Source organism: Kribbella sp. C-35, assembly GCF_046549195.1.
Taxonomy (GTDB): domain Bacteria; phylum Actinomycetota; class Actinomycetes; order Propionibacteriales; family Kribbellaceae; genus Kribbella.
Genome location: NZ_JAJPWG010000005.1, coordinates 1 through 55,426, shown reverse-complemented (window position 1 = coordinate 55,426; position 55,426 = coordinate 1). Strand labels below are relative to the sequence as shown.

Genomic DNA, 55,426 nt, shown 5'->3' with positions numbered 1-55,426 from the left:
GATCGTGGCATCGGGCCCGGCGCTGATCCGCCGGCAGCTGAGTGGCAGGAGCCCATCGCGGACATAGCCGAACAGCGCAATTGGTCGGGTGCGCAGACTCCAAGGGACTAAAGAAAGTTGGTTGCTGACATCCCTTGGCGTTTGTCGGATCATGGGCAGTCAGTCGGACGCGGGTTGGGGGAGCAGTGGGGGCGGATGGGGGAAAGGCAGTCGAGGCCTCCCCGGAGCTGGGGAATCTGCTGGCTGCAGCTGTCGGGGAGTCGGCGAGCGGCGTAGTGACGACTGGGCATGTTTGGCGAGCGCTGAGAACAGAGCACCCGACCGTATGGCGTCGGATCAGTCCGAAGGACATAGATCCGCTCGAGTACGTATTGCTGAATGCAGGTGGAGCTCGGGCGGTGGTCGCTGGGGTCAAGGTAGACGGTCATGTGGTCGTCATGCTCGAGTTGGCGGCGACGTTCGCGGTGCGTGCGCAGTCTACGTGCGTCGAGGTCGTGCATGTGGCAGTTGCCCTGGCTGCGTCCAGGCCTTCGGGCGGTGGTTCGCGCCTAATGAAGCTGGTCGCCAGGGCGTTCAGCAGTGAAAGCCTTGAGGATTTAGACGGTGCAGTCGCGGCGTTCGTGCGAGATGGCGGGCCGACGATCGGCGTACGGCTGGAGACGATGCCGGATGTGGCGCGAAGGATCAAGAAGCGCTACGACCGCGCGTGGGACCGGATGTTCACGATGTTCGACCGCCGAGACTGGGCTCAGACGCTCGAACTCACCGCCAAGGTTCGCGACCTCGCGGCCGCATGGGGCGATCACTGGCAGACACGGCCAGCATAGGTCGAACCTGGCAGGTCGAGGCTGAAGTTCACGGCGAGTGTGGACGGCTCGAGCAGGAAATCACCTGTCTCGAACTCGCGACCCGGTATTTCGAGCGAGATCCGGAAAACAGCGACGATCTCGGGCGGGCGCTTCACGGCCTCGGCGTATGCATGTTGCACTTCAGCGTAATCGAGCTGGCGCTGCGATACTTCAGAAGGGCACGACAATTCCTCAGTGCCGAGGATGAGGACGGCCGCGAGAATAGGGCGTTCGCCGACGCGACGTTGATGACTGCTGAGCTGGTCGGGCTGTCTGGAGAACGCGTTGAGCAGTTGGCCGAGATGATCGGAAAGATTGCGGATCTTGCTTATCGTCGTTCCGCAACACTCTTCTTTGTCATGAAGGTTTTCGAGGCGCGGCTGGAAGCGCAGTACGTGCGTGCGGTCCGGCTGCTGGAGAGCGTGGCCGGCGAGGCGCGGCAAGCTGAGGATCTCGAAACAGCCCTGCGCATCGCCGGTCTACTTGGCGTGTGCCGTGAAGGCTTGGCGCCGCTGCCGGATCCCGTTCGCGCAGTGATCGGATGGCTATCAGAGCAGACGGAACGTCTGGTGCCGACCGATCAGGCGACGGCATGGTTCGGTCGTGCGATCTGTCAGCAGCTGGATGGGCACGTGGGCCAGGCCGTGGAGAGTTCGGTTCGCGCTGTGGCGATATCAGACTGTAGCGATCGAGAGATGCGGTCGACATCTCTTCGTAGGGCGATGGGCAGCATCAGCGCCGGTATCCGTGAGGTCGCGTTTGATGCAGCCATAGCGTACGGCGACCTGCGACTGCTCGCGGAGCTCATCGAGACGGCGCGATCGGCTGGGGTCGCACGGCCTCAGGTGGGGAGCCAGGTCGTCGGTGAGGTGACGCGAGCGTTCCTTGAAGGCGGCGTTGCATTCGGTCCGATCGTGCCGCTGACTGTGGACGGAATCTCCGCGCTGAGTGCCTGGTATCCCAGCGAGGTGCCAGTAGGAGATGCCATCAGCCTCGAGGGCATCATCGAGTCCGTTTCGGGCCAGGATTCCTGGTGGTGGGCGACATATTGGGGCGTGAGCAGCCTTTACTGGGTACTGCGTAGCCCGGACGGTGCATTCAGCGGCGGGAGCACACCGCTGACATTCGAGCTCCGTACGCTGGTTGACGGTGTGTTCCGTGAGGTTGATCCGACGAGTGACGTCAGCGTGTGGGAGATGACCGCGCGGCACGGCAATCGTGCCAGCTGGATGTACCGCGAACGTCTGGACGAGCTGATCGCGAACAGCAAGTTTCGGAACGATCCGGGCGGCGAACTGCAGATCATGCAAGAGCTGGGCAAGGCGCTCCTGCCGCCGCTGCTCATCGATCAGGTCAGCCAACGACGACGATGTGGTCCCCTCCGTTTGGTGACGTCAGGAAACTTCTTGCCGTGGCTGCCGACTGCCACACTCGCCATTGGCAACGAGGACGACACCCGACTAATCGAGGGCGCAATCCTGATCACAGCCCCGCCCGCGGAGCTTGTCCAACAGGCCTTGCGGTCACCTGCGACTGGCCGCGTCCGAGGCAGCCATCCCACGGCACTTGTTGCGGTCGATGCGAGAGCCGAATTCAAAGACCTGCATGAATGGCTGCCAGATGCGCCAATTGTGCTGACCGGTCGGCCCGACCGTGCCCCCGCCACCGCGATAGTCGCCCCACTCGACAGGGCGACCCTGAGGTCGGCGCTGCTCGGCGTTGGCCCTGGCGCAGCCGCCACGTTCTTCTACAGCGGACATGCTGGCCACAGCGCGAGTCCCGGGGACTTCTCGTCGGGGATTCCGCTCGCAGGTACGGACATGCTGAGCGCCGGTGAGCTGATCTCGTCCGCAGGGACGCCCGCAGCCTGGCCGGTCCCTGCGCGCGTCGTACTCGCCGCGTGCAGCTCCGCGGGATCGGCCGGTGCGGGTCGAGGCGAGTGGGTAGGGCTGTCGGCAGCGCTTCTCTTGAACGGAGCGAAGCAGATCGTCGCGACATCATGGCCGACCTGGGATTCCCCCGGCACTGCACGATTCGACCAGTCGATCGCCGACATGATGACGACGTCCGCTGACCCGGCCGCGGACCTCCGACTGCTCCAGCTCCATCAACTGGAGCGATGGCGGGTTTTGGGGCGCACTGCTGGACTTGAAGCATCGCCAGTCTGTTGGGCGGCGTACCACCTCATCGGCCTGCGTTGAAGAGCTTTCAATCCTCGTCCGCGACCCACTGCTCGTCGAGCTCGCTCCAGCGGTATGTCGAACGCGGTACCGGCGTCGGATGATTGCTGGAAAGTTGTGCGACCAAGTCGGCCAGAGCTTCTCGCGGCACGTCGTGGTCGATCACATACCGACGGCCCGTGGCGTCGTCGTTCAGGATGATCAGCCCGCTGCGCCGCGTCCGGTGAGCTTCGTAGAGGTCGATGACGAGCCGGCGGAGACCATCGACGGTGGCCTCGGCACCCTTCTTCGCCAAAGTGCCCAGGAATAGTGCTAGTGGACCACTGGCAGCGACGACCCACGGGAGCGACGAGGGATCGGGTCCCTTTCCTCGGTCCGCCTCGGCGATGAGCACCCGGTCATCGATGGCCAGAAAGGCTTGCCGGACGTCTTGCACTTCGGCATCAGCCGCCCGCGAGTCGGTGATTACCTTCAGCTCGAAATCCCGCATGCCCGGAAATGTAGCTGGCCGCACTGGAAGTTGCCAGGAATCACTGCCTCAGATCCGCTTACGCGGTGGCCGACCGGGAAGGTGCGGCAACCGCGTGTATCAAGTCGGTACAGGCTGGGCCACAAAGCGGCCGACCGGTCTGCGCCCGCGGATCAACTCGATGCTCAACGGCTTCGGCAGCGCACTGCAGATCGCCGCGTCATCGAGCGACCCGGCAACACGACCAGTTCCATCAGCCGGTCATGGGGAACTGTGGACAAATCCGAGATCTCCGGGTGAGTTTGGCCAGCCACTTCAGCACGAAGATCAACTGCGATGCCGACAGCGGATTCATCGGCTGAGCTCCACTCGTTCCTGGACCAGATCGGAAATTCATCGTAGTTGCCGCGTCCCGATTGTGAGATCCTGCATCGGACGGAAGAAGGGTGGGAATGCTGGTGGCGAGCGATTCAGAGCCCCTTGGGCTGGTCGATTTCCTTGCCGATCTCCACGCTGACTTGGAGGCGGCGCAGAAGGCGGCGCTGCAACGTGGCGGTGAGGTTCGGCTCGGAGTGGAAGAGGTCACCATCACGTTGGACGTCGTACACGAACGAACGACGTCGGGCGAGATGGGCGGGAAGGTGACCGGACGATTCTGGGTGTTCGGATCGGCTGAGGCGTCGGGTTCTGGCGCGCACAGCGCGACCAGGTCCGGAACGCAGTCGCTGACGATGACGCTGCGGCCCCGGGTTTCGACGACGACGATCGACGATCAAGGCCGACGGTCGGTTACGCACACGGGTCTCGACGTGTCCGGCGCGGTGGGCGACGATGAGCAGCAGCCGCCACCACCTGTATCGGGGCCGGTCAGGTATGAGGGACAGCCGTGATATGAACGGAGGCGGCAGTTGGCTGTGCGACAGTTCCGGCATCCCTCGTCCCATTGCGTGGTGGAGTTGCGCGTTTCGGCTGCCGGTGGAGCTGCCCGGGTGGGATCGGGCTACCTGATCGACCGCGGCTGGATTCTGACGGCTGGTCACGTGGTGCGCGGCATGGACTCTGTGCGTGCCTGGGTCGATCCGGAAGCTGAACTCACTGCGGACTGCGAGTCGGCGGTCGACGCCAGCGCGATTCAGTACGTTGGCAGAGATTGGGCGCTGCTGCCCATCGGCACAGAGCCACCGCCGGGCTTCGTGCCCGCGGTGTTTGCCAGAGTGGACCGCGAACGCGGGGAGCCGATTTCGGCGGTTGCTCTTGGTTTGCCCTGGTTCAAACTGCGAGAGCCTGCTGTTGAACGCGGTACGGCGGAAGCTGCGGCCAGGCCGTTGATCCGCGAGGTTGCGGCCGTCGCCGGGGACTTGATGCCGCTCAGCAATGTGCGGACCGGAACGTTGGCGATGGATGTGCGGGGTGGCCCTGATGCCGCTACGCACGCCCAGGGCACTCGAGCCGGCGGCGCGGATCGTGTGAGATCGGTGTGGGAGGGCATGTCTGGCAGCGCGGTCTGGGCCGGCGCAGAGCTGGTGGGGATTGTCATTCAGCATCATCCAGTGGAGGGCGCCACGACCCTGACAGTCGCCGGTGTGCCCGGGCCTCAGGTTCCTGACGCGACGCAGATCGGTTCGGTTGGGGGTGGTAGAGCGATCGCCAATCTTGTTCGACCGACGGTCCTCACCTCGGTGCCGGATGCAGTGGCGGCAAGGTATCGGCGGTCGGCCGAGCGTCTCGCACCGCCGATCTTGTCGGGACGCAGCGAGGAACTTGCCGAGCTCGATGCCTTTGCGGCCGGCTCCGAGCGCTGGCGCTGGTACTCGGCCGGTGCGTTCGGAGGCAAGACCGCTCTACTGGCGTGGTGGACCGCTCACCAACAGCTGCGAGACACAGTTGTCGTGGGCACCTTTCTGCGTCGCTCGGCCGGCATGAACACGGCTCGAGACGTCATCACGAGTTTGTCGACCCAACTCGCCGCTGTCGCGGGCCTTTCCGACTTCGAGATCCGGCAGTTGCAGGCCCAGGTGATCGACGCCACGAGTCTGACTCGGCTCGAGGATCTGCTGGAGGACGCAGCGCGCCAATGCCGCAGACTCGTGGTTGTTGTGGATGGACTTGACGAGCACGAGCCGCTCGGTCAGATCCCGCTTGCGGAGTGGTTGCCAGGACCCCGAAGTCTGATCCTGCCGGCGAATGCGGCGCTGGTGGTGAGCAGCCGAGCAGGGGCCCCGGCGGGACTGCCGGATGGACATCCGCTGTACGACCATAAGGTGCTGCTGCATCCGTCCACGGTTGCTGGCAAGGTCCGGCAACGGGCAGAGCAGGAGATCAGCCACGCACTGCAGGATCCCGGACGACTGGATGCGAGGATCATCGGCTTCCTCGCCGCTGCGAGCGGCCCGCTCACGCACGCCGATCTCAAAGCACTGATTCAGGCGCTGAATCTGCAGGTACTCGAGTCGGACATTCAGCTGGTCTGGAACAGGCATCTTTCCCGAACACTGGTGCCGGATGCGGTCGGCAACGGGTACGAGTTCTCGCACGACGCCCTGCGCGAACACGCGCGTGCGTCGTTTGCTGGTGACCTGCCGGCGTACCGGGCGGGTATCGACGCCTGGGCGGACCGGTACGCAGCACGCGCCTGGCCTTCGGACACGCCTCGATACCTGCTCATGGGGTACGCCAATATGCTTGCAGCCGAAGGCGAGAAAGGCCGTCTGGCGGCGATCGCGACCGATACAGATCGGCAGGCCCGGCTACGAACGGAGACAGGCGGCGACTCGATCGGACTGTCCGAGCTGACGACGGCGGCCGATCTGCTATCCGGTCGCGGGTCGCCTTCGGCAACCGGCAAGCTCGACCTCCACCAGTTGGCCCGTGTCGTTTGGCACCGTGATCAACTCCGCCACCGGAATGACACGACTCCATCCCAGCTCCCGGTCGTCTGGGCGCGACTTGGCCAGTACGGTCGTGCGCAGAATCTCGCGGCGTCGATCACCGACCGCGGACGTAGAGCGGAGTCGCTAGTTCTGGTCGCGATCGAAGAGGCACGGGCGGGACTGAGCGTCGAGGCCGCAGCTGTTATTGAGGGCGTCGAGCAGGCTCTCGACACGATCACCGACCCCGACGAGCGCGACAACGTACGAGCCGACGCCGTCATCTCCATGGCCAACGCAGGCATGCACCTCGATGCACAACGGATCTCAGGGTCAATCAGTTCCTCGCACCATCGATCGCGTGCCGTTGCCGCCCGGGCTGCCGCGCTGGCGGTCACCGGTGATCGTCGCGAGGCCGCCAGGCTCGTGCGCGAGTTCGTCGATGTCGGGAGGGGATCTCGCGAGTGGTTCATGCCAGGCGATGCTGAGCCGGTTGCCCTGGCTCTGGCCCTGGCGATGGAGCCTGCCGAGTTCGCGGAGGTCGCCGAGTTGGTTTCCGAAGCCTCGGATCGTGGATCGGTGGACGTGCTGGCGACATTTCTCGGTCTCGCCGGGCGTGCCGAGCAGGCGAAACGTCTTCTCGCCGGGTCTCCCGGCGTGACAACGGCTGGTCGAGATCTATTGGCGATGGCCGTCATCGTCGGTCGTACACTCGATCCCGAACGGGCGCTTGCGGTGGCCGGCGAAATACAGCGAGGCACCGTCGCAATCCTCCCACCGTGGTGGAGTGAGGACGCGGCGGTCTCACTTGTCGGCGCGTTGGTCGCCGGCGGACGTGCCGATGTAGCGGAACGGATGGTCAACGCCATCGCGGATCCCAACCTCCGGTCCCAGGCACGGTCTGCGCTTGTCGAGTTCTTGGTCCGAGCGCGGCGCCCGGCGGATGCGGTCCGGATCGGTCGACAGTACCGGTCTTTGACCGACCACATCATGCTGATGGCTGCGATGGCTGCGGATCACGCACAGCAGGGGCGATTCGCCGAGTCGTCGGCAGTTGTCCGCGATGCCGAACGCATCGTCGCCGGCGCAGGCGATGAGGAGGATGAGGACGAACGCAGCGGCGTACTGGCAAAGCTGGCGATCGCGGTCGGCGTCGCAGGCCACCCGTCAGAGCCCGGGCAGATCGTTCGCAACATTGCCCGGGCGTCACTACGCGATGAAGCCGTCGTGACTGTTGCCGACGCGCTGATCGAGACGGGCGCGTACGACGCGGCACACAGTCTCATCACGTCCATCGCGGATCCGGCGCTGCGGGCCGGTGCGCTCACGACTCTCGCCGCCGCGACCGCTGACGCAGGTTCCATGTCACGCGCCGCCGCGCTGGCAGAGGAGGCAGAACATGTCGCCGCAACGTTCACGGATCCGGAACGGCATACGAGGGAACTGGCGTTGCTCGCGGCGGCACTGTGGCGAAGCGGTCAGGGAACGACGGCCACGGCGGTCGCTGATCAGGCTTCACGGTTGGTGACCATGATCGCTTCTCCGGAGAAGCGCTCAGACGCCCTTCGCGCGGTCACCGCGGCGTTCGGGCGGGCGGGTCAGCCGTCCGCAGCACAGGACGTCGCGCTGACCGTCCGCGACGCGCAGAAACAAGCCGAGGCACTCTTTGCGGCATCAAGAGCCTTTGCCGAAGCGGGCGATCACAGGCAGGCGCGCATCGCGGCGCGCGAGGCTGGCTTTGGAGGTCTCCACCAGCACCGTTTGTAGGTCAGTGCTGACACCACCCGGACCAGGAGGGCACCCTAGTGTTGGTGGGAGTTGACACCACCCTGGCGGGCGCGCAAGCGGAGCTCGTAGAGCAGGCCACGTGGCGGGAGCACCCCAATCGGGACGCCCCCGAGCACGTCCGCGATCAGGCCGAACTGTGGGCGGGACACGCACGCACCGAACTGGAGTGGGCGAAGAGCCTGAGCAAGCGACTGTCTGAGGGCGCCTACACCATGGCCGATGATCCGGGTTCGTGGCGAACGGTCCCCGATCACCTCAAGATGCGCGCCTAATCAACCTTGACTAGACGTTTCTTCCTCGTGTACTTTGGCCAAGTAGTCAAACTGGACTAGTCTCTACCAATCCGTTCGCAACGCCGGGAGAAGGAATCGAACCCATGGGAAAGCTCGCGATCGAGACGAGAGGGTTGAGCGGAGGTGGGCGCATGTCGGCGACGAAGCTCCTGGTACTCGGTATCGTGCACCTCTCCGGCGGCGCGCATGGCTACCAGGTGCGGTCCGAACTGCAGAGCTGGGGTGCGGAGAGTTGGGCCAAGATCAAGCCCGGCTCGATTTATCACGCGCTGAAGAAGGCGGCGGCTGATGGCCTCCTCACCGAACACGCCGAGCCGGGCAACTCCGGGCCGGAGCGCGTTCTGTACCGCGCGACAACTCGGGGACGTGACGAGATGGTCGAACTGGTCCGCGACGGTCTGCGGCGCACCCACGACCCGGACATGCTCAACGCGTCCATCGCCATGTTGCCCATGCTGACCAGGACAGATGCCATCGCGCAGGTTAACGAGCGGGTCGCGCGACTGGAAGCGGAGCTCGTAGTGCAGGCCGAGTGGCGGGAGCACCCCAATCGGGACACCCCCGAGCACGTCCGCGATCAGGCCGAACTGTGGGCGGGACAGGCACGCACCGAACTGGAGTGGGCGAAGAGCCTGAGCAAACGACTGTCTGAGGGCGCCTACACCATGGCCGATGATCCGGGTTCGTGGCGAACGGTCCCCGATCACCTCAAGATGCGCGTCTAATCAACTTGACTAGACGTTTCGTCCTTGTCTGCTCTGGCCAAGTAGTCAAACTTGACTAGCTCACCAATCCGTTCGCAACGCCGAGAGAAGGAATCGAACCCATGGGAAAGCTCGCGATCGAGACGAGAGGGTTGAAGAAGAGCTTCGGCACGACCCACGCGGTCGCCGGTGTGGACCTGGCCGTGAGCGCCGGGGGCGTGTACGGCGTGCTCGGTCCGAACGGGGCGGGCAAGACCACCACGATCCGCATGCTGGCCACGCTCCTGCGCCCCGACGCCGGAGAGGCGCAAGTGCTCGGCTACGACGTCGTGCGTGACGCCCGGGCGGTGCGGAGCAGGGTGGGCCTTACCGGGCAGTTCGCGTCGGTCGACGAAGACCTCACCGGGGTGGAGAACCTGTTGCTGCTCGCCAGGCTGCTCGGCTACTCACGCCGCCGAGGCAGGGAGCGGGCGGCCGACCTGCTCGACGCGTTCGGTCTTGCGAGGCGGCCGACCGGCAGGTGAAGAAGTACTCCGGCGGGATGCGCAGGCGCATCGACATCGCGGCGAGCCTGGTCGTCACCCCCGAACTGATCTTCCTCGACGAGCCCACGACCGGGCTCGACCCGCGCAGCAGGAACCAGGTCTGGGAGATCGTCAGGGGCATGGTCGCCGAGGGCGCCACCGTGGTGCTGACCACGCAGTACCTCGACGAGGCCGACCAGTTGGCCGACCGGATAGCGGTGATCGACCACGGGAAGGTGATCGCCGAGGGCTCGAGCGGCGAGCTCAAGGCATCGGTCGGCGCCGGCTCGCTGCACGTACGGCTACGTGCGCCCGAGCAGCGGGCCGAGGCAGAGCGGGTCCTCGCCGGCGTCCTCGAGGTGGCGGCTGAGCCGTCCGCTGACCCGGCCGCGCTGTCCGCGCGGATCTCCGACCCCGAGCGGGTCGCCCGTTCCCTGGCCGAGCTGTCCCGCAGCGGCATCGACGTCACCGAGTTCGCGCTCGGTCAGCCGAGCCTGGACGAGGTGTTCCTCACCCTGACCGGACACGCCGCCGAGGAGACACCCGAGGAGGATGCCGCATGACCGCCACGTCCGCGGAGCAGGGGTCGGCGCCGGTCACTGAGGACGCGCTGCGCAGCGTGCTGTTGGCCGGTAAGCGGCCGTCTCGCCCCGGCCCGGTGCGCACCTCGTTGACATTCGGCTGGCGCGCTCTGCTGAAGATCAAACACGTCCCGGAGCAGCTCGTCGACGTGACCATGTTCCCGATCATGTTCACACTGATGTTCACCTACCTGTTCGGTGGCGCGCTCGCCGGGTCGACTCAGGAGTACCTGCAGTTCCTGCTGCCCGGGATCCTGGTGCAGGCGAACGTCATGATCACCATGAACACCGGCATAACGCTGAACACCGACATCCAGAAGGGGGTGTTCGACAGGTTCAGGTCACTTCCGGTGTGGCGACCGTCGCCGCTGGTCGGCGCCCTGCTCGGCGATGTGATGCGCTACTCGATCGGGTCGGCGATCGTGATCACGCTCGGACTGGTCCTAGGGTTCCGGCCGGAGGGTGGCGCCGTCGGCGTGGTGCTCTCGGTGGTGCTGCTGCTGGTGTTCTCGTTCTGCCTGTCGTGGCTGTGGACGATGCTCAGCCTGATCCTGCGCACGCCGAACTCGGTGGCGGGGGTCAGCATGATGGTGATGTTCCCGCTGACGTTCGTGAGCAACATCTTCGTGGACCCGAAGACGATGCCCGGGTGGATGCAGGCGGTCGTCGAGGTCAACCCGATCACCCACCTGGCGACCGTGGTACGCGGCCTGATGGACGGCTCGGTGCCCGCCGGGGAAATCGGCTGGGTGCTCGTCTCGTCCGTACTTCTCGTCGCGGTCTTCGGTCCCATCACCATGGTCCTCTACCGCAACAAGAAGTAGATGCCGCTACCGCGAGCACTTGGTCGAAATCAACTCCGACAACCCGGCCCACTCGGCCAAAGCCATCACCGCTACCAGACCCGGACACGACAAGGAGAGCCGAATGAGCACCATCCCCAAGAAAAACTCGGAAACCGTTGCGCACACGCCCGGGCGGGCGAGCAGCATCGGGGTCTGGATTCTGCACGTCGTGCTGGCGGCGATAATCGCCGGCGGCGGAATCTCGAAGCTCGCCGGCGACCCGGTCATGGTGGACATGTTCGCCGACATCGGGGCTGGCCAGTGGCTCCGGTACCTGGTCGGAGCGCTGGAGGTCGCGGGAGGGGTTGGACTTCTGATCCCGGCTCTGGCGGGCCTGGCCAGTCTCGGGTTGGCGGCATTGCTGACCGGTGCTGTCATCACCGATCAGTTCGTGCTCGAGCAGAGCCCTTGGCTGCCGCTCGCCTTACTCATCGTGGCGGCCGTGATCGCAAGGACGCGGTGGTCGCGCACCGAGGCCGTCGTCGGCACGCTGCTCAGGCGCTGAGACAAACCTCTCGAACGGAGATGTGAGATGAACGAGATGGCCTTTCGCGTGACATCAAACGATGGCACCACCATCGCCTACGACCGGAAGGGAAGCGGTCCGGCCGTCATTCTGGTGGGCGGAGCACTCGACGAGGGGGTGGAGAACGCTCCCTTGGCGCCGGCTCTCGCCGAGCACTTCACGGTCTACAACTATGCCCGTCGGGGACGCGGCGCGAGCGGCTTCACCGAGCCGTACGCCGTGGAGAGGGAGATCGAGGACCTGGATGCGTTGATCGCGGAGGCGGGCGGCTCGGCACACCTGTTCGGGGCGTCCTCTGGTGGCGCGCTGGCGCTGGAAGCGGCCGCGGCCGGGTCAGCCATCGACACGATCGCCGTGTGGGAGGTGCCCTACGCGGTCGGGGACGACATCCGCCAGCGATTCGAGGAGTACGTCGCGGACACCCGACGCGCCTTCGACGCCGGGCGAGACGAGGAGGTTCTCGAACTGTTCATGCGCTTGAGCGGCGCCTCCGACGACAACATCGCGGCCAGGAAAGCGGCAGGCAAGCAGACGGCGCATTGGGCGCATTCGGTCGCCCTCGCGCCCACGCTGGTCCACGACAGCGTCTTCCTCAACCGCTACCAATTGCCGGCCGATCGACTGGCAACGGTCACCCAACCGGTCCTGGTCACCACCGGAGGACCGATCACGGTCCCCTATATGGCAGGCCTGCCCTCGGACTTCTTCGACCGCGCAGCCGACGAGCTTGCAGACCAATTACCCCACGCTCAACGGGAGACCCTCGAGGGGCCGGATCACGTCGTCGACCCACAGACCGTCGGCCCGCTGTTGCTACGGTTCTTCAGCAGCGAACACTGAGGGGCCTGCGAGGTGTTGCGGGAAGACCGATTAGGCACCGCGCAAGCAGATCTTCGTCGCGCCAGGGACACGGGGCGGACAGGTGGTGTCGAGGTTGATGTCGTCGGCGGCATCACAGGCCTGATCCTGGGCGTGCTCGTCACCAACGTCTTCGTCACCACGCAAGGCCGGGCCGTCGTACTGACCTGGGCTTCAGTGGGACTCGACCTGGCCTACTCGCTGCTCATCGGCTCCGTCGTCGGTCGTACCCTCCACTCCGGGCCGACTCAGTACCGCCCACCGAAGCCCGCGCAGCACATGACCAGGCACCTCGGTAGGGCCAGTGATTCCGGGCTGTGGTCGCATGCGGTCACCGTTCCCGGGCGGTGGCCCGGTGCCGAAAGTCGTGCCCACGGCGTGCTCATGGCGTGCTCACGTCAGGAGTGCCACCGATGACGCAGCCGCGTTCCCGGGTCGACCTGTACGCGGCGATCCGACGGGATGCCCGATCTGGGATGTCCAACCGCGCGCTGCAGCGCAAGCACGGCGTCGGCTTCCGAACCGTGACAGCGGCGCTGGAATCTGCATGGCCGAAGGAGAGAAAGCAACCGCCCAAACGCGGCTCACGGCTTGACGCGTACCGAGTGGTGATCGACGACTGGCTGCGCTCGGACCTCGACGCGCCGCGGAAGCAGCGACACACGGCGAAGCGGATCTTCGATCGACTGCTTGACGAACATGACGGGGCCGGGGTGGTGTCGTACTGGATGGTCCGCGAGTACGTCGCCACCCGACGCCGTGAGATTCGCGTCGAGGTCGGACGGGAACCTGCCAACGCGTTCATCCCGCAAGAGCACCTCCCGGGCCGCGAGGCCGAGGTTGACTTCGGCGACGTCGCCATCCGCCTGCGCGGCGAGCTCGTAACCTGCGCGCTGTTCAGCCTTCGGCTCTCCTACTCGGGCAAGGCCGTGCACAGGGTCAGTGCCTCGACTGGGCAGGAAGCCTTCTTCGAGGGTCACGTCCACGCCTACAACGTGCTCGGCGGGGTGCCGACCGGGAAGATCCGCTACGACAACCTCAAGGCCGCCGTCGCGAGCGTGATCGGGTTCTCCCGCCAGCGGGTCGAGGCCGACAGGTGGACCGCCGTCCGTTCCCACTACGGCATCGAAGCCTTCTATTGCCAGCCCGGAATCCAAGGTGCGCACGAGAAGGGCGGCGTCGAGGGGCAGATCGGCTGGTTCCGACGCAACCACCTCGTCCCCATCCCAGAAGTCGACTCCCTCGCCGAGCTCAACGCTATGGTCGACGCCTGGGACGAAGCCGACGACGCCCGGCGGATCGGGTCCCGCGCCCGCACGGTCGGGGAACACTTCGCCACCGAGCAGCCACTCTTCGCGCCCCTTCCGACCGAGCCGTTCGAGACCGGCCGCTGGTTCACCCCGCGCGTGGACCGGTACGCCCAGGTCACGGTCCGGATGAACAAGTACTCCGTGCCCGCGCGCATGGTCGGCCGTCAAGCCCGGGTGCTCCTGAACGCCAGCGACCTGGTCGTGTTCGACGGCAGGACCGAGATCGCCCGCCACGAACGGCTCATGACCAAGGGCTCGACCCGGGTCGACCTGGACCACTATCTCGAGGTCCTCCTCCGCAAACCGGGCGCGCTACCCGGTGCGAAAGCGCTGGAGCAGGCCAGGGCATCCGGGCGGTTCACGCCCGTTCACGACGCCTGGTGGGCCGCGGCCTGCAAGGCCCACGGTGACGCTGACGGCACCCGTGCCCTCATTGAGGTCCTGATGATGCACCGGCACCTTCCACACGACCACGTCGTCGCCGGACTCGCGACGGCGCTGCGTGCAGGCACGCTCACCGCGGACGCTGTCGCGTTGGAAGCGCGCAAGTACAACGACACAGCAGATGGCGGAGCCGACGACACGACAGCGGACCACCAGTCCCTGATGAGCGGCGACAGGGCACGCGGAGAAGGCGAGATCCCTGCCGTGCGATCGCTGACCGAGCGCCGGCTCCGCGCCCACATCCCGGCCGACACTCGGCCGCTGCCGAGCGTGGAGAAGTACGACCAGCTGTTGGCCAGCCGACGTGACACCCCGAACGGAGCCGCACCGTGACCACCAAGCGCCGTGGAATGACCGAAGAAGCAGCCGACGCCGCGATCGACCAAGCGTGCCGGATGCTGCGAATGCCCACCATCCGCAACTCCTTCACCAACTACGCCGACCGGGCAGGGCGTGAGCAGATGTCTTACCGCGGGTTCCTCGCCGAACTATTGCTTGCCGAGTGCGACGATCGCGCCCGACGCCGGTCCGAACGCCGGATCAAGGCCGCCAAGTTCCCCCGCGAGAAGTCCCTGCGGGCCTTCGACTTCGACGCCAACCCCAACATCGATCCCGCCGTGATCCACACCCTCGCCAAGTGCGAATGGGTCCAGAAGGGACAGCCGCTGTGTCTGATCGGGGACTCCGGCACCGGCAAGTCCCATCTGCTGATCGCACTCGGCACCGAGGCCGCCATGGCCGGCTACCGGGTCAAGTACACCCTGGCGACCCAGCTTGCCAACGAGCTCGTCGAGGCCGCCGACGAGATGACGCTGGCGAAGACCATCGCCCGCTACGGCCGCGTCGACCTGCTGTGCATCGACGAACTCGGCTACATGCAACTCGACCGCCGCGGCGCGGAACTCCTCTTCCAGGTCCTCACCGAGCGTGAGGAGAAGGCCTCGGTCGCGATCGCGTCCAATGAGTCCTTCGGCGGCTGGACCAAGACCTTCACCGACCCCCGGCTATGTGCAGCCATCGTCGACCGACTCACCTTCGGCGGCACCATCCTCGAGACCGGCACCGACTCCTACCGTCTGGCCCAAGCCACAAGGCAGCGGACAACCTGACACCCGTCGGGCGCGGAAGCGGTGTCGACGCAAACCAACATCCGCGGCACCGACACGTGCCCGGCGGTGTCAGAACTCGCCAACAAGCGGTGTCGGACGAAACCTCCGCAGCCACGAGGCAGCTGGGAATCTGGCGAACACACCGGATCCCGGAAAGCACGCGTGGGCGCAGACCGAGCTCATCCAGACCCTCGTTATGACCGAGAACTTCACGGACGCCGCCGAACTCGGGTACGCCATACCCGACCCTTCGACGCGAGCGAAAGCACTGATGCTCGTCGCGCACGGCGCTGTCGACGCTGGTCAACCCGCTGCCGCTGCCGAGGTCGTGCACCACGCGCAGAGGGCGGTTGAGCGCGTCAACGGCGGCTATGGGCAAGACAGCCTGTTTGTCGACCTTGCAGCGCTCCTGGCGTTCATGAAGCAACCTAGTGAAGCTCAGCGATTCGTCGGCCGGATCAAACACCCGGCACTCCGGGTTGACGCCCATCTTGCTGTCGCAGCCGCTCTGCTCGACGGCGGGGAATCGGACCGGGCACTGACGGTCCTGGATGCCGCCGAACAAGGGATGAGTGACCCAGACCGACACGCACGGGGTCTGATCGACCTCGCCGGCGCTCTGGCTCGGAGTGGCCGGCACAGCGATGCGGAGAGGCTTGTCGAAAAGCTCACAGATCCAGGCAGACGCGCCCGCGCCTTGACCGAGCTGGCGCTCGTCCTGGGCGAAGTCGGGCAGTCGGAACGATCCGCTGCGTCGGCCGAAGCAGCCGAACGAAGCGTGGCTGCTCTCAACCAAATACGAGCGCGAGCGCAAACAACGGCAGAGCAGGCGTCGAAGCTCGCCGGGCTCGGGGCAAACGACGTGGCGAAACGCATGATCGTCGCAGCCTGGTCGCTCGGCGACTGGTCGACACCACTCGACGCCATTGCGAAAGTCGACGGCTCGGTGCTGCTTACACTCACCGGACTCGAACTCCCCGAGAAGACCGCGCCCAGCTGACCTGACGCAGCTGGGCGCAGTGTGGACCTGCGGCTCCTCTGATCGGCCTGAACGACATCGGCCTGAACGACATCGACGCATCAGACTTCGCCATCCGAGGATGGCCCGCGGCAGGACTCCGACTTCGCCCGACGAAACCGGTCGGTGCGCCGCCCTGATCGCCGCGTCGGTATCGTCGGGCCATGAACGACGCGCTGCCGCTCCGCATCTTCCTAGCCTCTCCTGGCGACCTTCGTGACGAACGTGAGGCCGTTCGTGCGTGCGTCGATGAGCACAACGCCCGGCGGCGAGGCAGGAGCAATGTCAGCTACGAGGTCGTGGGTTGGGAGCGTGTCCGGGGCACTGCGCGCCGGCCGCAGGAGGCGATCAACGAGCTAATCGGCGAGAGTCACTTCCTGATCGCGCTCTTCAAGCAGTCATGGGGGAGTGAACCGGGTAGCCCCTGGGGCTATACCTCCGGGAGCGAGGAGGAGCTGTTCACAGCTCTGCTCGAGCTCGGCAGGGCCGAGAAGCCGATGCGGGACATCTGGGTGGGCTTCGTCGCTCACTCTTCGCCGGCCGCGGAGATCGTCAAGCTCCGGGAGCAGTTGGCCCGCTCTCACGCGATGCTCTACGAGTCCATCGCAGACGTCCGCGAACTCAAGGCCAAGCTGACTGAGCGTCTTGAGGCGTGGGAGGAGCTGGCCGGAGCTAAGACACACAGGCACGTGGACCTCTTGCCCTCGTCCGGGAAGGAGGTCTTGAGGGCCGCAAACCTGCGCCTGCGCGGTGAGAAGCTGGTGGAGCTCGGTCAGGCCGATGCCGGACGAGCCGCGCTCCAGGAGGCAGCGGCGATTGGCGGTCCGGTCGAGGAGCTCGCCTACGCCCGGTTCTTGTCCCGGAACGGCGAGCTGGACGAGGCTCATGCAGCGACGCAGCGCGCGATCAACCATTTCTCCAGCGGGGACTCTTACCTGTTCTCCGCGCTCGCAGCGCAGGCCTTCGCCGCCCAAGCAGGGGTGCTACGTCGACAGGGCCGCGACATCGATGCCATTGGACGGCTCGAACAGGCCTTGACGCTTCTCGACAAGGAGGACGCGTACGCGCAGAAAGTCCGCTGCCGGATCCTCGACGACCTTGGACTTGCGTACCAGAAGACCGATGATCTGGACTCCGCCCGGCGCAACTTCGAGGAAGCCCTTCTGATCAGACGCACGTCTGGACATGTGCTGGACGAGTGTCAGTCTCTCGTGAATCTGGCGAGGCTTGAGGTTGCCGCGGGGAACCTGGACACGGCGGCTGACTACGCGGACAAGGTGGTCATGTCCCTGCGTGGCACACCACCAACGGCCCTGCATGCCAACGCGGAGGTGCTGGCAGCCCAGGTGCGTATCCGGCAGGACAGGCCCGACGAAGGCATCCCTCATGCGGAACGCGCACTGTCGCTGAACCGCCAAATCGCGAGCCGGCACGGTGAGGCCATCTCTCTGCTCGTCCTTGCTCAGTGCTTCCACGCGGCTGGCCGGCTGCGCGAGGCGGAGGAGCAGGCGCGTGCCTGTCTCGAAGTGAATACGTCAATGGGCAACGACTACGGCGTACGGCGCGCACAGTGGATCCTGGATCACCTGGCGGATTGACCCGAGTCAGAGATGCTCGCTGACCGCGGCGCCAGTTGCATCGACCTGGAGGTAGGCGAGACTGGGCCACAGCAGCGCAGTAAGCCGACCGGACTTGCGTCCACAACCTGTATCAAGCTGCGCCGATCGTGGCCCGATTTTCGGCCGTTGGCCGATCGGTACATGCGCGCTCACCCGAAACTTGGGGGTCGATGCGGCCGGCGGGATGTGCTGCGCGATCACCTCGGCCGACTCGTAGGTTTTCGGCATCAGTCGGATCGCATCCAGATGTCGTGGCGGGACCGCTGAGCGGAAGTGGCTGAGGACTTCGGGACCAACCTTCCCGCCGACGTACGACCGAATGCTCATTGCTCCACCCATCTTGAGGAAGGCCGCCAGATCCTCGGTGTCCAGCGCGTCGAGCAGCGCGTCCTCGTGGTTGCCCTTGAGCAAGGTCGCACGCCCGGACTCGCACAGTTTGAGCAGTTCTTCCATGACCTCGGCCGACTGCTTGCCCTTGTTGATGTAGTCGCCGAGGAATACCGCGTGCGGCCAGCCGGCCATGGTGAGGAGGTCGCAAAGCCCTTGCAGGGCGCGAAGGTTCCCGTGGATGTCGCCGACGAACGCGATCTGGCCGCTCACAGCAGAATCTTCTCCACTTCGGCGTAGTCGGAGCTTGCCGCCCCGGTGTTTCCCAAGGCCATGAATGCCATCGAGAGGATGTCGCTGGCCTGTCCCCACTCGTTGACGACAGTGGCTTCCAGAGACCCGTGAGGACTGGCAGGAAGATCACCGAGGATGACGCGCAGGCGAGACAGGCAGAGTTCGAGGTCAGCCGTAGTGGGTTCGGCTGGCTGTCGCGAGGCGAGGAGATGAGCCAGGGATGAGTCTCCATGCCGGACGGCTAGTTCCCGTACCGAGAAGCAAGGCTGACCGTCGGCGATCGCTTGCGCGTACAGGCAACTGCGCAGCAGATACCGGGCCTGGCGGAGGAGGCCTGCGAGATACTTCGGCAAGTCCTGCTCCGGGCTGGTGAACAGTACGGACATGCCGCGGGCCCTTGCGAGCAGGCGTTCGGTGTCCACCTCGCCCATTTCGACAACTGCGCGCTTGAGCCGACCGTGCTCGTCCCAGACGATCTTGGCGTCTCGCTTGAGATGGGCCCCGAACAGCGTACCGATGCCGGTCGAAAGCTGTTCGCGGGTGTAGTAGCTCACGCTGACCGAGCCGGCGTATGTGCTGCGTCGTGAATTCGACACCAGGGCCAGCACATCCAGGTCGGAGTCCGGCACGGCGTCTCCACGCGCTTGGCTCCCGTAGATCAGGACAGCCTCCGTGTCCGGCGGTAGATCAGGGAAGTCCTCACAGAGGCGAGGTGGGACATGCATCGCCAGCAGTGCTGTGACGATGTCATCGCCGTCCACGTTCCTCCTGCCACCTGTGGTAGTGCCGTCGGGAGCCATCCACGGACATCGTGCCACGTCTTGTTTGGGTAGGATCTCGCCGCGGTGGCATCCAGCAATCCGGGAGCACGGCTGCACTTGATCTTCTCGCGCTACACGGGCGAGTATCGCGCCGACCAGAGACGGGAGTCGATCTGGCAGCGCGCGCTGGGTGAGGTGGACATGGCGGCGACTCGGTGTCGGAGGAGGCGCTGTCCCAGTTCGAGCGAAGGATCTCGACTGCGCGGACGGCTGTCGACACAGCCTTCGACGAGGTGGTCTGGCTGCCGGAGCTTTCCCTCGCAGAATCCATTGCATTGCTCGAGCGCCGGGTCACCGGGTTCCCGCGTGCATTCCTCGCGCTGTGCCACTGCCTGTCGGGCGGTGTACCACGGGATATCGTCCGTGCGGCGCGTACGTTGGTCGATGCTCGGAGGGACTCTGGGCACGACGAGGTCGAGCCACTCGTCAAAGCAGTCGTCAGCATGGAGACGAGCGCCTACCTGCGCGGTGTACTTCGCGACTTGCGGAAGCCCTCCGAATCACAGGGTGACGGCTCGCCGCCGCCGAACGGCGTCCTGTCAGGGGAATCGATCCTTCGGCTGCTGCTCGACGACGTCGCGGCTGCTGAGTCGCAGATCCACTTGGCCGCATCGACGCTGAACGCCCGCGGTGGCCGGTGGTCGAGCGAAATCTCTGCCGTCCTGTCGTACTACGCGGCGATCGGGGAACTCTTCGTCGATCAGTTCGACGTCGTTCGTGGTGCGATCGCGAGCGCACCGGATCAGCAGTGCGTCGAACTGATCGAGGCTCTCACCTCGGTACGCACGAATCTGTCCCTCAGCCCGGACCTCGCAGCCGACAAACTCCTCACCTTGCGCCAGACCTTGCCTTCCGTCTGATCCTCAGGCATTACCTCACCACTCGGCGATGCTGGTGTCCGAGGTGTAGGTCCAGCGGGACTCGGCAGCGGGTCGTGGAGTTCGCGGACGGTGTCCCGGGTGCGGAAGTGGGGAGCGTCGCACCGAGTTGAAGGCAGGTGCCAGAGGTCGGCGCCGAGGATCTGCTCTTGGGGCGAACGTGGCAATTGCGGCATCGCGTTCGGGTCGGTGGGTTCGGCGCCGATCGCCACACCGGGCCGTAGCCGAGCACATTGATCCAGAGCATCTGCCAGGGCTGCAACGGTGCGGGCAAGCCGAGCAGCCGGACGGACCAGCATCACCAAGACCTCGAGGCCTGGGCTGCTGAACGCGTGGCGGAGGAAGGCGCGGATGTTGGAGTGAGGACGAGATCGGCGGCCTGGCGAGGCCATCGCAGTCCCGTGATCAAACGTTTCTGTGCGTGGGAAAGTGCCTCCCGGAGCGTTGTGTTGGCTTGTTGGAGTTCGGTGACTTGGTTCTGCAGTCGATCGACTTCCGCGAGGAGCACAGTGACGTGTTCGGCCTCGATGGCCTCTGCAGAGCGGACTCGTCGGCGGCTTCGCCAACTGCGGAGGCGGCAGCGATCCGAGCAATAGCGTTGGTCGGATCTGGTCGCGGTGTAGGTATCGGCGCAGTGCTCGCAGACGTGTTGGCGGGCAGTCAGATTGTGCCCGAACGAGGGTGGCAGTTCGTCCATAGCTACTTCAACGCGTGGCCGGCGGACGGTTCGAGATACGCGTTGCAGTTTGCTGACACGCCTCGAGTGCCAGATGTGTGTCAGGGGTCGATGAGTCAGGTTTGGTCGGCTGCGGGCGCGTCGAGTTGGCTGACTTGGGCGCGACCGTCCAGTCGGCAGTCTCGTGGGCAGGAAGTGTCGGACGCCGGCGAGGTAAGGGACGAGGTTCTGTGAACGGCCCTTTGCGTTCGAACGGGCGTGCTGTTCGGACAGGACGTTTGCGCCGTGACCAGGATTTGAGAGGCCATCGGCCAGCGCAGGCAACCTGCGTCGTTGTCTCGTCAGGCGTTGGCGACCAGCAGGTCACGGCGCCGGGTCGGCCGAATGACTACAGACTGGTCAAATGCGGCGTGGTGGTCTGCAGGTGGTCAGAGTTCGAGAGTCCAGTTGCCGTCGGGGCTGGTGAGGGTGTTTCGGTTGGCGGTGAGTTCGACGGTCATGGTCTGAAGTGGGAAGCGGCTGGCTGCTGTCCATTTGGCTTGGACGCGTTCCAGGTCGTCCCATAGGCGACGTGGGCCGCTTTGACGGACGGTCTCGGTTTCGCTGTCGGCGCGTGCCCAGGATCCGTCGGCTGCTAGGAGCCAGAGGAGTTGGCTGCCGTCTTCGCGGGTCGCGGAGCGGTTCTCGATGTCGGGGCTGTCGAGTTCGTACAGGCAACGCAGCTGCCAGTCTTCCCACAGATCGGGCAGGGGGCCAGTCAGTTGGCGGGTCTCGTCGCCTGGCTGGTCGCGGGCGGCGCCATACACGTGGTCAAGGCGTGCTGCGTAGTCGGTTTCGCGGCGGGTGCGCATGAAGGTGGCGGGATCTGGCTGGACGCGCCCGCGGACTACTCCGTCGGCGTGCTTCTCGGCGCTGATCAGGAGTGACGTGCCCGTGATGGTGGTGACGAGTCTGCCGCCCAGGCGGAGAGCATCGAGCCATGCCGACGGGATTGGACGCACGGAGACCGTCGCTATGATGCGGTCGTAGTCGGTGTCCGGCAGTGAGCCGGTGGCGTCGGCGACCTCGATGCGGGGTGTTCGGCCGAAGGCGGCTAGGCGTGAGCGGGCGGCATCGACGAGGTACGGGTCTACGTCGATGCTGGTCACCTGTTCGTCGCTGAGGCGGTGTGCGAGGAGGGCGGCGGAGTAGCCGGAGCCGGTGCCGACGTCGAGCACCCGGTTCTGCTCGTCGGGGTTGAGCAGGTGGAGCATGCGCACGATCAACCCGGGCAGGGTCGAGGAGGAAGTCGGGAGACCCGTCGGACGATCGGATGAGTCGGCGCTGTCCGCGTGGAGTGAGCCCACGCGGGTCACCAGCGTCTCGTCGGCGTAGACCTCCGCCCACGGTTGGTCCGGTTGCGGGGTTCGGAGTCCCCAGGCGAATGGGTAGCTGTCGGGGATCGGCTCCCACCACCTCGGCACCAGTTGGTGCCGAGGTGTGGAGCTGACCGAGTCGTGCCACTCCGGCGCGGCCGCGGTTACCTCGTCGGCGAGCTTGCGAGCGGCGTCGGTCCAGTCGGTCACGGAGTCAGTCGTCCTTTCCTTGGAGGGCATCGGCCATTGCTGCGATCATCGGGACGCCGGCCTTGACTGCCAGCCAGTGCCATTGGCCGTTCGGGTTCACTTCGAAGAACATCCATCGACCGTCCGGGGTCACGGCGAAGTCGAGCGCTCCGAAGAACAGGCCCAACTCGTCCATCAGCAGCCGGACACCCTTCTCGACGTCGACCGGAAGTTCGATAGGGCTGTAGGTGAGGGACGGGTAGTCCGTTCGCCAGTCCAGTCTGGCAGCCGCGCTTCCGGCGTGGATTGCGACCGGGAACATCCGCTGCCCGATCACGGTCAGGCGTACCTCGCATCGCTTGGGCACTCGCTCCTGAAACAGATGCGCAGTGCCGGTGAGGCTCGCATCGATATCGTCGTCGCGGAGCACCGTCGTCGGCAGGTATCGGTGACGCCGTTCTGCGGTGAGCACGCCGCCGCTGAGGCCCTTGTAGATGACCTCATCCGCGCCGATGAACTCCCGGGCATGATCAGGATCCGAGGTGATGATCGTCTTTGGCACATCGAGGCCGGCGCGCGCTGCGACGGCCAACTGCACCGGCTTGTAGTTGGCTGCCGAGTCCCTTGCCGGATGATTGACCCATCGCACCGGCAGCGACCCCAGTACGCCGAGGACACCGACACGCGCCTCAGACACAGCGAACGCTCGCGCCTCATCCGGCCAATCAATCGGAACGTTGAACTCGCCAGGTCGTCGCCACCACACGGCGCCGACCGCGTCGAGATCGATCGAACGCTCAGTGGTCAGCTGCCCCTCCCAGCCTTGCGGCCCGAGGGCGACCGCTACACGGGACGACTGCGGGAAGTCGGAGGTGTCGTACCGGACGACCGACGCCTTACGCCGGGTCAGTTCATCGACGACGGCGTCCGCGGTGAGGTCGTCACGACCGGTCAGCACCAAGACGGTGCCCATGGTCAGTAGTTGTCGGTCGAAGTATCCGATCCGGGGCGCTGGCCGTCGGGGATCGGCGTTTCGGTGTTCGTCTCCGGCAGCGCGGCGGCGATCGCGTGGTACGGGTTACCGGTCGCGGACACGTTCAACTGAAGGTTGGCGCTGTAGGTCATCGGCAGTTCCATCGGTGCCTGGTCCGGCCCAGATGCCAGGTGACGGACACCGAACGGAACCGCGGTCATGTCGTTGCTCATGGTCTGTCTCCATTGCCAGTCGGGATTTGGAACGGCCGGCCCAGGACGGACTCGCTATCTCGTCCCGCGCCGGCCGGCTTCTGGGTTGCAGCGTCGGCGATCCGCTGACACCGCAGGTGTCGGCCCGGTAGGCCGCGGATCCGAAGGTTGATGACTTTCGCGTACTGCTCTGCGAGTGCCGTCGGGGCGATGTGCTCCTCGATCAGGTAGTGGCCCAGCCACAGCTGCACGCGCCAGAGTTCCTGCTCGGTCATCGAACTGATGGGTCGGTCAGGCTGAGCGGTCGGGGTCGAGCCACCGGACGACGGTCGAACCGTTGTGGCCGTGTACTGCGAGGAGGGCGTCGAGGCCGTAGTCCCACACGACCGTGGTGGCCCACTTGCCGCGCCACCGAAGTGCCACTGTCCCGTCGGACCACTCGACTCCCTCCGCAACGTCGCCGGTGCCGCTCACCCCGCTGACATCGACGGCGCGACGTAGTACGAACCGGCGTGGGCACGAGGTGATCCCGCTGCAGCGTTCGAGCTGTGCATCGACGTCCATCCGAGTTCCCTTCGAGGTCCTTGGTCCCATCGAAGGCCCTATGGCTGCGGAACGTAAGGAAAGAGTGACTACCTGTTGACGGACGTAAACCGGAAATTTCCGGGCAGAACGCTGTCGGCTGGTGACTCGCCGTACATATCGTTGGGCTGTGGAGGGCAACCAGATCCTGAAGGCGCGCATGGCCGAGGTCGGCCTGACCCAGGCCGAGTTGGCCGAGGCGGTCAACGCCGATCTTCGGCGCGCGGGGTATGGGGGCACTGTGAGCGATCGAACGGTGCGGAACTGGCTGACCGGGAAGACTCGCTGGCCGCATCACCGCCAGCGCGATGCACTGTCCGCAGTCTTCGGCTGTCCGATCACGGATCTCGGATTCGTCGCTCCGGCCCAGCCGGGGCCTGTCCCGCGGCGCCGATTCATCGGTACGTCCGCGGCGACCGTCATGGTCGCCGCCGGCGCATCGACGCAGCGCGTTGCCCAGTCCCGCGTCGGTGCCGGTGACGTCGAGCGGCTGCTCGCCAAATTCGCGCTGATCGTCGCGAGCGATCATCAGTACGGCGGAAAGCTAACCATCGAAACCCAGGCGTCGGCGCTCGCCGGTGAAGCTCTCGCTCTGCTGGCGCGGGGGACCGCGAGTCAGCGCGTTCGAAGCGCTCTCTACGGGTGCGCAGCCTCGTTCACGTCGAGTGCGATGTGGGCTGCCATCGACGGTCGGCGATTCGACACCGCACAACGACATTTCGATCGCGCGGCAGGCCTGGCAACCATGTCAGGCGATCTGGCGATCCAATTCAGGATCTGGTCCCACGCCGGCAGCCTGTATCGCCACATGGCCAGGCCGGTCGATGCGTTGGCTGCGAACGACGTCGCACGTAGGCTGCCGATTGCGAGGCGTGATCCGATGTTCGCTTCTCTTGGTCATGCCAGACATGCCGCGATCCTTGGGCAGACCGGCGATCACCGCGCCGTAAGTCAGGCTGTTGCCCATGCCGAAGATGCCCTGGCCAGATCTGAACCCAGCGGCGAGCGACCGCTCTGGCTGAACGCCTTCTACGACCAGGCAGAGTTGGAGAATCTCGCTCTGGCCGGCTACCTGGCGCTCGGCGACTACGAGGTGGCCGAGGGCCGCGCTCATCGAAGCCTCGCTCTTCTGCGGCCTAGCATGCGGCGTACGCGATCGATCACCACCGCGCGACTCGCCAAAGCACAGCTCGGCCAAGGCGACCTGGAGGAAGCGGTCGCCACCGCAATGTCGATCCCGATCGAACCGACCGGCCTGCATCCGCGCATCAACTCCATGCTTCAAGACTTCGGCAGCACACTGCAGATCGCTGCACCATCGAGCGACCCGGCAACCGCCTGGGACCATTACGCACACGACTCACTGAGGAAGCTTCTGTGACCCCTGACGGTACTGCGCTGCGCCACTCCACCGTGATCGACGACGTGTGGAGCACGCTGATCGAGGTGTACGCCGACGTGCGCGCGGATCAGCTGCATCTGCCGCACTACTCGGTCGAGCGTTTCGGAGAGCAGCTTGCGCGGCATGCGTCGGATCCCGGGTGGGAAGTTGTCATCGGCTACGACGCGGATGAGCCGGTTGGGTTTGCGTACGCGAACACCCTCACGCCTGACGACCGCTGGTGGCGCCGTATGACCACCCCGCTTCCCGACGGCTGCACCGAGACGCCGACCGTGGCAGTGAAAGAGATGATGCTGCGTAAGCCGTGGCGGGGTCGGGGGATCGCCCTGCTGATTCACGATGAGCTGCTCCGCGATCGTCCTGAGGAGCAGGTGTCGTTGCTGGTCAACGCCTTGAACGGCGACGGGAAGGTCAAGGCGCTGTACGAGTCGTGGGGTTACGAGCCGATCAGTACGCAGCAGCCGTCCGTCGACGGCCCGGTCCTCACCGCCATGCTCCGGCCAACACATCCTGCGTCTCGGTCTGCGGGTTGATCTCAGACAACGCCAGCGGCGGACGCTGAGTCGACGCTGGGCGCGGGACGGGATGGCGCGGCGCTGTTCGAAGCCGATTGAGAGTGCGGCTCCCTGTGAGCCGTTCCGCTGCGGAGAGGCAAGCTTGCCGTCAAGCGGCCCGGTCCTTGGTGAATGGCGGAGCTCGATGGCGCGCAGCTGCACGGCGGCGGGGTGCTGCGTCGATCGATGAAGTCTCAACTGCACGTTCGACTCTCCGCGCGACGCAACGCTCGCGTCGCGCCGAACGACGTCTCTCTATCCGGGCACACTTCTTGCATCCGAGGCGTGTCAGCGATCTGCAACGAGTATTTCGGCGTGTCTGGCGACCAGACCTTCAACATTCACGGATAGCCTCCCACGCCGTTCGGGCTTGATCTGACCGCCCGTCAGTACGCCTGCGAATGCCACGGCGGCGCTTACAACGCAGCCAGTCCCACGTCAGACTCTATGGCCGTCATGGAGGTAGGCGACTGTCTGGGAATCGACTGCCTCTAGGGCGGCTTGGAGGCGGAGCCATACGTAGGGCCGGAGGCGTTGTTGGGCTTCGTGCGGCGCGAGGAGTGCGTACCGGGTCAGTTCGTCGCGGTTCGGGCTGAGGTTGGAGATCTGTTCGGGAGTGAGACGGCCGCCGTCGAAGATGAACATCAGAGAGTCGTCCCAGGGGCCGTGGGGTGATACCCAGTCGATGCAGACCAGCGTGAGTTGGCTGGTTGGCAACTCGAGCGTCAGCTCTTCGTTTAGCTCTCGGACGAGACCATCTAGAGGTGGCTCGTTCGCCTCGACCATGCCTCCGGGCAGATCCCAGTCTGGCTTGTAGTCGGGGTCGACGAGGAGGATGAGGCCTTGGGTGTCGCGGAGGATTGCGTCTGCCCCGACCCGCTTTCTGGCCTGCCTGGCGTTCCCTTCCGCGAGGTGTTTCTGCCAGGCTTTGGGGTCGCGCCGGTAGAGCGGTTCGTCTGCGCTCATTGCGCTGGTGCCTGAGACTCGAGGATGTCGGAGGCGATCCATTGCTGGAGCCAGGTTCGCTGTCGCACGGTGTCCGAGACGAGCTCTCTGGTTTCGCTGATCGTGGGAGAGTCGGCGTACGGCGTCAGTTGGTCGCGGATCTCAGTTAAGTGTTGGACGACGAGCTGCGATCCGAGTGATTGGGTGGACTCGATGACGTCGCGTGTGATGCGACAGGCCTCCTCGGTCTCGCCTTGTTCGATCAGTGAAGTGATCAGGAAGAGCTGTCCGAACGCGTGGCTCCGGGTGTGGCTGGATGGGCGGAGTTGGAGCACGAGCTGTGCCTGCTCTTGGGCCACGGCCGGTTTTCCGAGTTGCCGCATGCAGCGCGCCGCTTCACTTGCGAGGCTGCCGTGGTCGAAGTGGCTGACCCATTCGGACGGCGTTTCTGCGTGGGTACCATCCAGTGCGGCTTCAGCTTGTCCCAGGAGTGCGCGAGTCTCCTGATCGTCTCCGAGGGCGGCTCGTCCCCGCGCTTTCATCGCTAGAAGACGAGCAGCCAACTCGGGATTCCGGGGTCCTTCGGCGAGCGCGACTTCGCCAGCCTGGGCGAAGCGAATGGCGCCGAGCGGGTCGGTTCGATGGTGCGCGAGGTGACTGAGACTGGCCAGTACGTGGACGCCGAGTTGGCGATCCTGGCCGGCTTTTGAGAGGTGGAAGGCGCGTAAGAAGTGGCTGTACGCGCGATCGTCGCGCCCCGCGTCGTGAGCCATCCAGCCGGCCATCTCGGTCAGTCCCGCTGCCGCCGTGAACACGGATGGATCTTCGACCACGAGGTCGCCGCCGAACAGCCGCGGGCCTACCTGTCTGTGCAGGTACTTGACCACGGCGGCGTACAGGTGGCCGCCACCGACTTGCCTGTCTGCGGACCGGAAGGCCTGCGTGGCGAGTACGTCGGGTTCTTCGGCGCGCGTCGGCGAGGTCGCGGCGCGTCGTTGCGGGCGATGGTTGGCTGAAGGCGGGGGAGTGGGCTCGGTTCGAATCGCTTCGGGCCCAAACGTTGGCCGCGGCGTCGAGTGGGCTTCCAGCCGCGCCGTGAATCGTGACTTCTCGTCCTCGGTCGCTGCCGCGAGGAGCGTGTCCAGACCTTCCTGGTTGATCGGTCTGGGGCGGATGTTGGTTCCGCCGGCTTCCCAGCGGGAGACCATTCGTTCGCTCACGCCGATGCGATGGGCGAACTCGCGGATGCTCAGGCGCTGCGATTCGCGCAGCGCCCGTACTTCGCGGCCGGACCATGCCTGGACCATCACGGCCTCAGTCTCCCATTGCCCGACCTGCGTCTCCACTTGAACCTCGCCGTGCGGGTTCGGCGGAAGTTCAGTGCTGCGTCAGCGCCAGTCCATGGTGGGTGCTGGCCGGTTTGCTCGACGCTTATCCGTACCGAGCAACAGCCAGATCGGACGGGGTTAGAGATAGATGCGAGTGGCTTTCGGGTACTTCAAGAAGCACTTTCTGATGGGCGATCCCGAGGTCGCGGCGCGTCGGCAAGCGATTGTGGACTGTGCGGGAGCAAACGATTGTGCGCTTGTTGCCATCTTCATCGATGAGCTGGAGACCGCGCCAGAAGAACTGCATAGGGCGCTCGCAACCGTCATGGAGGTCGACGATGGCGTCCTGATCCTGCCGAACCTTCTCCATCTCGCGGCGGCTGGAAATCCGATCGAGCTTCGCCAGCACCTCCTCGCGTGCCACATCGATGTCCTGCTGTCGGAGGTTCCAAAGCAGGCGGGGCGGGTGTGCTGAGAGGGGCCTCCCCTCCTCAATGGCCCTGCACTCCGCGCCCGTTCCGCCCTCCAACAGAGCCTCACCGCCGGATCTCCTCACGGATCGCGGTCGAGGATCTGGGCCCGGTTCGGCTGGTGCTGACACCTCTCAGCGCCAACCGAATCGGTGCGCAAACACTCGCGACGTTTCGCAGCGCTGCCCGAATGCCAGTTCTTTGGTTGCCGCGAGCGTTGAACGTGCATGGCGGATGGTCGAGAGGTTCAGCGGGAGTCGCGTGAGTCGTGGGTTGGAGTGAACACACCGGCTCGGGCGCCGGTGCTTTATCCACAGGCTGCTCGTGTGCTTCGGCGGATCATCGCACGGCTGGCAAGGTCGCGGCGTGGGACCGCTGAGGGGTGCGAGGAGGAGGAATCGTGAGCGACGGTGATGAGTGGGCGACTCTGGACGAGCTGCTCGGCATGGAGGCGCTGGCGGATCGGCCGGTGGATGGGGGCGGGATCGGACGGCTGGCGTTCTACGGTCGGTGCTCGACGGAGGACAATCAGGATCCGGCGACCTCTAAGGCGTGGCAACTGGCGGAGGCTGAACGGTTCGTGGGGCCGCTCGGGGGAGAGGTTGTCGCCGAGTTCTTCGACATCGGTCAGTCTCGGTCGTTGCCGTGGGAGCGGCGGACGGAGGCCAACGAGGTGCTGCGTGCCCTGAAGAATCCGGAGCGTGGATGGGACGGGTTGGTGGTGGGGGAGGCGACTCGTTGCTGGTTCAGCAATCAGTTCAGTCTGACGTGGCCGAAGTTTGATCGGTACGGCGTGTCCCTGTGGATACCGAGTCTGGGTGGGCGGTTCGATCCGGAGAACACGGTGCACGACATGGCGATGACGATCACCGGTGGGTTGTCGAAGTCGGAGCGGCAGCATGTGCAGCGACGGGTTCGGGCTGCAATGGCTGCGCAGGTGTTGATCGATGGGCGGTACCAGGGCGGGCGACCGCCTTATGGCTACGTGGCGGTGGATGGCGGGCCGCATCCTCATCCAAGGAAGGCGCAAGAAGGCCTGCGGTTGAAGGTGTTGGCCATCGATGAGTTCGCCGCAGACGTCGTTCGGAGGATCTTCGACCTCTACCTACAGGGCTGGGGGAAGAAGGCGATCGCGGAGTATCTCAACCGGGAAGGTGTGCCTTGTCCGTCGGCGCACTCGCCACATCAGAACCGTCATCGGAAGATGGATGGCTGGCAGCACTCGACGATCGTGGCGATTCTGGACAACCCGCGATACACGGGCTATGCGGTGTACGGCCGGTGGCAGAAGGTGGAGGAGCTGCTGGATCCTGAGGACGTCGCGGCGGGCTATGTTGTGAGGTTTCGGCGTTCGCCACAAGCGAAGATCGTGCGCTCGCGGCAGCCGGCTCACCCTGCGATCGTTTCTGTGGGGAGGTTCACAGCCGCGCAGCTTGAGCAGCGCAAGCGGAAGTCGGGTGGCAAGGCGGGCTGGTCCTCGGTTGACCGACGGCGGGTCTCGCAGAAGCGGATGTACGTCTTCCGCGGGCGGATCAAGTGCGCGCTGTGCGCACGAACGATGGAAGGCGCGGCACGTCGGCAGGACACGATCTACTACCGGTGCAACGCACGCACGTTGGTTCCGGGGTCTGCGACGGCGAGCGCTCATCCGCCACAGATCTATCTTCGCGAGGATGTGATCACCCCGCGAATCAATCGATGGATCGGGAGTTTGTTCGATCCGATGCACCGGGACGACACGATCGCAACACTGCTGGAATCTGACGATTCAGCCGACAGGGCCCGCGAGCATGTGGAGCGAGTACGAGATCGTGTGGCGGCGGCTGAGACTGTCATGGAGAAGTTGCGTAGAGCGCTGGATGCGGGCTGGGATCCGGTCGAGTTGCGCGATCAGTACAACGCGGCCGTCGCGGAGAAGCGTTCGGCCGAAGTCGCGCTCGCGGCGGCGCCCGATGACAGTGGACTGAGTCGCGGGGACCTGGAGGCGTTTGTCGATCAGCTCGGAGACATCGGAGCAGCGCTGGATGTTGCCGAGCCGCAGGAGCTGAGTGAGCTCTACGCGTCGCTGCGGCTGTCGCTGAGGTATCACCACATCAAGCAGACTGTCGATGTGGAGGTCGACCCGTTGGCCGACCGTGTGAATAAGTTGCGTGTCCGAGGGGGGACTTGAACCCCCACGCCCCGCGAAGGGCACTAGCACCTCAAGCTAGCGCGTCTGCCTATTCCGCCACCCGGACGAGTGGTCTGACCGCCTCAGCGGTGCCGACCGGAGAACAGTAGCAAACTCCAGGGGTGGAATTCACATCGGGCCGCCGGGGTAGTGACGAGGGGGTGTGGGCGGCGTAGTTTGAAATTCAAGGAGTGGCCTCTGGGGTGGAGGTGGGTACGCCGTGGGCGCGTGGAACGGGATGTCCTTCGAGGGCAAGGAGACGATCCTCCGGGTTGTCCGGCAGGAGGCGGAGCTGTTCTTCGGGATGGTCGGGTCCGACGGCGTATGGGAGGCGCCGACCGGGGCCGGGCACTGGGAAGTGCGGGATGTGGTGGCACATCTCACCGATACCACCGAGTCGTACTTCGTGGCGTTCGACGCGGCGCGGTCGCACGCGGAGGTACCCCCGGCGTACGGGCTGCCGGGGATGGCCGAGCGGGTCGACCAGCAGGCGCTCGCGCTCCGCGAGGTGCCACAGACCGAGCTCATCGATCGGCTCCGGACAGACTTCGACAAGATGATGGGGATGTTCGACGCGCTCGGGCCGGACGACTGGGGCGGGTTCACCGTGTCGCACTTCTACATGGGCCCGCTGCCGGCGTTCTTCTATCCGGCGTTCCAGTTGATGGATTACGGCGTCCATTCGTGGGACATCCGGCAGGGGACTGGCCGGGCGCACGGGCTGTCGGGCGAGGCCGCGGACCTGCTCGTCCCGTTCATGTTCGTGCTGTGGAAGTACACCACCGGGGCCAAGGATCCGTGTGAGCTCGGGATCCGGATCACCAGCGGCCCGAACGCCGGCGACACCAGGGTGACCGTCGGTCCGGACGGCATGGACTACGCGGCCGGCGACGTGAGCGACCTGCAGGCCGTGATCGAGTTCGACCCGGGCAGTTTCGTCCTGACGGCGTTCGGCCGGAGCAACGCCGGTACGATCCGTGGCGACCGCGCGGTCGCCGACCGGTACCTGAACCTGTTCTTCCGCATTTGAGGGATCTGAGGGGGATCGCATGACCGATATCGACCTGTCCACGATCGAGGCGGAGCGGGAGCGGATCAGGACGGCGTACCTGAAGTCCGGTGGTAGCTCGTCGGCGCGTGGGCTGCATCACACTGCGTTACTGTGCGCGGACGTCGAACGGACGGTGCGGTTCTATCAGGAGGTGCTGGGGTTCCCGTTGACCGAGATGGTCGGGAACCGGGACTACGAGGGGTCGACGCACTTCTTCTTCGACATCGGGAACGGGAATCTGCTGGCGTTCTTCGACTTCCCGGGGCTGGATCTCGGGCCGTACGCCGAGGTGCTCGGCGGACTGCACCACCTGGCGATCTCGGTGGAGCCCGGTCAGTGGGAGCGGCTGAAGGCGAGCCTGACCGAGCACGGTGTCGAGTTCCAGGAGGAGAGCGGTACGTCGATCTACTTCCGCGACCCCGACGGCGCCCGGATCGAGCTGATCTCCGACCCGCTGGGCGAGATGTACGGCCTCAAGGTGCTCTGAACGGTCCTGGAGGTTCCTGAGCCGTTGACCGGGTGACGGGCGGGCGGGATCCTCGTCTCGGGGTTGAGACCAAGGCTCGGGGTGGGGCGATGGGGCAGCGTAGTCCGTTGGTGACGCTCGCGGCGACGGCCGTCGGGCTGGTCGGGTTGCTGGTGGTCAACAGCACGCAGACCGGCAGTCCGGCCACCGCGCCGACCGCCGAGCAGTCAGCGTCGACCAACCCGACGAGCGCGCCCACAACGCCACCGCCCACAACCACGGCGCCGAGCGCGCCGGAGCAGACAAGCCCGACCCCAGAGCAGACGCAGCCGGCAGCACAGAACCCAGTCGTGTACGTCGGCCGCACAGCAGGTCGGGAAGCCACCCTCGCCGTCGCAGTCAAAGGCGCCAAAGCCGTTGCCTACATCTGCGACGGCCAACGCGTGGAGGCCTGGCTGACCGGCACCTTCACCGGCGGTCAGCTCGAACTGCGATCGCGTACCGGAGAGCGCCTGACCGGAGTAGCCACCGCCAAAGCGGCGTCTGGAGAACTGACGCTGCGCGGCCGCCCACTGCGGTTCACAGCGACCCTGGCAGGACCACCGGCCGGCCTCTACCGCGCCCGCAACAGCACCTCGACCATCGGCTGGATCGTCCTCCCCGACGGCTCGCAGGTAGGCATCGACAACGACGGCACACCCGACGCGGCACCACCGCTCGACCCGGCCACCCGCTCCGCCACCGTGAACGGCGCCGCCGTGACAGCTAAATCCATCGCCGGCGACGAGACCTTCTGAGGTGGGGCAGATGAGTACGACGTCAGTCGCGAGGCGCAGTGCCGTTGCTGTCCCGTTGATCGCTGGCGCCGCAGCGGCTGTCGCATTGGGTGTGTACGGGCGATTGCACGACCCCACCGGCGTCGCGATCGACATCGCGGGCTTCTCCAGTTTCCAAGCGGTCAAGAGCTGGCTGACCACGCTCGCCGCCGTACTCGGCCTCCTCCAACTGGCAAGCGCAGTCGCGCTCTACCGGGGCCGTCGGCAGCTCGCTCCCTTGCACCGCTGGTCCGGCAGAGCTGCCGTCCTCGTCACGCTCCCCGTCGTCGCGCATTGCCTTTACGCATTGGGCTTCCAGTACGGCGAACCGCGCGTACTCGTCCACTCCCTGCTCGGCTGCTGCTTCTACGGCGCGTTCGTCGTGAAGATGCTGGCGCTCACCCGAGCAGGCGCGCCGTCCTGGCTGCTCCCGGTCGTCGGCGGGGCTGTCTTCACCGGCCTGATGGGGCTGTGGCTCACCTCGGCGCTGTGGTTCTTCACCACGTTCGGCGTCATCCGTTGAAAGGACCCGCTGTGGACGCACCCAGCCGCCGTACCATCCTCACCGGAGCCGCCGCCGGACTGGTGACTGTGGCCGGCTGCGCGAAGTACGGCGAGCCGCAGAGCACGCCCGCGCCCGCGCCTGCCGACACCGTCCTCGGGCCGACCGCGGACATCCCGGTCGGCGGCGGGAAGATCTTCGCGCCGCAGCAGGTCGTGGTCACGCAGCCGGTCAAGGGCACGTTCAAGGCGTTCAGCTCGATCTGCACTCACCAGAGCTGCCCGGTCGCCAGCGTTGCCAGCGGGACGATCAACTGCGACTGCCACGGCAGCAAGTACGCGCTCGAGGACGGCTCCGTGCAGGCCGGCCCGGCGCCACGCCCGCTGCCACCGAAGCAGATCACTGTCTCCGGCGACGCGATCACCCTGACCTGAAGGGCCTCAGCCGCGCCCGTCCGCGGCGGGGTGTTCGACGAGAGCGATCACCCGGCTGGTGATGAAGCGGGCGGTCCGGACGGCCTTGCCGGACCGGGTCACCTCGACCACCTCGGTCAGGCTGCGGGTGGTGTTGATCTCGACCCGGCGACCGGCCTTGGTCGCGGCGATCTCGTACGTCGACACGCCGTTGCCGGTGTCGACGACGATCTCTACCCGGTCGCCTCTCACACTTGTTTCGTACCCGGTACCGCAAGAGCTCAAGCGAGCGGTGTAATGGGTACCGGGAGGCGTGATGGCGGAAGGTCCCGGCCCCAAGCGACCGCGCAGGCGACCCGCGGCGGTCATCGTCACCGCTGCCCTGGCCGTCACGCTGGTTTCCGCCGTGCTCGGTGCCCTCGCCGTCGGCTGGCTCGACGGCGGTCCCCGGTCCGCGCCCGGGCCGAACGCCGTACCACTGGCACCTGCCACCAGGCTGCCTTCGACGACGGCCGGTACGCCTGGCACCGGGACGCCGTCAGGACCGGCGGCGACTCCGGCGCCGCCGCCGACGACCGAGTTCAGATTTCAGCCGCTCTGGCCGTTCCGGTCGGTCGCGGAGGCCGCGGGCTGGCAGCGGTCGTATCGCGGGAGTGGCGGGCAGCCGTGGCACCTGGACGCTGCGGAGACAGCGCTCGACTTCACACGAGGCTTCCTCGGGTTCACCGAGATCGACCGGGTGGTGTCGCGGTCTGTCCGCGGTGCCGAGGCCTACATCGGCGTCGGCTACCAGGCCGAGGGCGGCGGCCCGAGTGGCGCAGCCGTCATCCACTTGGTGAAGATCGGACGCGGATCGGACGCGCCGTGGGAGGTGGTCGGCACAGCCGATACATCCCTCACCGTCGAGCAGCCCCGGTATGCCGCCCGCGTGACGTCACCGATCACGGTTGGCGGGCGGATCACCGGGGTGGACGAGTCGATCCGGGTTCAGGTTCGGCAGCCGTCGTCAGAGGAGCCGATCGGCACCTACTGCTGTCGCCCCGGCGGTGGCGAGAAGCAGCCGTGGTCCGCGCAGGTGACCTTCCGCGGGGCTGTGGATCCGGCCTTGACTGTCGTTGCGTCCACGGGCGGGCACTTGAGGGAGGTCGAGCAGTTCGCGATCACAGGGGTACGCCGGGGCTGACCGCTGGCCCGTGCTTCGCCGTACCGGGATCTGGGTGTGGCCGGACTGTGGGAGAGGATAGAGCTATGACTGCTCCGGAGACCGCTGACCGTTCGTACACGCCCGATGCCGAAGTAGTGGAGCTCTGCAGCGAGCTGATCCAGATCGACACCACGAACTACGGGAACGGCAAGAGCAACGGGGAGCGGGTCGCGGCCGAGTACGTCGCGGCGAAGCTGGACGAGGTCGGGATCGAGTCGACGATCTACGAGTCGGAGCCGGGGCGGGCGACGCTGGTCGCGCACTGGGACGGCGAGGACCAGGGTGCGGACCCGTTGCTCGTGCACGGGCACCTGGACGTCGTACCGGCGGATCCGAAGGACTGGAAGGTCGATCCGTTCGCGGGTGAGATCTTCGACGGGTGCGTCTGGGGTCGCGGCGCGGTCGACATGAAGGACTTCGACGCGATGGTGCTATCCGTGGTTCGGGCACGCCAGCGCGCCGGTGTGAAGCCGCGGCGTCCGGTCCGGCTGGTGTTCACGGCCGACGAGGAGGCCGGCGGCGTGTACGGCGCCCAGTGGCTGATCAACAACCACCCGGACACCGTTGCCGACTGCACCGAAGGTATCGGCGAGGTCGGCGGGTTCTCGATCACGGTCAAGGACGACCTGCGGCTGTACCTGATCGAGACCGCCGAGAAGGGCATGAACTGGATGCGGCTCAAGGCCCGCGGTACGGCGGGACACGGGTCGATGGTCAACACCGACAACGCCGTCACGAACCTGGTCGAGGCGGTGACCCGGATCGGATCGCACGAGTGGCCGCTGCGCGTCACGCCGACGGTCCGCGAGTTCCTGAAGACGCTCGAGGACGTGCTCGAGGTCGAGCTCGATCCGGACGACATGACCACGACGCTGGCGAAGCTGGGCAGCTTCAGCCGGATGTTCGGCGCCACGATCCGCAACACTGCGAACCCGACGATGCTGGACGCCGGCTACAAGGTGAACGTGATCCCGGGCGACGCCGAGGCGCACATCGACGGGCGGTTCCTGCCCGGGCACGAGGACGAGTTCTTCGCGACCATCGACGAGTTGCTCGGCGACAAGGTTCAGCGCGAGACGGTTGTCCAGGACATCGCGCTGGAGACGGAGTTCAGCGGCGGGCTGGTCGAGGCGATGAAGGCGTGCCTCGCGGCGGAGGACCCGCAGAGCCGCACCGCACCGCTGCTGATGTCAGGTGGGACGGACGCGAAGTCGTGGAGCCGACTTGGTGTGCGGTGCTTCGGGTTCGTACCGCTGCAGCTGCCGCCGGACCTCGATTTCATGGGCATGTTCCACGGCATCGACGAGCGCGTGCCGACATCGGCACTCGAATTCGGCTCACGGGTGCTGGACCGCTTCCTCGATCAGGCCTGACACAGGCCGGGTGATTCAGCCCTGCAGATGAGTCGGCCGGTGGGTCACCTGCTCGATGTCCTCGGCCGCCGCCAGTACCAGCCGGTGCGAGAGCTCGGACAGTGCCCGCGCGGCAGCCAGCTCGTCGCCGATCTGCGGGACCTCGCGGTCGTTCGGATGGCGGTACGCCGTACCTCGCGCCGAGAGCTGCTCGCCCGCATGGGTCCGCAGCCGCGCCTCCGCCCGGGTCGTTCGCTCGTCCTCCTCCTCGTCGATCACGATGTCGACCATCCATTGCCGCATCGTTGACATCCCACTCACCTTCGTCCAGGGAGTTCCTACTCCGAGCGTGGTACGTCTGCGCGCGAAATGCCAGTGCCGGACCCGGATCAGCGGAAGTCGACCGGCTCTTCGGTCAGGCCTGACGGATGATCCTTGGCACCGTCAGTAGGCCGGAGTTGAGGTAGTCGGTGGCGTGTTCGATGTGTTGGAGGTCGAAGCGGCGCCCGTAGCGGGCCGTGGCGTCTGCGGCTGCGCCGAGCAGGTGGTGATCGGCGGAGAGCGCGTTCGCGGCGGTGTTGTGTACGACGACGCGCAGCTCGTTCACGCCCGGTCGCGCGGCGGGTGTGAGGTCGACCTGGTACGGCGGCGCCCAGAGTGAACCGCAGTGGGTGTCGTTGAGCCAGATGTCGGCGGCGACCCCGACCGGCGGGGTGATGAGCGCGCGGTAGGAGTTGTCGGGGAGGTAGGGCTCGCTGTCGGGCGCGACCGGCTCACCGGGGCCGAAGTCGACGAGCAGACGGTCTGTGGTGTCCGGGAGTTCGATCTCGGTGCGGTATGTCGCGGAGCCGGAGTAGGTCGTCAGCGCCGGGTCGTCCTCCCAGCGGTGCGGGAGCGTGACCGGGCGGCGGCTGTCATTGCCAAAGGCAACCGACCAGCCGTCCTGAAGCGGGGTGACCTGTTCATCGGCTGGAGCGGCCGCCTCAGCCGTGGTGGTTGGGAGCAGGACGGCTGACTCGTAGGGGTGCAAGGTGATGGTGCGGGTGACTGGAGCGTCGTCAGAGAGCGCACTCCAGTGTTCCAGCGGCTGGTCGAGGGTGAGGGTGCGGATCTCGGGGCCGGTGTTGGCGACGAAGTAGAAGTCGCCGTCGTCCAGGCGCCGGTGGACCACGCCTACGTCCTGTTGGGGAGAGAGCGGCGGGGACGGGAGGTGGTCAGCGAGGGTGCCGACGTCGGCGATCACCTTTCCGCCGGCCGCGACAACAGCATCCAGCCAGCGCTGGGTTTCCGGCGGTGTCGTGGTTCCTTCGGGTACGACGACCAGCGGCGCGTCAGCGGGATCGAGTACCTCGAGCGCGTCGTCGTCGATCAGGTCGAAGTCGAGTCCCGCCTCCCGGATCATCCGGGGAGCGCTCTCTGGGATCAGCCGGCGGACGACGCGGTAGAGGTTCAGCGGCTCGGCGTGCCCCGCGGGTACGGCGGCGTACGCGTCGGAGGCCGGGACGTAGATCTTCACGGGCCGGACCGGCGTGCCCTGCTGGAGCAGCCAGGAGAGGCGGTGGAGAGAACGGAAGAGAGCGGTTGCTGACGGCCACCATGGGTTCCGGTCGTCTAGTGCGCCTGCGGCGTAGAAGATCCACCCGAGCCCGGGCCCGTCGGACGGCGAGTAGGGCCAGCCGTGGCCGATGAGCTGGTTGACGCCGGAGAGGAAGTGTTCGTGGGCCTCGCCCTGGAGATCCAGAGGCGTGGCGCGGAACGAGGGGGAGTGGACCCACGTCCACACCTCGGCTGACACGACCGAACGGCCGTAGATGTTCGCGGCCGACGACGCCCACCGGGTCTCGGGGATGCGCGTCCATCCCCAGCCTTCGCCTTCGAACATGTCGGCGTGCCGGTAGCTGCTCATCGTCGCCGGCGGCTCACCGTAGCTCTGGATCCGGAACGGTACGCCGTACCCGAATGCCCATTGCTGGAATACCTTCAGGAAGTTGTCCTCGTACAGCTCCGACAGCGTCCGCCCGAAGTCGATCCGCAGCTGCCGCGAGCCCTCGGTGTCCACGAGTAGCTCGTAGAGCCGCGGCCGCAGCTCGTACCCGCGCCGTTTCTCGAACTCGTCGAAGATCGTCGGCGTCCAGTCCCCGCCGTACACCTCGAGGCTGTCGCAGAACACGGAACCGAGCAGCTCCGGCGTGGCCGCGAGCAGCAAGGGCTCGGCGACCTTCTTGATGTGCTCGTTCGCGGCGGCGGCCGAGTAGTGGTCGAGCGTGAGTCCCTCGGCTCCCGCCGCAGTCCGCTTCACCTGCTGACCGGTCACGCGGGATGTCGCGATCAGAACTTCGCGCGGCTGACCCCCGGCCGGTACGTGGATGATCCCGTCGTTCGCCGGTACCTCGACGTACGACGACGGCGCGCCGCCCGACCCGTCGCCGACGTACGCCGCGACGAACTCGTCACCGGGCCAGGCGGCCACGATCGGTACGTCGTACGCCGCGGCGCCGATCTCGCGACGGTCCCAGTGCAACTGCCGCGCAGCCAGCGAGGGACCGATGTGCGGACCGCCGTACGACCACCCGCTCCCGAGCGTCACGTCGAACCGCAATCCGAGCCGTCGCGCGGTCCGCGCGGCGTGCTCGACCAGTTCGAGGAACTCGGGCGATCCGAACGGCGCGGTCACCGGTCCCATCGGGTAGACGAACGCGACCTCCGCGCCGCCGAGCCCGGCGGCAGCCATCGCTTCCAGCTCGCGGTCGATTTCGTCTCGGTCGATGGACGGTCCGAACCACCACCAACGCATCATCGGCCGCCCCTCGGGCGGCGGGTTCCGGAACTGTCGTCGTACGTCGTCGACGGTCGCCATGCTGTTCACCCCACCGCGGGCAGCGACCTGCGGTCAACGGCGATGACCAGTACCGGTCAGATCGTCCTGCGTAGTGGTGACGCCCGAGGTCAGCAGGTACTGGCCGACGGCGTACGTCGACATGGTGAGCGCTCCCCGGCCGGGGAAGTCGCGGCCGGCGAGGCGGAGTGCGATGAGCGCGTCGGAAACGAGAAAGAGCGCTCCACCGAGGCCGCTGCGCGAGTTGTGCCAGCGGGACGCGACTGCGGTTGCTGTGAGCAACAGTGCGTAGGCGGCGACGGGGACGCGTTGGCTGCCGAGTCCGGGCGAGAGGATGGCGATGAGGGCGGCCCACAGGGCTGCGTACGCCGCGAGCACCCGCCAGGATCGTTGCGCTGGATCGCTGAGGAACACGGCGAGATAGCAGGCGTGTGCCGCTGCGAACGCTGCCATGCCGGCGAGCTGGAGATCGGTCTCCAGGAGGAGGTCACCGGCGGCCGATGCGAGCAGTGCCGCCTGGAGGAGCGGCGGGGCGTCCTGCGTTCGCGACCACTGCCAGAGCAGTGGCATCAATGTCACCTTGCTGGTCTGCTTGAGGATCTTGGCGTCGACGACGATCGCCGCGACCTGTACGACGGTTGCGCCCCAGAACCCCGCCAGTACCCGGCGCCCACGCGCCAGCTGTCCCAGCCTCATGCGGCCGAGTCTGCAACATCCGACGCCGCGACTCACCGCTGTTCACGGCAAGTTCAACCAGGGGCTACGAGAGGTTGAGGGTGGCGCGGAGGTGGGGGAGGTGGGTGATCAAGGGCTTGGGCGGGGTGGGGGTGGTGACGACCGAGAGGGTGAGGCGGTAGTGGAAGGGGGCGGGGGTGAGGTGTTCGCCGGGGCGGAGTTCGGTGGCCAGGGCGCTGCGGGGGACGAGGGCCAGGTGGGAGCTGCGGCGGGCCATGGCGACGGTGGTGCTGAGGGTGACGCCGCGGCGTGGGATCGCGCCTTGGGCGGCCAGGCGGGAGTGGACGTCTTCGGCGCCGCGGTCGTACGTGGAAAACGCGATCTGGCGATCTTTCAAGGGCCGGCGGCCGCGGCCGGGTGGGCGGGCGCCGGGTGGGACGAACAGGACGAGTTCGTCGCGGCCGACGCGGCGGGCGACGGTGCCGCGGGGGAGCGTCATCTGGTCGGCGATCGCGATGAAGGCCGCGTCCATGGTGCCTTCGGCGACGCGTTCGACCAGGAAGTGGCCGTGGTCGACCTGCTGCTGGATCTCCAGGTCGGGAAGGTCGGCGTCGAGGACGGGGAACAGGATCGGCGCGAGGCTGGCGAATGTACCGATCACGAGGCGCTGCGTGACGGCGGCCGCGCGCGTGGCGTCGTACACCTCCTCGAGGTGGCCGAGGATGTGGTCGGCGCGGCGGCCGAGTTCGGCGCCGGCCGGGGTGGGGCGGGCGCCGCGGGTGTCGCGTTCGAAGAGTTTGGTGCCGCAGAGGCGTTCGAGCCGGGCGAGGCGTTGGGACGCCGAGGGCTGGGAGATGCGGAGTTCGCGGGCCGCGGTCCCGACAGCGCCGGTCCGGGTGACGGCCTGAACGAGCCGCAGGTCCTCGACCGAGGGTAATGAGGCCATAGGCTAAGCCTATGGCATGCGGACAAGCCGTGCTGACTACCTGAGGCCGCGGGAAACGCCAAGAATTCAAGGTGTGAAGGCGAGATCCGAAGCGTTGGCGTTGCTGGCGGGAAGCGGTACGGCGGACTTCGCGTTCCGGATTTCTCAGGTCGCGCTGCCGCTGGTGATCCTCCGGGAAACGGGATCGGTGGCGGCGACTGGACTCGTGGCCGGTGCGGCTGGGGTGCCCGTGCTCCTGTCGCCGTGGTGGGCTCGCAATGCGCGACAGTGGGTGGACTCGGGACCGCGGCTCGCTGTCGTGGCGCTGGTGTCCGCGATCGCGTTGGCGTCGGTACCGGCGGCGGCCGGCTTGGGGATCCTGTCTCCGGAGTTGCTGATCATGAGCGGGCTACTGCTCGGGTGCGGCGACGCGCTGTCGAATCCGGGGAGGTCGGCATTGCTCGCCGACACCGGCGACCGATGGGGTGAGGGTCGGGCGGTGCAGCTGCTGACCTGGCAGGACGGACTACGACGACTGGGGATGATGGTCGGCCCGACCGTCGGTGCGCTGGCGGTGTCGACCGGGCTGACGAACGGGTTGCTGTGGGTCGAGGCCGCAACAGTTGCCGGCGCCGGGTTGCTGGCGTGCAGTGTCCGGGCCGAGCGCGCCCCGGAAATGGCGGTGACGCCGTCGATCCGCGGGAGTCTGCGCGGACGGCCCGAGATCGCGTACGGCTGGGTGGTCCGGGGAACGGGATGCGTTACCTGGTTCGCGTTCACGTTGGGGCTGTCGGTGCTGGGGGAGGAGCGCGGGCAACCGGGGATCTACCTGGCCGCGGGAATGACGGGGTACGGCGTGGGGTCGCTCGTCGGGACCGCGGTGTCGTTGGCAGTGGTACGGCGTACCCGGCCGGTGGTGACCGCGTCGATGGCGTGGGCCTGGAGCGGGCTGTGCTGGGTCGGAATGGGGGTGTGGACGACGCCGCCCGTGGTCGCCGTGATGGGCGCGTTGTCGGGGGTGACCGTGGTGATCGGGATCGCGGCGATCTCCGTTCTCATCACCCGGTCGTCGGCCGGCGCCGAGCGACGCGCGTTGCTCTCCGGGCAGAGCGTCGTCGTGAACGCGGGGAGCGCGGCGGGCCTGCTCGCCGGAGGACCGATCATCGGCGCTCTCGGAGCCGAGATCGCGCTGATCGGATCGGGCCTCGTCACCGCGATCGTCGCCGTACTGGTCCTGCTTCGGTGCCACACTGCTGGTCATGTCCGAGATCGCGATCACCACCTTGGCCGAGCGGCCTGAGTACCTGGAGCGGATGTACGAGTTCGCCGACGCGTGGCCGGCGTTCATGCACAACGACCCGATCGGAAACGCGTTCATGGGTCAGGTCCCGGTGCACTTCCCGGACCAGTGCGTGGTCGCGACCGAGAACGGCGAGCTGATCGCGCACGGCCGGAGTATCCCGTTCGTGTTCCCGGACGAGAACCGCACCGACCTGCCGGCCGGCGGCTGGGATCGCGTGCTGCTCTGGGGTTTCCACGATCTCCGCAACGACCGTACGCCGAACGTCTCGAGCGCCCTGGAGATCCTGATCCGGCCGTCGCACCTCGGCCGCGGCCTCTCGCACGCCATGCTCGCCGCGATGCGCCAGGCCGTGAAGGCGAAAGGCCTCTCCGCTCTCTACGCCCCGGTCCGCCCGAACGGCAAGACCGACGCACATCAGCCGATGACGGAGTACGTCGAGCAACTCCGGCCCGACGGTCTGCCGCAGGACCCGTGGCTGCGCGTCCACGTGAAGGCCGGCGCCACGATCGTCCAGGTCGCCCCGCGCTCGATGGTGATCGCGGGCAGCCTGGACGAGTGGCGCCGCTGGACCGGCCTCCCGTTCGACACCACCGGCGACGTCGTCGTACCCAAAGCTCTCGTCCCCGTCCACGTAGACGTCGAGCACAACCACGCGGTGTACGTAGAACCGAATGTCTGGGTCCGCCACGACCTCTGAATGCGTTGGGCTCTACCGCGCCAGGCGTCCCATCAGAGCGGCAGCCGCGCAGATGCCGGCGATGGCGGCGACGATCAGGACGGTGAAGTCGAGGAGGTAGTTGGTGGGTTGGCCGATGAGTAAGCCGCGGAGGGCGCTGACCTCGTAGGTGAGGGGGTTGGCGTGGGAGAGAGCGCGGAGCCAGCCGGGCATGATGTCGACCGGGTAGAGCGCGTTGGACGCGAAGAACAGCGGCATCGTGATCGCCTGGCCGATGCCCATCAGGCGATCGCGGCGCAGGACCAGGCCCGCGATCGTCATCGAGAGACAGGAGAAGAACGCGGCGCCGAGGACCACGACCGCGAGAACGGCGAGCAACTTCAGCGGATTCCAGGTGAGACTGACGCCGAGCAGTGCTGCGACGATCAGAACGACGATCGCCTGGGAGATCGTCCGGACGCCGGCGGCGAACGCCTTTCCGGCGACCAGTGCGGAACGCGGGGACGGCGTGACCAGCAACTTCGTGAGAATCCCGGCGTCACGTTCCCAGATGATCTGGATCCCGTAGAAGATGGCCACGAACAGCGCCGACTGCGCGATGATCCCGGGCGCGAGATAGTCCAGGTACGGCACGTCGCCGGTCGGGATCGCCCGGATCCGGCTGAATGTCTGGCCGAAGATGACCAGCCACAGGACCGGCTGGATTGCTCGCGTGATCAGCTCGGTCCGGTCGTGCCGGAGCTTCTGTAACTCGATGAGGCAGAACGTTCCGATCCTGGAGAACAGCCGGAGCACGGCTCGCGGCCGCGAATCAACCCATGCGCTGGGCGGTGCGGCGGGTGCCACGGACATCGCGCAGGCCTCCCTTCGCCTGACCTTCGAGACTCTCGCCGGTGTGGCGCCGGAACACGTCCTCGAGGCTCGCGTCCGGACCGAGCTCGGCCTTCAGCTCGTTCGGCGTACCGACGGCGCGGAGCCGGCCGAGGTGCATCAACGCAACCCGGTCGCAGAGGATGTCGGCCTCCTCCATGTAGTGCGTGGTCAGCAGCACGGTCATCCCGTACCGCTCCTGCATCTCCTGCACCCGCGCCCACACCGAGTCCCGCGCCACCGGATCGAGCCCGACCGTCGGCTCGTCCAGCACGAGCAGCGCGGGCCGGTTGACGAGCGCCTGCGCGAGTTCGAGCCGTCGCACCATGCCGCCGGAGTACGTCGAGGCGAGCCGGTCGGCCGCGTCGGTGAGGTCGACGATCTCCAGAACCTCGGCCACCCGCGCGGCTCGTTCACGCCGCGGTACGTCGAACAGCCGCGCGAACCAGGAAACGTTCTCTCGTCCGGAGAGCGCTCCCTCGATGGACAGCTGCTGCGGGACGTACCCGAGCAGGCGCCGTACCGACATCGCAGCGGTGTGGACGTCGAGACCGAAGACGCGGACCGAGCCGGACTGGGGTGGGTAGAGCGTGTTGAGCACCCGCAGTGTTGTCGTCTTGCCAGCGCCGTTGGGGCCGAGGAGACCGAAGCATTCGCCGGGGGAGATGGTCAGGTCGAGATCGTCGACCGCCAGGTGGTCGCCGAATCGGTGACTCAACCCGGAAACTGACACCGCCGGCGTGCCCGCAGGCTCCACACCAGCCGCACCGCGTTCCGGTTCGGCTGCGGGTTCCGCACTCATACGTGCTCCTTCGTCAGCTGTTCTTCGGGATGCAGGCGCTCCGCGAGTCCAGTGAGAATCGGCAGGGCGGATCTCAACGCCTCACGGTCGTCCGCCGTCAGATCGTCGAGCGTCCGGGTGACCAGCGCCGTACGGCGATCGCGCCAGGCCTCGACCTGTTCGCGGGCCGGCTCTGTCAGCGTCAGCCGCGCGACCCGGCGATCGGACTCGTCGGGGGTGCGCTGCAGCAGACCGCGCTCGGTGAGCTGGCCGACGAGGGTCGACACGGTGTTCGCGACCAGGCCGAGCTCGGCCGCGGCCTCGGCGACCGAGATGCCCGGGTTGCGGCGGACGGTCCGGACCAGTTCGGCCTGCGAGTCGGTGAGTGCGGACAACGGGAACGGTCGCCCGACGGATCGGCGCAGGTGCCGCCGCACCAGCCCGATCGCCGCCAGCAGTTCCTCGGCGAGAACCTCGGTCACAGCGACAGAATACCTCTGTTGCAGAGATATTTCACCGGGGAGAACCCCAACTAATCGGGGTACCGGGCGGCCAGGGTCGCGCCGACGATCGGTGGCATGAGTACAACCGCGAGTTCAGGAGAGCGCAACAAGGCCGTCGTGAAGGACTTCATCGACAGTCTGTTCACCAAGGGGGATCTCGGTGCGGTGGACACCTACCTGGCCGAGGACTTCGTCAACCACGACCCGCCGTTCGGCGTCACTGCCGACCGCGAGGGCATGCGGACGGTCGGCGGCATGATGCGTGCCGCGTTCCCGGACTGGCGCAGTGAGCTGCACGAGCTGATCGCGGAGGGCGACCTCGTCGTCGAGCGGTTCACGGCCGGCGGGACGCACCGCGGCGAGGTGATGGGGGTGCCGGCGAGCGGGAAGCCGATCAGCCTGCCGGGGATCAACATCTTCCGGCTCCGCGACGGCCTGATCGTGGAGCGCTGGGGACGGCTCGACGATCTCGGTCTGCTCAGACAACTCGGCGTCGTACCGGCGTAGCATCACGAGCATGGGGGTGGGGGATCGCCTCGAGGTGCTGATCCAGCGCTGTTACGCGGGGCTGGACGCCGATCAGCTGCGGTCCGAGGTGCTCGCGCGGCTGCGGGGTGTGCTGACAGTCGACGCGGCGTTCTTCGCGACGGTGGATCCGGCGACCGTGCTGTTCACGTCGGCGGTGGCCGACGAACCGCTCGGTGCGGTGACCGAGCAGTTCATGGCGAACGAGTTCGGGCAGGACGACGTGAACAAGTTCGCCGTACTCGCCGGTGGGCCGGACGCGGTGCGGTCGCTCGGTGAGGCGACGCGAGGCGACTGGGGGAGCAGTCCGCGGTACGTCGAGGTGATGCGACCGCTCGGACTTGGGGACGAGTTGCGCGCCGCGTTGATGTCGAACGGTCGGTGTTGGGGCGTGCTGTGCCTGCACCGCGAGAACGCTGAGGCAGGGTTCGCCGAGCACGAGATTCAACTGGTACGCCGACTGGCACCACACCTGGGCGACGGCCTACGCCGCGCCCTGCGTGCCGGCCCGATGGTGCCCGGCCAGGCCGGAGTTGGGGCTGGGGTTGTGGTGTTGGATGCGGGGCTGCGGGTGGACTCGGTGAGTGATGAGGGGGAGTACTGGCTCGACGAACTCGGCTCGGCGGGCGAGTTGCCGGTTGCGGTGCGGGCGGTGGGTGCTCGGATGCAGGCCGACCGGACGACCGCTCGGCTGAAGGTCAGGACGCGTCGAGGCGCGTGGCTCGAGTTGCAGGCGTCCAGGTTGGGTGAGAACGGACAGACAGCGGTCGTGATCGAGCCGGTGACGCCGGCGCAGCTGGGATCCCTGCTGCTCGATCTGCACGGTCTGACGCCGGCTCAGCAGCGGGTGACCGAGTTGTTGCTGCGCGGCTACTCGACGCGGCAGATCGTCGAGCGGTTGTGCCTGTCCCCGCACACCGTGCAGGAGCATGTACGGGCGTCGTACGACAAAGTCGGCGTCGGCAGCCGACGGGAATTGGTAACTGTCCTGCTCAGAGGGTCCGCATCACGCGGATGATGCGGCGCCGCAGCCACACGCGGCGTGAACCGTCGGGATAGCGACGCAGACGGGCAAGCTCCCACCCGCCGTACTCCGCGTGCTCGGTGAGTAGCTTGCGCACCGCACCGCGGGACTCCGTCCTGGACACCTCGAACTGCTGTAATTCGTACTCTGCCATTCACACCTCCCCTGAAAATTCAACAGGGTCCACTTACGAAACATCCTCCAGTGCCGCTGCGATGGCGGGCGGCAATGTGAGCTCCTCCACACCCAGTACCGACTTCAATTGCAGTGCCGTGCGGGCCCCGACGATGGCCGCCGACACTCCCGGCCGGTCCCGCACCCAGGTCAGCGCGACCTCGAGCGGGGTCCAGCCGAGCCCGTCGGCGGCTCGTGCGACCGCTTCCACGATGCCCGAAGCCCGCGCGTCGAGGTAGGGGTCGACGAATCTGGACAGATGCTGAGACGCCGCCCGGGAGTCCGCCGGGATGCCTGTCCGGTACTTCCCGGTCAGCACGCCCCGGCCGAGCGGCGACCAGGCGAGGACCCCGATCCCGAGGCCGGCGGCCGCGCGGATCGCGTCCAGTTCGGCGTCGCGGGCGAGCAGCGAGTACTCGACCTGGTTGGCGACCGGGACCGCGCGGCCCGGCCAGGCCTGCTGCCAGGTGACGGCGCGAGCAGCCTTCCAGCCGGCGTAGTTCGAAACCCCGACGTACCGCACCTTGCCGGAGCTGACGGCGTGGTCGAGCGCGGAGAGCGTCTCCTCCAGCGGCACGTCGTCGGACCAGGTGTGCAGTTGCCAGAGGTCGATGTGGTCGATGTTCATCCGGCGCAGCGAGCCCTCGAGATCGCGCAGCAGCGCGCCGCGGGAGGTGTCGGTGACCCGCTCGCCCCGCCGGACGCTGAACCCGGCCTTGGTCGCGATCACGAGGTCGTCGCGGTCCACCACGTCGCCGATCAGCGACCCGATCAGCTGCTCGCTGTCGCCGTCGCCGTACGCCGCGGCGGTGTCGATGAGCGTGCCGCCGGCGGACACGAACGCGGCGAGCTGCTCGCGCGCCTCGTGCTCGTCGGTGTCCCGGCCCCACGACATGGTGCCCAGCCCGAGTCGGCTCACCGCCAGTCCACTGTGACCGAGATAGCGCTGCTGCATGTACCGAGCCTATTGCGGCCCACCGACAACGGCTCGCTAGGCTCGCCAGTCATGCGACTCGGACTCAACATCGGCTTCGTCTACGGCGGCGACGACCATCTGGACCACCTGAGGCTGGTGAAGGAGGCCGAGGCACTCGGATTCTCGGTCACCTGGGCCGCGGAGGCGTACGGCTCGGACGCCGCCACGCTGCTCAGCTGGATCGCCGCGCAGACCACGACGATCGACGTCGGCGCCGCGGTCTTCCAGATCCCGGCCCGGACGCCGGCGATGACCGCGATGACGGCGGCCACCCTGGACCGGCTGTCGAACGGCCGGTTCCGGCTCGGTCTCGGCGTGTCCGGGCCGCAGGTGTCGGAGGGCTGGCACGGCGTGCGGTTCTCTCAGCCTCTGCTCAGGACCCGTGAGTACGTTGACATCGTGAACGCGGCCCTACGGCGCGAGACGGTGACGTACGAGGGCAAGTACTTCACCCTGCCGCTGCCCGACGGGCCGGGCAAGGCGCTGAAACTGACCGTGCGGCCGATCCGCGACCACGTGCCGGTGTACCTTGCCGCGGTCGGCCCGAAGAACCTCGAGCTGGCCGGTGAGATCGCCGACGGCTGGCTCGGGATCCTCAACGACCCAGGCTTCCTTGGAGAGCAGTTGAATCACATCAAGACGGGCCGTGCCGTCCGTCAGCAGGACCTCGACGGTTTCGACGTCGTCGTCACCACCCCGCTGATGACCGGTGACGACCTCCAGGCGGCGGCCGACCCGGTCCGCGGGTACGCCGCCTTGTACATCGGCGGCATGGGCAGCCGTGAGAAGAACTTCTACAACGCGCTCGCGGTCCGGATGGGGTACGCCGAGGAGGCGAAGGAGATCCAGGACCTCTACCTGGACAAGAAGCACCGCGAGGCGATGGCCGCCGTACCGTTCGGCTTCCTGGACTCGATCTCGCTGCTCGGTGACAAGGCGCGGATCGCGGACAAGCTCACGGCGTACGCCGAGGCCGGGGCGACGACGGTCGCGCTGACGCCGTTCGCGCCGACCGTCGAGCAGCGGATCGCCGACCTGCGGACCGCCGCCGAGGCTCTGGAGCTCTCCGGAGCCGGCAACTGATGACGATCTGGGACTCCATCATCCTCGGCATCGTCGAGGGCCTGACCGAATTCCTGCCGGTCTCCAGCACCGGGCACCTGACGATCGTGTCGAAGATGCTCGGGCTGAAGATCGACGACCCGTCGATCACCGGGTTCACCGCGGTGATCCAGATCGGCGCGATCGCGGCGGTGGTGCTGTACTTCTGGAAGGACATCAAGCGGATCGCGATCGCCTGGGTCCGCGGGCTCGCGAAGCCGGAGTACCGCGGCGAGTTCGACCACCGGATGGGCTGGTACGTGATCGTCGGCTCGCTGCCGATCGTGATCGTCGGCTTCCTGGCGCGGGACCTGATCTCGGGGCCGCTACGGAGCCTGTGGTGGGTGGCGGGCGCCCTGATCGGATGGTCGGTGGTGATGGTCGCGGCCGAGCGGCTGAGTTCGAAGTCGCGGCCGCTGACCCGCATCACGCTGATCGACGCGGTCGTGATGGGCGTCGTGCAGTGCCTCGCGCTGATCCCGGGTGTGTCCCGGTCCGGTGCGACGATCTCGGCCGGCCTGTTCTGCGGTCTCGATCGGGTCGCCGCGACCCGGATCGCGTTCCTCCTGGGCATTCCGGCCCTGGTCGGGGCGGGCATCTACGAGTTGAAGGACGCGCTCAACGGCGACGTCGGCGTCGTACCGCTGATCGTCGGCACGGTCGTCAGCTTCGTGGTCGCGTACGCGTCCGTCGCCTGGCTGCTGCGTTTCGTCGCCAAGCACTCGACCGAGATCTTCGCGTTCTACCGCGTCCTGCTCGGCATCGTGCTGATCATCCTGCTGTCCACCAGCACGATCACCGCGACCTAGAGCCAGCCGACCTTGCGGAAGAAGCGGTACATGGTGGTGCAGGCGACCGCCATCACCAGCAGGATCGCGTAGTACCCGAAGTGCCAGCGGAGCTCCGGCATGTTGTCGAAGTTCATGCCGTAGATGCCGGCCAGCATGGTCGGTACGGCGGCGATCGCGACCCAGGCGGAGATCTTGCGCATGTCGTCGTTCTGCTGGACCGAGACGCGGGCGAGGTGCGCGTTCAGGGCGGATGTGAGCAGCGTGTCGATCGACTCGGCCTGGTCGGAGACCCTGCTGAGGTGGTCGGCGACGTCGCGGAAGAACGGGCTCGCCTTCGGGCCGAGCCCGGCGACTCCGTGCGCGAACTGCTCCATCGGCTCCCGCAACGGGTCGATCGCGCGGCGCATCTCCAGCACCTCGCGCTTCAGCCGGTAGATCCGCTCTGCGTCGCTGGTCCGCTCGGGGGAGAACACCGACGACTCGATCTCGTCGACGTCGACCTCGACCTGTTCGGCAACGGTCTCGTACTGGTCCACGATCGCGTCGCAGATCGCCCACAGCACGGCGGCCGGGCCGTGCCCGAGCATCGAGGCGCGGTCCTCGAGTTCGTGCCGGGTGGTGGCGAGTTCGCCGCCTTCCCCGTGCCGTACGGTGACGACGTACCTGGGTCCGACGAAGGCGGTCACCTGACCGGTCTCGACGTCGTCGCCCTCGTCGACGTACCAGAGCGTCCGCAGTACGACGAGGAACGTGTCACCGAACCGTTCCACCTTGGGCCGCTGGTGGATCTGCAGCGCGTCCTCGATGGCGAGATCGTGCAGCCCGAACAGCCGCTGCACCCGCTCCATCTCGGCGTCCGACGGCTCGTGCAGCCCGATCCAGCCGAAGCTGTCGCCGGTGTCCTCGATGGCCCGGGCAACGGTCTCGGGGTCCTTGGGCAGGTCCTGCCGCTCCCCGGCGGCGTACACCCCGCAGTCCACGATCACACCCCCATCATGGACCACGACTTGGTCAGACCGGATAACGTGCAGTCCATGCCCACCGTGATTCTCGTTCGCCACGGTCGTAGTTCCGCGAACACGTCCGGCACGCTGGCAGGTCGTACGCCGGGCGTGAAGCTCGACGACGCCGGCGTACAGCAGGCCGCGGCGGTCGCCGAGCGGCTCGCCGAACTGCCGCTGGCCGCGATCGTCACCTCCCCGCTCGAGCGCTGCAAGCAGACCGCCGCCGCGATCGCGAAACACCACACCGGGTTGCGTCCGGCAACGGATCGCCGGCTGACCGAGTGCGGGTACGGCGACTGGACCGGGCAGAAGATCGCCACGCTGGCGAAGGACCCGCTGTGGGCCGTGGTACAGCAGCACCCGTCCGCCGTCACGTTCCCGGGCGGCGAGTCGATGCGGGGGATGCAGCAGCGCGCAGTCGACGCCGTCCGGGCGCACGACGCGGAGCTCGCGAAAAGCCACGGGCCCGGCGCGATCTGGGTCGCGGTCTCGCACGGCGACGTGATCAAGGCGATCGTCGCGGACGCGCTCGGTCAGCACCTGGACACGTTCCAGCGGATCGTCGTCGACACCGCGTCCACGACGATCATCACCTACACCGCGACCCGCCCGTTCCTGGTCCGCCTGAACGACTCCGGCAGCGAGCTGGCGTCGCTGATCCCTAAGCCGTCAGCGAAAGGCAAGCCCAAGAAGCAGTCCTCGGACGCGGTCGTCGGCGGACGGTAATAGGGTCTTAGGTATGGCGCGAGTTGTGCACTCCTTCGACGACCCCGAGCGGTTCGTCGCCGGCACCGTGGGGGAACCCGGTGCGAGGACGTTCTTCCTGCAGGCCCGGGCCGGGCAACGGCTGACGTCGGTGGCGTGCGAGAAGGAACAGGTGATGGCGCTCGCGGAGCGGCTCGACGTGATGCTGGACGAGGTCGCCCGGCGCTTCGACCGCGACCCGGTCGCGCAGACCGCGAGTGACGACACCGCGCCGCTCGAGCAGCCGATCGAGGAGGAGTTCCGGGCCGGCACCATGACCCTGGCGTGGGAGGCCGACGCCGAGCGGGTGGTGATCGAGGTGTTCGCGGTCGTCACCGGCGAGCAGGCCGACCTGGAAGAGACCGACCCGGTCACCGCCGCGATGGAGTCCGACGACGCCGAGGTGTTCATCGTCCGGATCACCGAGGAGCAGGCCCGCGCGTTCGCCCGGCGGGCGGTCGCGCTGGTCGCGTCCGGACGCCCGAGCTGCCCGTTCTGCGGCCGGCCGATCGACGCCGACGGCCACATCTGCCCGCGGGCCAACGGCTACCGCAGGCATCTGCCCGAATGACGATCGATCCCGAGCTGCTCGCGTTGGGGGAGCTGTCACTGCACGGTCGCCTGGTCGCCGCGTCGAACGGCACCTACCAGGGTTCGGTCAGCCTGGCCGGCGAGACCGCGACCGTCGTCTACAAGCCGATCGAGGGGGAGCGGCCGCTGTGGGATTTCCCCGACGGCACGCTCGCCCAGCGCGAGTTCGCGGCGTACGTCGTGTCCGAGGCGCTCGGCTGGTCGGTCGTGCCGCCGACGCTGCTGCGCGACGGGCCGCTCGGTGAAGGCATGGTCCAGCTGTGGATCGACGAGGCCGAGCTCGGACCGGGGGAGACCGAGCTGGTCGACATCGTCCCGCAAGGCCGCGTGCCCGACGGGTGGGTCGGCGTCCTGGACGCGCTCGACGGCCGCCACAACCCGGTCACGCTCGTGCACGCCGACAACGACGCGTTGCGGCGGATGGCCGTGTTCGATGCCGTGGTCAACAATGCCGACCGCAAGGGCGGCCACGTGCTGAACCCGGGCGACGGCCGGGTGTACGGCGTGGATCACGGTGTCACGTTCAACGCCGACGACAAGCTCCGCACGGTCCTGTGGGGCTGGGCCGGTGAACCGATCCCGGCCGGCCTGCTGGACGACGTACGGCGGCTCGCGGATCAGCTGGCCGGTGGCCTCGGGCAACAACTGTGTGAGCTCGTCACCGCCGTCGAACTGACCGCGACCCGGGAACGCTGCTCGACACTCCTCAAGACCGGGACCTTCCCGTATCCGAGCGACGACTGGCCCGCGATTCCCTGGCCCGCGTTCTAAGGTCTCCCCTGCACGCTGACGTTGCCGACCCGGCCCAGTTCGTCGAACTCGACGACGATCGGGCCGCCGTTGGGCGCCGTACTGCGGATCGCGTCCGGGCCCTCGTCGTACTGCAGGCCGAAGTGGTGGAAGTAGCCGCGGACGACCTGCCGGTGATCGGCGGGGAAGACGCTGATCGCGGTCATCAGCAGGCGCGGCGTGGCGATCGCGTCGAACCCGGCCTGGGGCAGCTGCTCGTCGGCGATGTGCAGGTACACGTGCCCGCGGCCCTCGTTGATCGCAGTCGACCAGACACCTCGACCGCCGAGGACCGAGCCGGCGGTGATCGCGAGCGTGATTGCCGCCTGGGCCGGCTGCTCGAAGCCGCTCAGATCCGGGCTCTCGGCGGTGAACTCGCCGATCCGGTGCCGCTCACCGAACTCGCGGATCGCGAGCGTCGAGGCGACCGCGGGCGCGTCCGGCCCGAAGCCCGGGTTCGCCCAGCCCCACAGCCAGGTCCGGTCGAGTTCGGAGAAGCTGCCGAGCAGCGAGATCCCGTGCAGTACGCCGCGCTCGCCGCCGAGCGTCCGCGCGTCGAGATCGGCCTGCAGCGAGTCCGGGCCGACCACCTCGTTGAACAGGTCCTGCTGCTGGATCGCGGCCGCCGCGATCCAGCCGCCGTACGACTGGAGCTCGGGGCTGAAGTCTGTACTCATCGCTCGCGAGGCTATCCGCAGCCGGGTGCACACCCGGCTCCCGGACCACGGAGTGGAACCGTGTCGCGTCATTGAAAATCGGACTGGCATAAGCTCCGACACATGCAGGCGTGGACTCAACCAGACATCCCGGTCGTACCCGGGCCCGCCCGGCGGCTACGCCTTTACGACACCGCCTCGCGCGGCCTGGTCGAGGTGCCGCCGACCGTGTCGTCAACAGACGGCGGGACCGCCCGCATGTACGTGTGCGGCATCACGCCGTACGACGCCACCCACATGGGCCACGCCGCGACGTACGTCACGTTCGACCTGATCAACCGCCTCTGGCGCGACGCCGGGTACGACGTCTCGTACACCCAGAACATCACCGACGTGGACGACCCGCTGCTGGAGCGCGCGACCGCGACCGGCGTCGAGTGGACCGACCTCGCGGCGCGGGAGATCCAGCTGTTCCGCGACGACATGACCGCGCTGCGGGTGATTCCGCCGCAGCACTACATCGGCGTCGTCGAGTCGATCGACCTGGTCGCGAGCGCGGTCGAGGACCTGCGCCGCGCCGACGCGGTGTACTCCGTCGACGGCGACCTGTACTTCGCCGTGAAGGCCGACCCGGCGTTCGGCGGCGTGTCCAACTACGACCGCGACACGATGCGCGAGCTGTTCGCGGAGCGCGGCGGCGACCCGGACCGCGAGGGCAAACAGGACCCGCTGGACAGTCTGCTGTGGCGGCACGAACGGCCGGGGGAGCCGGCGTGGGACTCGGCGCTCGGGCGTGGACGGCCGGGGTGGCACGTGGAGTGTTCGGCGATCGCGCTGAAGTACCTCGGGATGTCGTTCGACGTCCAGGGCGGCGGGACGGACCTGATCTTCCCGCACCACGAGATGTCCGCGAGCGGCGCCCAGGTCGCGACCGGGGAGCACCCGTTCGCGCGCGCCTATGTGCATCAGGCGATGGTCGGGCTCGACGGCGAGAAGATGTCGAAGTCCAAGGGCAACCTGGTGCTGGTGTCGAAGGAGCGGCTCGCGGGCGCGGACCCGATGGCGATCCGGCTCGCGCTGCTCACCCACCACTACCGGACCGACTGGTTCTGGGAAGAGTCCGACCTGACCGACGGGCAGGCACGCCTCGAGCGGTGGCGTGCGGGCGTGGCGCGGGACGCCGGGCCGGACGGTGCGGCCGTCGTGGACGCCGTACGGGCGGCGTTGACCAATGACCTGGACTCGGCCGGCGCGCTGGCGGCCCTCGACGAGTGGGCGGCAACCGACGGCACCGACTCGGAGGCGCCTGCACTGATCGCCCAGGCCTGCGATGCGCTGCTGGGCGTGAAGCTCTAGTCGAAGACTTGGGGAGGATCTTGTGCCCGATTCGGCATGTGATGTGAAGGGACATGTCGGACAGGGTGTGAAGGGACATGTCGGACAGCGGGTTGTGTTAACTGGTCGAGGGTAGGGGTTTGGTGGCGCGGCGTGCGCGGGGCAGGCCGGACGGGGTGTCTTTG

Annotated in this window: 59 protein-coding genes and 1 tRNA gene; 37 read left to right on the top strand and 23 right to left on the bottom strand. The window is 67.0% G+C overall.

Features of this window, described 5'->3' with window-relative positions:
• Window positions 1-437 precede the first annotated feature (437 nt).
• Together ACLJOO_RS30725 and ACLJOO_RS30720 are read left to right on the top strand one after the other, a co-directional pair.
• Window positions 438-827, top strand: coding sequence for a hypothetical protein (locus ACLJOO_RS30725; RefSeq protein WP_410791002.1), 390 nt, complete (start codon window positions 438-440; stop codon window positions 825-827).
• On the top strand, window positions 794-3,049 hold the full coding sequence (locus ACLJOO_RS30720; protein ID WP_410791001.1) for a CHAT domain-containing protein: 2,256 nt from the start codon (window positions 794-796) through the stop codon (window positions 3,047-3,049). Before ACLJOO_RS30725 ends, ACLJOO_RS30720 begins: the two co-directional genes overlap by 34 nt.
• A gap of 7 nt (window positions 3,050-3,056) precedes the next feature.
• On the opposite strand, the gene ACLJOO_RS30715 is transcribed toward ACLJOO_RS30720, so the two are convergent.
• Window positions 3,057-3,518, bottom strand: a complete 462-nt coding sequence (locus ACLJOO_RS30715; RefSeq protein ID WP_410790999.1) for a hypothetical protein — start codon at window positions 3,516-3,518, stop codon at window positions 3,057-3,059.
• Between the two features lie 437 nt (window positions 3,519-3,955).
• On the opposite strand from ACLJOO_RS30715, the gene ACLJOO_RS30710 reads away from it, so the two are divergent.
• The 13 genes from ACLJOO_RS30710 (at window position 3,956) to ACLJOO_RS30650 (ending at window position 17,962) form a co-directional block, all read left to right on the top strand.
• On the top strand, window positions 3,956-4,387 hold the full coding sequence (locus tag ACLJOO_RS30710) for a trypco2 family protein (protein ID WP_410790998.1): 432 nt from the start codon (window positions 3,956-3,958) through the stop codon (window positions 4,385-4,387).
• Window positions 4,388-4,447: 60 nt separating this feature from the next.
• Window positions 4,448-8,131: a trypsin-like peptidase domain-containing protein gene (locus ACLJOO_RS30705; protein ID WP_410790997.1), complete on the top strand. Its 3,684-nt coding sequence runs from the start codon at window positions 4,448-4,450 to the stop codon at window positions 8,129-8,131.
• Window positions 8,132-8,175: 44 nt separating this feature from the next.
• Window positions 8,176-8,424, top strand: a complete 249-nt coding sequence (locus ACLJOO_RS30700; RefSeq protein ID WP_410790996.1) for a hypothetical protein — start codon at window positions 8,176-8,178, stop codon at window positions 8,422-8,424.
• Between the two features lie 152 nt (window positions 8,425-8,576).
• Window positions 8,577-9,170, top strand: a complete 594-nt coding sequence (locus tag ACLJOO_RS30695; RefSeq protein ID WP_410790995.1) for a PadR family transcriptional regulator — start codon at window positions 8,577-8,579, stop codon at window positions 9,168-9,170.
• A 101-nt stretch (window positions 9,171-9,271) separates the two neighbouring features.
• Window positions 9,272-9,673, top strand: coding sequence for an ATP-binding cassette domain-containing protein (locus tag ACLJOO_RS30690; protein ID WP_410790994.1), 402 nt, complete (start codon window positions 9,272-9,274; stop codon window positions 9,671-9,673).
• On the top strand, window positions 9,670-10,236 hold the full coding sequence (locus ACLJOO_RS30685; protein ID WP_410790992.1) for a DUF4162 domain-containing protein: 567 nt from the start codon (window positions 9,670-9,672) through the stop codon (window positions 10,234-10,236). Before ACLJOO_RS30690 ends, ACLJOO_RS30685 begins: the two co-directional genes overlap by 4 nt.
• Window positions 10,233-11,078 (top strand): ABC transporter permease, encoded by an 846-nt coding sequence (locus ACLJOO_RS30680; protein ID WP_410790991.1) that lies wholly within the window; start codon window positions 10,233-10,235, stop codon window positions 11,076-11,078. Before ACLJOO_RS30685 ends, ACLJOO_RS30680 begins: the two co-directional genes overlap by 4 nt.
• A gap of 103 nt (window positions 11,079-11,181) precedes the next feature.
• On the top strand, window positions 11,182-11,604 hold the full coding sequence (locus tag ACLJOO_RS30675; protein ID WP_132209140.1) for a DoxX family protein: 423 nt from the start codon (window positions 11,182-11,184) through the stop codon (window positions 11,602-11,604).
• Between the two features lie 27 nt (window positions 11,605-11,631).
• Window positions 11,632-12,465 (top strand): alpha/beta fold hydrolase, encoded by an 834-nt coding sequence (locus tag ACLJOO_RS30670; RefSeq protein WP_132208546.1) that lies wholly within the window; start codon window positions 11,632-11,634, stop codon window positions 12,463-12,465.
• 431 nt (window positions 12,466-12,896) lie between these two features.
• On the top strand, window positions 12,897-14,570 hold the full coding sequence (gene istA, locus ACLJOO_RS30665; protein WP_410790989.1) for an IS21 family transposase: 1,674 nt from the start codon (window positions 12,897-12,899) through the stop codon (window positions 14,568-14,570).
• A complete protein-coding gene (gene istB, locus ACLJOO_RS30660) occupies window positions 14,567-15,346 on the top strand; it encodes an IS21-like element helper ATPase IstB (RefSeq protein ID WP_410790987.1) in 780 nt (259 codons plus the stop codon). The genes istA and istB overlap by 4 nt, the downstream gene beginning before the upstream one ends.
• 196 nt (window positions 15,347-15,542) lie before the next feature.
• Window positions 15,543-16,346 (top strand): hypothetical protein, encoded by an 804-nt coding sequence (locus ACLJOO_RS30655; RefSeq protein ID WP_410790986.1) that lies wholly within the window; start codon window positions 15,543-15,545, stop codon window positions 16,344-16,346.
• Between the two features lie 182 nt (window positions 16,347-16,528).
• A complete protein-coding gene (locus ACLJOO_RS30650; protein WP_410790984.1) occupies window positions 16,529-17,962 on the top strand; it encodes a tetratricopeptide repeat protein in 1,434 nt (477 codons plus the stop codon).
• A 6-nt stretch (window positions 17,963-17,968) separates the two neighbouring features.
• Here ACLJOO_RS30650 and ACLJOO_RS30645 read toward each other — a convergent pair whose 3' ends face one another.
• Together ACLJOO_RS30645 and ACLJOO_RS30640 are read right to left on the bottom strand one after the other, a co-directional pair.
• A complete protein-coding gene (locus tag ACLJOO_RS30645) occupies window positions 17,969-18,583 on the bottom strand; it encodes a metallophosphoesterase (protein ID WP_410790983.1) in 615 nt (204 codons plus the stop codon).
• Window positions 18,580-19,365 (bottom strand): nucleotidyltransferase domain-containing protein, encoded by a 786-nt coding sequence (locus ACLJOO_RS30640; protein WP_410790982.1) that lies wholly within the window; start codon window positions 19,363-19,365, stop codon window positions 18,580-18,582. The genes ACLJOO_RS30645 and ACLJOO_RS30640 overlap by 4 nt, the downstream gene beginning before the upstream one ends.
• 215 nt (window positions 19,366-19,580) lie before the next feature.
• Here ACLJOO_RS30640 and ACLJOO_RS30635 point away from each other — a divergent pair, with 215 nt between their 5' ends.
• Window positions 19,581-20,285, top strand: coding sequence for a hypothetical protein (locus ACLJOO_RS30635; protein ID WP_410790981.1), 705 nt, complete (start codon window positions 19,581-19,583; stop codon window positions 20,283-20,285).
• A 1,122-nt stretch (window positions 20,286-21,407) separates the two neighbouring features.
• Here ACLJOO_RS30635 and ACLJOO_RS30630 read toward each other — a convergent pair.
• The 5 genes from ACLJOO_RS30630 to ACLJOO_RS30610 are packed head-to-tail and all read right to left on the bottom strand — an operon-like array spanning window position 21,408 to window position 24,272.
• Window positions 21,408-22,544, bottom strand: coding sequence for a methyltransferase domain-containing protein (locus ACLJOO_RS30630; RefSeq protein ID WP_410790980.1), 1,137 nt, complete (start codon window positions 22,542-22,544; stop codon window positions 21,408-21,410).
• Window positions 22,545-22,548: 4 nt separating this feature from the next.
• Window positions 22,549-23,496, bottom strand: coding sequence for an ATP-grasp ribosomal peptide maturase (gene tgmB / locus ACLJOO_RS30625; protein WP_410790979.1), 948 nt, complete (start codon window positions 23,494-23,496; stop codon window positions 22,549-22,551).
• 2 nt (window positions 23,497-23,498) lie between these two features.
• Window positions 23,499-23,729, bottom strand: coding sequence for a putative ATP-grasp-modified RiPP (tgmA, locus tag ACLJOO_RS30620; RefSeq protein WP_410790978.1), 231 nt, complete (start codon window positions 23,727-23,729; stop codon window positions 23,499-23,501).
• Entirely contained in the window at window positions 23,726-23,983 is a 258-nt protein-coding gene (locus tag ACLJOO_RS30615) for a hypothetical protein (protein ID WP_410790977.1), read from the bottom strand. The genes tgmA and ACLJOO_RS30615 overlap by 4 nt, the downstream gene beginning before the upstream one ends.
• Window positions 23,984-23,999: 16 nt before the next feature.
• On the bottom strand, window positions 24,000-24,272 hold the full coding sequence (locus ACLJOO_RS30610) for a hypothetical protein (protein ID WP_410790976.1): 273 nt from the start codon (window positions 24,270-24,272) through the stop codon (window positions 24,000-24,002).
• A 148-nt stretch (window positions 24,273-24,420) separates the two neighbouring features.
• Here ACLJOO_RS30610 and ACLJOO_RS30605 point away from each other — a divergent pair, with 148 nt between their 5' ends.
• Together ACLJOO_RS30605 and ACLJOO_RS30600 are read left to right on the top strand one after the other, a co-directional pair.
• Window positions 24,421-25,671: a helix-turn-helix transcriptional regulator gene (locus tag ACLJOO_RS30605; RefSeq protein ID WP_410790974.1), complete on the top strand. Its 1,251-nt coding sequence runs from the start codon at window positions 24,421-24,423 to the stop codon at window positions 25,669-25,671.
• Entirely contained in the window at window positions 25,668-26,225 is a 558-nt protein-coding gene (locus ACLJOO_RS30600) for a hypothetical protein (protein ID WP_410790973.1), read from the top strand. The genes ACLJOO_RS30605 and ACLJOO_RS30600 overlap by 4 nt, the downstream gene beginning before the upstream one ends.
• A 459-nt stretch (window positions 26,226-26,684) precedes the next feature.
• On the opposite strand, the gene ACLJOO_RS30595 is transcribed toward ACLJOO_RS30600, so the two are convergent.
• Together ACLJOO_RS30595 and ACLJOO_RS30590 are read right to left on the bottom strand one after the other, a co-directional pair.
• Window positions 26,685-27,212, bottom strand: coding sequence for an NUDIX domain-containing protein (locus ACLJOO_RS30595; RefSeq protein ID WP_410790972.1), 528 nt, complete (start codon window positions 27,210-27,212; stop codon window positions 26,685-26,687).
• Window positions 27,209-28,537, bottom strand: coding sequence for a helix-turn-helix domain-containing protein (locus ACLJOO_RS30590; RefSeq protein ID WP_410790971.1), 1,329 nt, complete (start codon window positions 28,535-28,537; stop codon window positions 27,209-27,211). The genes ACLJOO_RS30595 and ACLJOO_RS30590 overlap by 4 nt, the downstream gene beginning before the upstream one ends.
• A 169-nt stretch (window positions 28,538-28,706) precedes the next feature.
• On the opposite strand from ACLJOO_RS30590, the gene ACLJOO_RS30585 reads away from it, so the two are divergent.
• Both ACLJOO_RS30585 and ACLJOO_RS30580 read left to right on the top strand, forming a co-directional pair.
• Window positions 28,707-28,994: a hypothetical protein gene (locus ACLJOO_RS30585; protein WP_410790970.1), complete on the top strand. Its 288-nt coding sequence runs from the start codon at window positions 28,707-28,709 to the stop codon at window positions 28,992-28,994.
• Window positions 28,995-29,389: 395 nt separating this feature from the next.
• A complete protein-coding gene (locus ACLJOO_RS30580) occupies window positions 29,390-31,159 on the top strand; it encodes a recombinase family protein (protein ID WP_410790969.1) in 1,770 nt (589 codons plus the stop codon).
• Here the strand turns inward: ACLJOO_RS30580 and ACLJOO_RS30575 are convergent.
• Window positions 31,141-31,226 (bottom strand) — tRNA-Leu (locus ACLJOO_RS30575). The two genes, ACLJOO_RS30580 and ACLJOO_RS30575, sit on opposite strands and share 19 nt — an antisense overlap.
• 153 nt (window positions 31,227-31,379) lie before the next feature.
• Between ACLJOO_RS30575 and ACLJOO_RS30570 the strand changes: the two genes are divergently transcribed.
• From ACLJOO_RS30570 to ACLJOO_RS30550, 5 genes are all read left to right on the top strand, one after another.
• Complete coding sequence (locus ACLJOO_RS30570) at window positions 31,380-32,189, top strand: maleylpyruvate isomerase family mycothiol-dependent enzyme (protein ID WP_410790968.1); 810 nt, start codon at window positions 31,380-31,382, stop codon at window positions 32,187-32,189.
• 19 nt (window positions 32,190-32,208) lie between these two features.
• The gene (locus ACLJOO_RS30565; RefSeq protein WP_410790967.1) at window positions 32,209-32,697 is read left to right on the top strand and encodes a VOC family protein; all 489 of its coding nucleotides are present in this window, start codon (window positions 32,209-32,211) and stop codon (window positions 32,695-32,697) included.
• An 89-nt stretch (window positions 32,698-32,786) separates the two neighbouring features.
• A complete protein-coding gene (locus ACLJOO_RS30560) occupies window positions 32,787-33,473 on the top strand; it encodes a hypothetical protein (RefSeq protein ID WP_410790966.1) in 687 nt (228 codons plus the stop codon).
• 10 nt (window positions 33,474-33,483) lie between these two features.
• Entirely contained in the window at window positions 33,484-34,014 is a 531-nt protein-coding gene (locus ACLJOO_RS30555) for a DUF6529 family protein (protein WP_410790965.1), read from the top strand.
• Between the two features lie 11 nt (window positions 34,015-34,025).
• Window positions 34,026-34,427, top strand: coding sequence for a Rieske (2Fe-2S) protein (locus ACLJOO_RS30550; RefSeq protein WP_410790964.1), 402 nt, complete (start codon window positions 34,026-34,028; stop codon window positions 34,425-34,427).
• Window positions 34,428-34,433: 6 nt separating this feature from the next.
• Here ACLJOO_RS30550 and ACLJOO_RS30545 read toward each other — a convergent pair whose 3' ends face one another.
• Window positions 34,434-34,658: a hypothetical protein gene (locus ACLJOO_RS30545; protein WP_410790963.1), complete on the bottom strand. Its 225-nt coding sequence runs from the start codon at window positions 34,656-34,658 to the stop codon at window positions 34,434-34,436.
• A 64-nt stretch (window positions 34,659-34,722) separates the two neighbouring features.
• Between ACLJOO_RS30545 and ACLJOO_RS30540 the strand changes: the two genes are divergently transcribed.
• Complete coding sequence (locus tag ACLJOO_RS30540; RefSeq protein WP_410790962.1) at window positions 34,723-35,589, top strand: hypothetical protein; 867 nt, start codon at window positions 34,723-34,725, stop codon at window positions 35,587-35,589.
• A 65-nt stretch (window positions 35,590-35,654) separates the two neighbouring features.
• Window positions 35,655-36,983 (top strand): M20/M25/M40 family metallo-hydrolase, encoded by a 1,329-nt coding sequence (locus ACLJOO_RS30535; protein ID WP_410790961.1) that lies wholly within the window; start codon window positions 35,655-35,657, stop codon window positions 36,981-36,983.
• A 15-nt stretch (window positions 36,984-36,998) separates the two neighbouring features.
• Here ACLJOO_RS30535 and ACLJOO_RS30530 read toward each other — a convergent pair whose 3' ends face one another.
• From ACLJOO_RS30530 to ACLJOO_RS30515, 4 genes are all read right to left on the bottom strand, one after another.
• On the bottom strand, window positions 36,999-37,274 hold the full coding sequence (locus tag ACLJOO_RS30530; protein ID WP_410790960.1) for a DUF1876 domain-containing protein: 276 nt from the start codon (window positions 37,272-37,274) through the stop codon (window positions 36,999-37,001).
• Window positions 37,275-37,377: 103 nt separating this feature from the next.
• The gene (locus ACLJOO_RS30525) at window positions 37,378-39,819 is read right to left on the bottom strand and encodes a glycosyl hydrolase (protein WP_410790959.1); all 2,442 of its coding nucleotides are present in this window, start codon (window positions 39,817-39,819) and stop codon (window positions 37,378-37,380) included.
• 33 nt (window positions 39,820-39,852) lie between these two features.
• Window positions 39,853-40,494 (bottom strand): lysoplasmalogenase family protein, encoded by a 642-nt coding sequence (locus ACLJOO_RS30520; protein WP_410790958.1) that lies wholly within the window; start codon window positions 40,492-40,494, stop codon window positions 39,853-39,855.
• Between the two features lie 64 nt (window positions 40,495-40,558).
• Entirely contained in the window at window positions 40,559-41,419 is an 861-nt protein-coding gene (locus tag ACLJOO_RS30515) for a LysR family transcriptional regulator (RefSeq protein ID WP_410790956.1), read from the bottom strand.
• Between the two features lie 73 nt (window positions 41,420-41,492).
• On the opposite strand from ACLJOO_RS30515, the gene ACLJOO_RS30510 reads away from it, so the two are divergent.
• Together ACLJOO_RS30510 and ACLJOO_RS30505 are read left to right on the top strand one after the other, a co-directional pair.
• Entirely contained in the window at window positions 41,493-42,698 is a 1,206-nt protein-coding gene (locus ACLJOO_RS30510) for an MFS transporter (RefSeq protein ID WP_410790955.1), read from the top strand.
• Window positions 42,658-43,398: an N-acetyltransferase gene (locus ACLJOO_RS30505; protein ID WP_410790954.1), complete on the top strand. Its 741-nt coding sequence runs from the start codon at window positions 42,658-42,660 to the stop codon at window positions 43,396-43,398. The genes ACLJOO_RS30510 and ACLJOO_RS30505 overlap by 41 nt, the downstream gene beginning before the upstream one ends.
• Before the next feature lie 12 nt (window positions 43,399-43,410).
• On the opposite strand, the gene ACLJOO_RS30500 is transcribed toward ACLJOO_RS30505, so the two are convergent.
• The 3 genes from ACLJOO_RS30500 to ACLJOO_RS30490 are packed head-to-tail and all read right to left on the bottom strand — an operon-like array spanning window position 43,411 to window position 45,510.
• Window positions 43,411-44,229, bottom strand: coding sequence for an ABC transporter permease (locus ACLJOO_RS30500; protein WP_131338467.1), 819 nt, complete (start codon window positions 44,227-44,229; stop codon window positions 43,411-43,413).
• Window positions 44,189-45,049: an ABC transporter ATP-binding protein gene (locus tag ACLJOO_RS30495; RefSeq protein WP_410790953.1), complete on the bottom strand. Its 861-nt coding sequence runs from the start codon at window positions 45,047-45,049 to the stop codon at window positions 44,189-44,191. The genes ACLJOO_RS30500 and ACLJOO_RS30495 overlap by 41 nt, the downstream gene beginning before the upstream one ends.
• Window positions 45,046-45,510: a MarR family winged helix-turn-helix transcriptional regulator gene (locus ACLJOO_RS30490; RefSeq protein ID WP_410790951.1), complete on the bottom strand. Its 465-nt coding sequence runs from the start codon at window positions 45,508-45,510 to the stop codon at window positions 45,046-45,048. The genes ACLJOO_RS30495 and ACLJOO_RS30490 overlap by 4 nt, the downstream gene beginning before the upstream one ends.
• A gap of 96 nt (window positions 45,511-45,606) precedes the next feature.
• Here ACLJOO_RS30490 and ACLJOO_RS30485 point away from each other — a divergent pair, with 96 nt between their 5' ends.
• A complete protein-coding gene (locus tag ACLJOO_RS30485; RefSeq protein ID WP_410790950.1) occupies window positions 45,607-46,038 on the top strand; it encodes an ester cyclase in 432 nt (143 codons plus the stop codon).
• A gap of 10 nt (window positions 46,039-46,048) precedes the next feature.
• A complete protein-coding gene (locus ACLJOO_RS30480) occupies window positions 46,049-47,074 on the top strand; it encodes a LuxR C-terminal-related transcriptional regulator (RefSeq protein ID WP_410790949.1) in 1,026 nt (341 codons plus the stop codon).
• Here the strand turns inward: ACLJOO_RS30480 and ACLJOO_RS30475 are convergent.
• Together ACLJOO_RS30475 and ACLJOO_RS30470 are read right to left on the bottom strand one after the other, a co-directional pair.
• Window positions 47,049-47,234 carry a DUF5703 family protein gene (locus ACLJOO_RS30475; protein WP_130385444.1) on the bottom strand — a complete coding sequence of 62 codons (186 nt, stop codon included), beginning with the start codon at window positions 47,232-47,234 and terminating at the stop codon, window positions 47,049-47,051. The genes ACLJOO_RS30480 and ACLJOO_RS30475 overlap by 26 nt on opposite strands.
• Window positions 47,235-47,267: 33 nt before the next feature.
• A complete protein-coding gene (locus ACLJOO_RS30470) occupies window positions 47,268-48,209 on the bottom strand; it encodes an aldo/keto reductase (protein WP_410790948.1) in 942 nt (313 codons plus the stop codon).
• A 51-nt stretch (window positions 48,210-48,260) separates the two neighbouring features.
• Here ACLJOO_RS30470 and ACLJOO_RS30465 point away from each other — a divergent pair, with 51 nt between their 5' ends.
• Entirely contained in the window at window positions 48,261-49,313 is a 1,053-nt protein-coding gene (locus ACLJOO_RS30465; RefSeq protein ID WP_410790947.1) for an LLM class F420-dependent oxidoreductase, read from the top strand.
• Entirely contained in the window at window positions 49,313-50,140 is an 828-nt protein-coding gene (locus ACLJOO_RS30460) for an undecaprenyl-diphosphate phosphatase (protein ID WP_410790946.1), read from the top strand. The genes ACLJOO_RS30465 and ACLJOO_RS30460 overlap by 1 nt, the downstream gene beginning before the upstream one ends.
• Here the strand turns inward: ACLJOO_RS30460 and corA are convergent.
• The gene (gene corA / locus ACLJOO_RS30455) at window positions 50,137-51,108 is read right to left on the bottom strand and encodes a magnesium/cobalt transporter CorA (protein WP_410790945.1); all 972 of its coding nucleotides are present in this window, start codon (window positions 51,106-51,108) and stop codon (window positions 50,137-50,139) included. The two genes, ACLJOO_RS30460 and corA, sit on opposite strands and share 4 nt — an antisense overlap.
• A 48-nt stretch (window positions 51,109-51,156) precedes the next feature.
• Here corA and ACLJOO_RS30450 point away from each other — a divergent pair, with 48 nt between their 5' ends.
• From ACLJOO_RS30450 to ACLJOO_RS30440, 3 genes are read left to right on the top strand one after another with little or no spacing between them, the layout of a single operon-like run.
• On the top strand, window positions 51,157-51,852 hold the full coding sequence (locus tag ACLJOO_RS30450) for a histidine phosphatase family protein (RefSeq protein WP_410790944.1): 696 nt from the start codon (window positions 51,157-51,159) through the stop codon (window positions 51,850-51,852).
• Window positions 51,853-51,865: 13 nt separating this feature from the next.
• Window positions 51,866-52,441, top strand: a complete 576-nt coding sequence (locus tag ACLJOO_RS30445) for a DUF3090 family protein (RefSeq protein WP_327635101.1) — start codon at window positions 51,866-51,868, stop codon at window positions 52,439-52,441.
• Window positions 52,438-53,232: an SCO1664 family protein gene (locus ACLJOO_RS30440; protein WP_410790943.1), complete on the top strand. Its 795-nt coding sequence runs from the start codon at window positions 52,438-52,440 to the stop codon at window positions 53,230-53,232. The genes ACLJOO_RS30445 and ACLJOO_RS30440 overlap by 4 nt, the downstream gene beginning before the upstream one ends.
• Here the strand turns inward: ACLJOO_RS30440 and ACLJOO_RS30435 are convergent.
• Window positions 53,229-53,927, bottom strand: coding sequence for a DUF6882 domain-containing protein (locus tag ACLJOO_RS30435; protein WP_410790942.1), 699 nt, complete (start codon window positions 53,925-53,927; stop codon window positions 53,229-53,231). The genes ACLJOO_RS30440 and ACLJOO_RS30435 overlap by 4 nt on opposite strands.
• Before the next feature lie 102 nt (window positions 53,928-54,029).
• Between ACLJOO_RS30435 and mshC the strand changes: the two genes are divergently transcribed.
• Window positions 54,030-55,262, top strand: a complete 1,233-nt coding sequence (gene mshC / locus ACLJOO_RS30430; protein WP_410790941.1) for a cysteine--1-D-myo-inosityl 2-amino-2-deoxy-alpha-D-glucopyranoside ligase — start codon at window positions 54,030-54,032, stop codon at window positions 55,260-55,262.
• The last annotated feature ends 164 nt before the right edge of the window (window positions 55,263-55,426 follow it).

Coding starts and splice junctions, on each gene's coding strand:
- ACLJOO_RS30495 (WP_410790953.1), bottom strand. CDS start 45,049: ATGAGTGCGGAACCCGCAGCCGAACCGGAACGCGGTGCGGCTGGTGTG.
- ACLJOO_RS30690 (WP_410790994.1), top strand. CDS start 9,272: ATGGGAAAGCTCGCGATCGAGACGAGAGGGTTGAAGAAGAGCTTCGGC.
- istA (WP_410790989.1), top strand. CDS start 12,897: ATGACGCAGCCGCGTTCCCGGGTCGACCTGTACGCGGCGATCCGACGG.
- ACLJOO_RS30480 (WP_410790949.1), top strand. CDS start 46,049: ATGGGGGTGGGGGATCGCCTCGAGGTGCTGATCCAGCGCTGTTACGCG.
- ACLJOO_RS30680 (WP_410790991.1), top strand. CDS start 10,233: ATGACCGCCACGTCCGCGGAGCAGGGGTCGGCGCCGGTCACTGAGGAC.
- ACLJOO_RS30530 (WP_410790960.1), bottom strand. CDS start 37,274: ATGTCAACGATGCGGCAATGGATGGTCGACATCGTGATCGACGAGGAG.
- ACLJOO_RS30610 (WP_410790976.1), bottom strand. CDS start 24,272: ATGGACGTCGATGCACAGCTCGAACGCTGCAGCGGGATCACCTCGTGC.
- ACLJOO_RS30725 (WP_410791002.1), top strand. CDS start 438: ATGCTCGAGTTGGCGGCGACGTTCGCGGTGCGTGCGCAGTCTACGTGC.
- ACLJOO_RS30555 (WP_410790965.1), top strand. CDS start 33,484: ATGAGTACGACGTCAGTCGCGAGGCGCAGTGCCGTTGCTGTCCCGTTG.
- ACLJOO_RS30565 (WP_410790967.1), top strand. CDS start 32,209: ATGACCGATATCGACCTGTCCACGATCGAGGCGGAGCGGGAGCGGATC.
- ACLJOO_RS30595 (WP_410790972.1), bottom strand. CDS start 27,212: ATGAGCGCAGACGAACCGCTCTACCGGCGCGACCCCAAAGCCTGGCAG.
- ACLJOO_RS30520 (WP_410790958.1), bottom strand. CDS start 40,494: ATGAGGCTGGGACAGCTGGCGCGTGGGCGCCGGGTACTGGCGGGGTTC.
- tgmA (WP_410790978.1), bottom strand. CDS start 23,729: ATGAGCAACGACATGACCGCGGTTCCGTTCGGTGTCCGTCACCTGGCA.
- ACLJOO_RS30500 (WP_131338467.1), bottom strand. CDS start 44,229: ATGTCCGTGGCACCCGCCGCACCGCCCAGCGCATGGGTTGATTCGCGG.
- ACLJOO_RS30465 (WP_410790947.1), top strand. CDS start 48,261: ATGCGACTCGGACTCAACATCGGCTTCGTCTACGGCGGCGACGACCAT.
- ACLJOO_RS30655 (WP_410790986.1), top strand. CDS start 15,543: ATGACCGAGAACTTCACGGACGCCGCCGAACTCGGGTACGCCATACCC.
- ACLJOO_RS30445 (WP_327635101.1), top strand. CDS start 51,866: ATGGCGCGAGTTGTGCACTCCTTCGACGACCCCGAGCGGTTCGTCGCC.
- ACLJOO_RS30475 (WP_130385444.1), bottom strand. CDS start 47,234: ATGGCAGAGTACGAATTACAGCAGTTCGAGGTGTCCAGGACGGAGTCC.
- mshC (WP_410790941.1), top strand. CDS start 54,030: ATGCAGGCGTGGACTCAACCAGACATCCCGGTCGTACCCGGGCCCGCC.
- ACLJOO_RS30560 (WP_410790966.1), top strand. CDS start 32,787: ATGGGGCAGCGTAGTCCGTTGGTGACGCTCGCGGCGACGGCCGTCGGG.
- ACLJOO_RS30585 (WP_410790970.1), top strand. CDS start 28,707: ATGGGCGATCCCGAGGTCGCGGCGCGTCGGCAAGCGATTGTGGACTGT.
- ACLJOO_RS30440 (WP_410790943.1), top strand. CDS start 52,438: ATGACGATCGATCCCGAGCTGCTCGCGTTGGGGGAGCTGTCACTGCAC.
- ACLJOO_RS30615 (WP_410790977.1), bottom strand. CDS start 23,983: ATGACCGAGCAGGAACTCTGGCGCGTGCAGCTGTGGCTGGGCCACTAC.
- ACLJOO_RS30535 (WP_410790961.1), top strand. CDS start 35,655: ATGACTGCTCCGGAGACCGCTGACCGTTCGTACACGCCCGATGCCGAA.
- ACLJOO_RS30460 (WP_410790946.1), top strand. CDS start 49,313: ATGACGATCTGGGACTCCATCATCCTCGGCATCGTCGAGGGCCTGACC.
- ACLJOO_RS30675 (WP_132209140.1), top strand. CDS start 11,182: ATGAGCACCATCCCCAAGAAAAACTCGGAAACCGTTGCGCACACGCCC.
- ACLJOO_RS30540 (WP_410790962.1), top strand. CDS start 34,723: ATGGCGGAAGGTCCCGGCCCCAAGCGACCGCGCAGGCGACCCGCGGCG.
- ACLJOO_RS30720 (WP_410791001.1), top strand. CDS start 794: ATGGGGCGATCACTGGCAGACACGGCCAGCATAGGTCGAACCTGGCAG.
- ACLJOO_RS30485 (WP_410790950.1), top strand. CDS start 45,607: ATGAGTACAACCGCGAGTTCAGGAGAGCGCAACAAGGCCGTCGTGAAG.
- tgmB (WP_410790979.1), bottom strand. CDS start 23,496: ATGGGCACCGTCTTGGTGCTGACCGGTCGTGACGACCTCACCGCGGAC.
- ACLJOO_RS30505 (WP_410790954.1), top strand. CDS start 42,658: ATGTCCGAGATCGCGATCACCACCTTGGCCGAGCGGCCTGAGTACCTG.
- ACLJOO_RS30650 (WP_410790984.1), top strand. CDS start 16,529: ATGAACGACGCGCTGCCGCTCCGCATCTTCCTAGCCTCTCCTGGCGAC.
- ACLJOO_RS30450 (WP_410790944.1), top strand. CDS start 51,157: ATGCCCACCGTGATTCTCGTTCGCCACGGTCGTAGTTCCGCGAACACG.
- ACLJOO_RS30670 (WP_132208546.1), top strand. CDS start 11,632: ATGAACGAGATGGCCTTTCGCGTGACATCAAACGATGGCACCACCATC.
- ACLJOO_RS30695 (WP_410790995.1), top strand. CDS start 8,577: ATGTCGGCGACGAAGCTCCTGGTACTCGGTATCGTGCACCTCTCCGGC.
- ACLJOO_RS30715 (WP_410790999.1), bottom strand. CDS start 3,518: ATGCGGGATTTCGAGCTGAAGGTAATCACCGACTCGCGGGCGGCTGAT.
- ACLJOO_RS30435 (WP_410790942.1), bottom strand. CDS start 53,927: ATGAGTACAGACTTCAGCCCCGAGCTCCAGTCGTACGGCGGCTGGATC.
- ACLJOO_RS30525 (WP_410790959.1), bottom strand. CDS start 39,819: ATGGCGACCGTCGACGACGTACGACGACAGTTCCGGAACCCGCCGCCC.
- ACLJOO_RS30470 (WP_410790948.1), bottom strand. CDS start 48,209: ATGCAGCAGCGCTATCTCGGTCACAGTGGACTGGCGGTGAGCCGACTC.
- ACLJOO_RS30515 (WP_410790956.1), bottom strand. CDS start 41,419: ATGGCCTCATTACCCTCGGTCGAGGACCTGCGGCTCGTTCAGGCCGTC.